This window comes from Rosenbergiella collisarenosi, assembly GCF_018494085.1.
GTDB classification, from domain to species: Bacteria; Pseudomonadota; Gammaproteobacteria; order Enterobacterales; family Enterobacteriaceae; genus Rosenbergiella; species Rosenbergiella collisarenosi.
The window spans coordinates 454,349-512,019 of sequence record NZ_JABBFP010000002.1 but is presented as its reverse complement, the minus strand read 5'-3'; the positions used below and the strand labels follow the sequence as shown (position 1 = coordinate 512,019).

Annotated in this window: 51 protein-coding genes, 2 tRNA genes, 3 pseudogenes and 1 other annotated feature (2 of these 57 running past the window's edge); of the genes and pseudogenes, 27 read left to right on the top strand and 29 right to left on the bottom strand. The window is 49.0% G+C overall.

Going from position 1 to position 57,671, the window contains the following annotated elements; all coding sequences use genetic code 11:
• Together HGT70_RS05350 and HGT70_RS05345 are read left to right on the top strand one after the other, a co-directional pair.
• On the top strand, positions 1–377 hold the final stretch of the coding sequence (locus HGT70_RS05350; protein ID WP_214195141.1) for a D-arabinono-1,4-lactone oxidase. It extends 1,024 nt beyond the left edge of the window; the window shows 377 of its 1,401 coding nt (coding positions 1,025–1,401); its start codon lies off the left edge, out of view; its stop codon occupies positions 375–377.
• Entirely contained in the window at positions 374–1,207 is an 834-nt protein-coding gene (locus tag HGT70_RS05345; RefSeq protein ID WP_071430561.1) for a glycosyltransferase family 8 protein, read from the top strand. The genes HGT70_RS05350 and HGT70_RS05345 overlap by 4 nt, the downstream gene beginning before the upstream one ends.
• A gap of 45 nt (positions 1,208–1,252) precedes the next feature.
• Here HGT70_RS05345 and HGT70_RS05340 read toward each other — a convergent pair whose 3' ends face one another.
• Both HGT70_RS05340 and HGT70_RS05335 read right to left on the bottom strand, forming a co-directional pair.
• Positions 1,253–3,001 (bottom strand): sensor domain-containing protein, encoded by a 1,749-nt coding sequence (locus HGT70_RS05340; RefSeq protein ID WP_214195139.1) that lies wholly within the window; start codon positions 2,999–3,001, stop codon positions 1,253–1,255.
• Between the two features lie 135 nt (positions 3,002–3,136).
• Positions 3,137–4,588, bottom strand: a complete 1,452-nt coding sequence (locus tag HGT70_RS05335) for an EmmdR/YeeO family multidrug/toxin efflux MATE transporter (RefSeq protein WP_071430564.1) — start codon at positions 4,586–4,588, stop codon at positions 3,137–3,139.
• Between the two features lie 209 nt (positions 4,589–4,797).
• Here HGT70_RS05335 and HGT70_RS05330 point away from each other — a divergent pair, with 209 nt between their 5' ends.
• Positions 4,798–6,243 (top strand): AMP nucleosidase, encoded by a 1,446-nt coding sequence (locus tag HGT70_RS05330; RefSeq protein WP_071430566.1) that lies wholly within the window; start codon positions 4,798–4,800, stop codon positions 6,241–6,243.
• 38 nt (positions 6,244–6,281) lie between these two features.
• On the opposite strand, the gene HGT70_RS05325 is transcribed toward HGT70_RS05330, so the two are convergent.
• Together HGT70_RS05325 and HGT70_RS05320 are read right to left on the bottom strand one after the other, a co-directional pair.
• Entirely contained in the window at positions 6,282–7,577 is a 1,296-nt protein-coding gene (locus tag HGT70_RS05325) for an NCS2 family permease (protein WP_214195137.1), read from the bottom strand.
• A gap of 235 nt (positions 7,578–7,812) precedes the next feature.
• A pseudogene (locus HGT70_RS05320) lies at positions 7,813–8,058 on the bottom strand (LysR family transcriptional regulator); the annotation flags it as partial.
• Positions 8,059–8,350: 292 nt separating this feature from the next.
• On the opposite strand from HGT70_RS05320, the gene HGT70_RS05315 reads away from it, so the two are divergent.
• A tRNA-Asn gene (locus tag HGT70_RS05315) sits at positions 8,351–8,426 on the top strand.
• A gap of 212 nt (positions 8,427–8,638) precedes the next feature.
• Here the strand turns inward: HGT70_RS05315 and HGT70_RS05310 are convergent.
• From HGT70_RS05310 to HGT70_RS05295, 4 genes and pseudogenes are all read right to left on the bottom strand, one after another.
• Positions 8,639–9,526: pseudogene (locus HGT70_RS05310) on the bottom strand (IS5 family transposase).
• 110 nt (positions 9,527–9,636) lie between these two features.
• Positions 9,637–10,083: a lysozyme inhibitor LprI family protein gene (locus HGT70_RS05305; protein WP_214195135.1), complete on the bottom strand. Its 447-nt coding sequence runs from the start codon at positions 10,081–10,083 to the stop codon at positions 9,637–9,639.
• Entirely contained in the window at positions 10,080–10,682 is a 603-nt protein-coding gene (locus HGT70_RS05300; RefSeq protein ID WP_214195134.1) for a lysozyme family protein, read from the bottom strand. Before HGT70_RS05300 ends, HGT70_RS05305 begins: the two co-directional genes overlap by 4 nt.
• A 406-nt stretch (positions 10,683–11,088) precedes the next feature.
• Positions 11,089–11,241: pseudogene (locus HGT70_RS05295) on the bottom strand (IS5/IS1182 family transposase); the annotation flags it as partial.
• Positions 11,242–11,609: 368 nt separating this feature from the next.
• Here HGT70_RS05295 and HGT70_RS05290 point away from each other — a divergent pair.
• From HGT70_RS05290 to HGT70_RS05260, 7 genes are all read left to right on the top strand, one after another.
• Entirely contained in the window at positions 11,610–12,698 is a 1,089-nt protein-coding gene (locus HGT70_RS05290) for a LacI family DNA-binding transcriptional regulator (RefSeq protein WP_214195133.1), read from the top strand.
• A gap of 102 nt (positions 12,699–12,800) precedes the next feature.
• Positions 12,801–15,866: a beta-galactosidase gene (locus HGT70_RS05285; RefSeq protein WP_214195131.1), complete on the top strand. Its 3,066-nt coding sequence runs from the start codon at positions 12,801–12,803 to the stop codon at positions 15,864–15,866.
• A gap of 29 nt (positions 15,867–15,895) precedes the next feature.
• The gene (locus tag HGT70_RS05280; RefSeq protein WP_071430591.1) at positions 15,896–17,128 is read left to right on the top strand and encodes an MFS transporter; all 1,233 of its coding nucleotides are present in this window, start codon (positions 15,896–15,898) and stop codon (positions 17,126–17,128) included.
• Between the two features lie 149 nt (positions 17,129–17,277).
• Complete coding sequence (locus HGT70_RS05275) at positions 17,278–18,387, top strand: S-(hydroxymethyl)glutathione dehydrogenase/class III alcohol dehydrogenase (protein ID WP_071430593.1); 1,110 nt, start codon at positions 17,278–17,280, stop codon at positions 18,385–18,387.
• Between the two features lie 9 nt (positions 18,388–18,396).
• On the top strand, positions 18,397–19,239 hold the full coding sequence (gene fghA / locus HGT70_RS05270; protein ID WP_214195129.1) for an S-formylglutathione hydrolase: 843 nt from the start codon (positions 18,397–18,399) through the stop codon (positions 19,237–19,239).
• A 108-nt stretch (positions 19,240–19,347) separates the two neighbouring features.
• Positions 19,348–19,423: transfer RNA gene (locus tag HGT70_RS05265), tRNA-Asn, on the top strand.
• 198 nt (positions 19,424–19,621) lie between these two features.
• Positions 19,622–20,491 carry an aldo/keto reductase gene (locus tag HGT70_RS05260; protein ID WP_214195127.1) on the top strand — a complete coding sequence of 290 codons (870 nt, stop codon included), beginning with the start codon at positions 19,622–19,624 and terminating at the stop codon, positions 20,489–20,491.
• 61 nt (positions 20,492–20,552) lie between these two features.
• Here the strand turns inward: HGT70_RS05260 and HGT70_RS05255 are convergent, their stop codons facing one another.
• The 5 genes from HGT70_RS05255 to HGT70_RS05235 all read right to left on the bottom strand — a co-directional run bounded on the left by HGT70_RS05255 (position 20,553) and on the right by HGT70_RS05235 (position 26,239).
• On the bottom strand, positions 20,553–22,100 hold the full coding sequence (locus tag HGT70_RS05255) for an APC family permease (RefSeq protein WP_214195126.1): 1,548 nt from the start codon (positions 22,098–22,100) through the stop codon (positions 20,553–20,555).
• 79 nt (positions 22,101–22,179) lie between these two features.
• Complete coding sequence (locus tag HGT70_RS05250; RefSeq protein ID WP_071430601.1) at positions 22,180–23,142, bottom strand: NAD(P)-dependent oxidoreductase; 963 nt, start codon at positions 23,140–23,142, stop codon at positions 22,180–22,182.
• A gap of 16 nt (positions 23,143–23,158) precedes the next feature.
• Positions 23,159–23,878 carry a class II aldolase and adducin N-terminal domain-containing protein gene (locus HGT70_RS05245; RefSeq protein ID WP_214195125.1) on the bottom strand — a complete coding sequence of 240 codons (720 nt, stop codon included), beginning with the start codon at positions 23,876–23,878 and terminating at the stop codon, positions 23,159–23,161.
• A gap of 14 nt (positions 23,879–23,892) precedes the next feature.
• Positions 23,893–24,708, bottom strand: coding sequence for an ABC transporter substrate-binding protein (locus HGT70_RS05240; RefSeq protein ID WP_071430605.1), 816 nt, complete (start codon positions 24,706–24,708; stop codon positions 23,893–23,895).
• A gap of 10 nt (positions 24,709–24,718) precedes the next feature.
• The gene (locus HGT70_RS05235) at positions 24,719–26,239 is read right to left on the bottom strand and encodes an amino acid ABC transporter permease/ATP-binding protein (protein ID WP_071430607.1); all 1,521 of its coding nucleotides are present in this window, start codon (positions 26,237–26,239) and stop codon (positions 24,719–24,721) included.
• A gap of 176 nt (positions 26,240–26,415) precedes the next feature.
• Between HGT70_RS05235 and HGT70_RS05230 the strand changes: the two genes are divergently transcribed.
• Positions 26,416–27,327, top strand: a complete 912-nt coding sequence (locus HGT70_RS05230) for a LysR family transcriptional regulator (RefSeq protein WP_071430609.1) — start codon at positions 26,416–26,418, stop codon at positions 27,325–27,327.
• Here HGT70_RS05230 and argE read toward each other — a convergent pair.
• The 8 genes from argE to dacD all read right to left on the bottom strand — a co-directional run bounded on the left by argE (position 27,308) and on the right by dacD (position 34,688).
• Entirely contained in the window at positions 27,308–28,480 is a 1,173-nt protein-coding gene (gene argE, locus HGT70_RS05225) for an acetylornithine deacetylase (protein WP_214195124.1), read from the bottom strand. The genes HGT70_RS05230 and argE overlap by 20 nt on opposite strands.
• Positions 28,473–29,147 (bottom strand): DUF1028 domain-containing protein, encoded by a 675-nt coding sequence (locus tag HGT70_RS05220; protein WP_214195123.1) that lies wholly within the window; start codon positions 29,145–29,147, stop codon positions 28,473–28,475. The genes argE and HGT70_RS05220 overlap by 8 nt, the downstream gene beginning before the upstream one ends.
• Positions 29,148–29,155: 8 nt before the next feature.
• Entirely contained in the window at positions 29,156–29,569 is a 414-nt protein-coding gene (locus HGT70_RS05215; RefSeq protein ID WP_214195121.1) for a RidA family protein, read from the bottom strand.
• 15 nt (positions 29,570–29,584) lie between these two features.
• Complete coding sequence (locus HGT70_RS05210) at positions 29,585–30,841, bottom strand: flavin-containing monooxygenase (protein WP_214195119.1); 1,257 nt, start codon at positions 30,839–30,841, stop codon at positions 29,585–29,587.
• Positions 30,842–30,946: 105 nt separating this feature from the next.
• Positions 30,947–31,870: a 2-dehydropantoate 2-reductase gene (locus HGT70_RS05205; RefSeq protein ID WP_214195118.1), complete on the bottom strand. Its 924-nt coding sequence runs from the start codon at positions 31,868–31,870 to the stop codon at positions 30,947–30,949.
• A 50-nt stretch (positions 31,871–31,920) separates the two neighbouring features.
• On the bottom strand, positions 31,921–32,250 hold the full coding sequence (locus HGT70_RS05200) for a DUF496 family protein (RefSeq protein WP_071430621.1): 330 nt from the start codon (positions 32,248–32,250) through the stop codon (positions 31,921–31,923).
• A 61-nt stretch (positions 32,251–32,311) separates the two neighbouring features.
• A complete protein-coding gene (locus HGT70_RS05195) occupies positions 32,312–33,376 on the bottom strand; it encodes an FUSC family protein (protein ID WP_071430623.1) in 1,065 nt (354 codons plus the stop codon).
• Between the two features lie 142 nt (positions 33,377–33,518).
• The gene (gene dacD / locus HGT70_RS05190) at positions 33,519–34,688 is read right to left on the bottom strand and encodes a serine-type D-Ala-D-Ala carboxypeptidase DacD (protein ID WP_214195117.1); all 1,170 of its coding nucleotides are present in this window, start codon (positions 34,686–34,688) and stop codon (positions 33,519–33,521) included.
• Between the two features lie 185 nt (positions 34,689–34,873).
• Between dacD and HGT70_RS05185 the strand changes: the two genes are divergently transcribed.
• The gene (locus HGT70_RS05185) at positions 34,874–35,806 is read left to right on the top strand and encodes an EamA family transporter (RefSeq protein WP_214195116.1); all 933 of its coding nucleotides are present in this window, start codon (positions 34,874–34,876) and stop codon (positions 35,804–35,806) included.
• 565 nt (positions 35,807–36,371) lie between these two features.
• On the opposite strand, the gene HGT70_RS05180 is transcribed toward HGT70_RS05185, so the two are convergent.
• Entirely contained in the window at positions 36,372–37,526 is a 1,155-nt protein-coding gene (locus HGT70_RS05180; RefSeq protein WP_214195115.1) for an MFS transporter, read from the bottom strand.
• A gap of 327 nt (positions 37,527–37,853) precedes the next feature.
• Here HGT70_RS05180 and HGT70_RS05175 point away from each other — a divergent pair, with 327 nt between their 5' ends.
• Positions 37,854–39,275: an NAD(P)/FAD-dependent oxidoreductase gene (locus HGT70_RS05175; protein WP_214195114.1), complete on the top strand. Its 1,422-nt coding sequence runs from the start codon at positions 37,854–37,856 to the stop codon at positions 39,273–39,275.
• Between the two features lie 593 nt (positions 39,276–39,868).
• Here HGT70_RS05175 and HGT70_RS05170 read toward each other — a convergent pair.
• Positions 39,869–40,060, bottom strand: a complete 192-nt coding sequence (locus tag HGT70_RS05170; RefSeq protein WP_071430635.1) for a flagellar FlbD family protein — start codon at positions 40,058–40,060, stop codon at positions 39,869–39,871.
• A gap of 325 nt (positions 40,061–40,385) precedes the next feature.
• On the opposite strand from HGT70_RS05170, the gene HGT70_RS05165 reads away from it, so the two are divergent.
• The 3 genes from HGT70_RS05165 to sbcB all read left to right on the top strand — a co-directional run bounded on the left by HGT70_RS05165 (position 40,386) and on the right by sbcB (position 43,293).
• A complete protein-coding gene (locus HGT70_RS05165) occupies positions 40,386–40,604 on the top strand; it encodes a hypothetical protein (protein WP_214195113.1) in 219 nt (72 codons plus the stop codon).
• 93 nt (positions 40,605–40,697) lie between these two features.
• Positions 40,698–40,880, top strand: coding sequence for a hypothetical protein (locus tag HGT70_RS05160; protein WP_071430639.1), 183 nt, complete (start codon positions 40,698–40,700; stop codon positions 40,878–40,880).
• 982 nt (positions 40,881–41,862) lie between these two features.
• Positions 41,863–43,293 carry an exodeoxyribonuclease I gene (gene sbcB / locus HGT70_RS05155; RefSeq protein WP_214195112.1) on the top strand — a complete coding sequence of 477 codons (1,431 nt, stop codon included), beginning with the start codon at positions 41,863–41,865 and terminating at the stop codon, positions 43,291–43,293.
• Between the two features lie 630 nt (positions 43,294–43,923).
• Here the strand turns inward: sbcB and HGT70_RS05150 are convergent.
• The 4 genes from HGT70_RS05150 to HGT70_RS05135 all read right to left on the bottom strand — a co-directional run bounded on the left by HGT70_RS05150 (position 43,924) and on the right by HGT70_RS05135 (position 46,861).
• A complete protein-coding gene (locus tag HGT70_RS05150) occupies positions 43,924–44,151 on the bottom strand; it encodes a YgdI/YgdR family lipoprotein (protein WP_048912232.1) in 228 nt (75 codons plus the stop codon).
• 124 nt (positions 44,152–44,275) lie between these two features.
• Entirely contained in the window at positions 44,276–45,634 is a 1,359-nt protein-coding gene (locus HGT70_RS05145) for an APC family permease (protein WP_214195111.1), read from the bottom strand.
• The gene (locus HGT70_RS05140) at positions 45,624–45,797 is read right to left on the bottom strand and encodes a hypothetical protein (RefSeq protein WP_157725323.1); all 174 of its coding nucleotides are present in this window, start codon (positions 45,795–45,797) and stop codon (positions 45,624–45,626) included. The genes HGT70_RS05145 and HGT70_RS05140 overlap by 11 nt, the downstream gene beginning before the upstream one ends.
• Positions 45,798–46,030: 233 nt before the next feature.
• Entirely contained in the window at positions 46,031–46,861 is an 831-nt protein-coding gene (locus HGT70_RS05135; protein ID WP_214195110.1) for an SDR family oxidoreductase, read from the bottom strand.
• Between the two features lie 205 nt (positions 46,862–47,066).
• Positions 47,067–47,186, top strand: a sequence feature (His leader region).
• A gap of 58 nt (positions 47,187–47,244) precedes the next feature.
• Between HGT70_RS05135 and hisG the strand changes: the two genes are divergently transcribed.
• The 10 genes from hisG to HGT70_RS05085 all read left to right on the top strand — a co-directional run bounded on the left by hisG (position 47,245) and on the right by HGT70_RS05085 (position 55,905).
• Positions 47,245–48,144 carry an ATP phosphoribosyltransferase gene (gene hisG / locus HGT70_RS05130; RefSeq protein WP_214195109.1) on the top strand — a complete coding sequence of 300 codons (900 nt, stop codon included), beginning with the start codon at positions 47,245–47,247 and terminating at the stop codon, positions 48,142–48,144.
• 3 nt (positions 48,145–48,147) lie between these two features.
• Positions 48,148–49,455: a histidinol dehydrogenase gene (gene hisD / locus HGT70_RS05125; RefSeq protein WP_214195108.1), complete on the top strand. Its 1,308-nt coding sequence runs from the start codon at positions 48,148–48,150 to the stop codon at positions 49,453–49,455.
• Entirely contained in the window at positions 49,452–50,525 is a 1,074-nt protein-coding gene (gene hisC, locus HGT70_RS05120) for a histidinol-phosphate transaminase (RefSeq protein WP_214195107.1), read from the top strand. Before hisD ends, hisC begins: the two co-directional genes overlap by 4 nt.
• Positions 50,526–50,530: 5 nt before the next feature.
• Positions 50,531–51,598 carry a bifunctional histidinol-phosphatase/imidazoleglycerol-phosphate dehydratase HisB gene (gene hisB / locus HGT70_RS05115; RefSeq protein ID WP_214195106.1) on the top strand — a complete coding sequence of 356 codons (1,068 nt, stop codon included), beginning with the start codon at positions 50,531–50,533 and terminating at the stop codon, positions 51,596–51,598.
• Positions 51,598–52,191 carry an imidazole glycerol phosphate synthase subunit HisH gene (gene hisH, locus HGT70_RS05110; RefSeq protein WP_071430655.1) on the top strand — a complete coding sequence of 198 codons (594 nt, stop codon included), beginning with the start codon at positions 51,598–51,600 and terminating at the stop codon, positions 52,189–52,191. The genes hisB and hisH overlap by 1 nt, the downstream gene beginning before the upstream one ends.
• The gene (hisA, locus tag HGT70_RS05105) at positions 52,188–52,925 is read left to right on the top strand and encodes a 1-(5-phosphoribosyl)-5-[(5-phosphoribosylamino)methylideneamino]imidazole-4-carboxamide isomerase (RefSeq protein WP_214195105.1); all 738 of its coding nucleotides are present in this window, start codon (positions 52,188–52,190) and stop codon (positions 52,923–52,925) included. Before hisH ends, hisA begins: the two co-directional genes overlap by 4 nt.
• Complete coding sequence (gene hisF, locus HGT70_RS05100) at positions 52,907–53,683, top strand: imidazole glycerol phosphate synthase subunit HisF (RefSeq protein WP_214195104.1); 777 nt, start codon at positions 52,907–52,909, stop codon at positions 53,681–53,683. The genes hisA and hisF overlap by 19 nt, the downstream gene beginning before the upstream one ends.
• Positions 53,677–54,291 (top strand): bifunctional phosphoribosyl-AMP cyclohydrolase/phosphoribosyl-ATP diphosphatase HisIE, encoded by a 615-nt coding sequence (gene hisIE, locus HGT70_RS05095; protein ID WP_214195103.1) that lies wholly within the window; start codon positions 53,677–53,679, stop codon positions 54,289–54,291. Before hisF ends, hisIE begins: the two co-directional genes overlap by 7 nt.
• A gap of 136 nt (positions 54,292–54,427) precedes the next feature.
• The gene (locus tag HGT70_RS05090; protein ID WP_214195102.1) at positions 54,428–55,210 is read left to right on the top strand and encodes an ABC transporter permease; all 783 of its coding nucleotides are present in this window, start codon (positions 54,428–54,430) and stop codon (positions 55,208–55,210) included.
• A gap of 2 nt (positions 55,211–55,212) precedes the next feature.
• Positions 55,213–55,905 (top strand): ABC transporter ATP-binding protein, encoded by a 693-nt coding sequence (locus HGT70_RS05085; protein ID WP_071430664.1) that lies wholly within the window; start codon positions 55,213–55,215, stop codon positions 55,903–55,905.
• A 50-nt stretch (positions 55,906–55,955) separates the two neighbouring features.
• On the opposite strand, the gene gndA is transcribed toward HGT70_RS05085, so the two are convergent.
• Together gndA and galE are read right to left on the bottom strand one after the other, a co-directional pair.
• A complete protein-coding gene (gene gndA, locus HGT70_RS05080) occupies positions 55,956–57,362 on the bottom strand; it encodes an NADP-dependent phosphogluconate dehydrogenase (protein ID WP_071430666.1) in 1,407 nt (468 codons plus the stop codon).
• A gap of 162 nt (positions 57,363–57,524) precedes the next feature.
• Positions 57,525–57,671, bottom strand: partial view of a UDP-glucose 4-epimerase GalE gene (gene galE, locus HGT70_RS05075; RefSeq protein WP_071430668.1) — the 3' end only. Its footprint extends 870 nt past the window's final position; 147 of the gene's 1,017 nt are visible here — the last part of the coding sequence; its start codon lies off the right edge, out of view; it ends in the stop codon at positions 57,525–57,527.

Sequence of the window (57,671 nt, the reverse complement as noted above, 5' to 3'; positions counted from 1 at the left end):
AACAGTGGTACGCCGAACAACAACCGCATATGCACTACCCGATTATTTTGCGCTGCACCGGGGCATCAGAGGCGTGGTTAAGCCCAGCTTATCAACAAGATACCTGCTACTTTGGCTTCGTCGTCTATTATGCCGACGATGGGTCGCTTTCCCAAGATGGCCTGCACTTCCTAACCGAAGTTGAAAAAATCCTCGCGACGTATGGCGGGCGACCACACTGGGGAAAATATTACGACCCTCAGCATTATGACTGGGCCAAACTCTACCCTAAATGGCAGGATTTTGCGGCGGTTAAGCAGCAGCTCGATCCGCAACAACGCTTCAGTAACCACTATATTCATCAATTATTCTCTTCGACGATAGGAGATCACTCATGAACGCATGGGCTACCCTGCTCACCCAAGACGCGTACCTCGTCGGCGTGATCGCACTACAGCGATCACTGCAACAACAGCAGAGTCAATGGCCACTCGTTGTCATGGTTACGCCCGTAATCGGTGAAACACATCGCGAGCAATTACGCGCCCAAGGCTGTCGTGTGGTCGAGATCACCCCGCTTTATCCAGAATCGGGACTGAGTCAACACTACGCCTCTGCTCAGTTTGGTGAGGTGTGGTCAAAATTGCGCGTATGGGGGCTAACAGATTACCAACGGATTGTATTTCTCGATGCGGACATGTTAGCTGTACGCAACATGGATGAACTGTTTGATTTACCGTTGGAAGAAGGCCATATTGCCGCCTGTCACGCGTGCCGCTGTAATCCTAATAAGATCGAGAGCTACCCAGCAAGTTGGCAGCCGCAAGCCTGTCACTACACTTGGCAAGAACGCAACGAACAGCCCCCTGAGGCACTAGACCTTTACTTGAATGGGGGATTTTTAGTACTCACCCCTAATGCCGAGATGGCGCAGCACTTGGTCGACAAGGTGGAAGGTATCGCAGATCTGAGTCGCTACCCGTTCTCAGAACAGGACTTACTGAACGAAGTCTTTGAGCATCGCTGGACGCCCCTCTCCTACGGCTACAATGCCCTTAAGACACTGCCTTTTCAGCACAAGAACTTGTGGCGTTTTGATGAAGTGAAGAATATTCACTATATTCTGAAAAAACCTTGGCAGAAAGCGCAACACCCTAGCGCGGAAGAACAAGACCGCGATACGCCTCTCGATAAATTATGGTGGCAGGTTTATCAGCCCCAAGGCTGATAGTTTTACTCACTGGCTACGCCCGATGGGTGTAGCCAGTAGGCACTATTCAATACTCTGTTCGGCGCTTAATAGTTTTTCGATCTGATTATTACTGACCGCTGGACTAAACAAGAAGCCTTGACCGATTAGATAGCCTTCATTAATCAGGGTATCGCACTGCTCTTGCTCTTCCACCCCTTCCGCGACGACATCCATCCCTAAGCAATTGGCAAGAAGTAGTAACGCTTTAATTATCGCTTTTCCTTCTCGACCTTGATGTAGGCTGCTGACAAAACTACGGTCTACCTTAATCACATCTACAGAATAATCTTTAATATTACTGAGCGTGGAATACCCCGTCCCGAAGTCGTCCAGCGCAATCCGTACGCCCTGCTTTCTCAATACGTCAATCGCGCGAATAACGTACTCAGCGCCATGGCCGACTATCATATGCTCGGTGATCTCAACCTCAATCAGGCGTAGGTCAATTCCATAGTGAGCGATTTGGGCAAGACACTTCTCCGCATAATCATCCCACATAAACTCGACAGGCGAGGCGTTGATTGATACCGGGACTACGTTTAATCCCTTCTCAGTCCATGATTGGATATCTTCAAACACACGGGTCCGGATCTGCTCACCAATTTTTTCGACGAGCGCGCGATTTTCGAAAGCAGCCCAGATAGCCCCTGGGTAACCGAGTTCACCGTTAGGCATCGTAAAGCGTAGCAAAGCCTCCAATCCGACCAGCTCGCCATCGTTCAACCTCACCTTCGGTTGATAATAAGGCTCAACCTTATGTTGGTCGATAGCGTACTGGGCGAGTTCAAGCTGCTCGGCAATGCGCGTCACGCTCTTCATCAGTTGGCTGTGATACTGTAATATGCCCCCACGGCCATTCTGCTTAATCTCACTCAATGCAACATTCGCTGCCTTGGCAAGCATATCGCTATTTTCGACCGATTGGGGCCAGCTTGCGGTCCCGATACTCATAGAAAGTCGAATAGATTGGCCGTTATAGGTAATTGGCCGTGACACGGCCTCGATCATCAGCTGCGCAATGTGGTTAATTTCTTCCGTACTCATCGTCTGCGTAATGATAATGGCAAATTCATCGCCAGATAGTCTGGCAACATAGCCTCTACCTGCCATACCTTTAACTAAGCGTTTAGCCACTATCTTAAGCACATAATTACCCAGTGTATTACCACGGGTATCATTTAATAATTTGAAATGATCCAGATCGGCGTGTAATAACGTCACGGACTGACGTGTTGCCTTTGCGATTCTTAATGATTTCTTTAGGTATGATTGGAAATGGCGACGGTTGGGAATATTAGTCAGCTCGTCAAATTCACTCAAGTGCCGAAGTTTAGTCTCAGCAATACATTGCTGCGTAACATTTCGCGAGACACAAAGAATAGAATCAACCTGGTCTTGCTCATTACGAACAGGAGTCAGCAGGTTATCCCAAAAGGTTATCTCACCCAGCTCATCAACACTTTTACCCAAGAACTGAGCATTTTCACCTGCTTTCGCTTTCTGCAGGGCTTTCTTGCCTGGACGTCGAATCTCAATCGGCAGTAAAGACAACCACTCCATACCAAATCCAGACTGTGGGTCGACACCTAATGCCAGACACCCGGCATGATTCATATTCTTTACTCTGCCGTCTGGGGTCAATATTTTAATACAGTCGATACTGGCATCAAGCATCGCTTTATAGGCCTGCAGAGTATCGAGATGATCCTGATTGCTAGTCTCGTCCTCTACAAATGGCGATGTCGCCGCATGGTGTAATGCCTTGGTCATGTATTCCCCAGATAATGGTATTACTTCTATTTACGGTAGTCTCGGCGTTTAGGTTTCACAGTGCTATTTTTTCGCCAGCCTCTCACGATAAACGTAAACGTAAGGAAATCGATAGGATTGTTCCCATTACGTATCTTACCTCAGTAGTGGCTTTTTCTTACTCATTTTTCGATAATTATTTAACCAAGAACCACTACGCAGCCGCCATTGAAAGCAGATCCCCCTCACCGCCCAATCCATCACCATCCCAAGCCATACTCCCAACACGCCGAAACCTAACCAGATACCGAGCACATAGCCCATGACTACCCGCGCGCCCCACATACTAAACATCGAAACATACATCGCAAACCGTGCATCCCGTGCCCCTTTTAGACTCGCAGGTAAGACCCACGAACAGGCCCATATCGGCATAAAGGCAGCGTTCAACCACAGTAGGTGTTTCGTTACCTCGATCACCTCAGGATCAGCGGAATAGAAACGCGCAAGAAGTCCTGCGAAAGGCACGGTTGACCAGGCAATAATCGTCAGACCGATAGTCGCTAACCAAAACACATGGCGAATTTGCTTTTCCGCTTGATAGACCTGATTCAATCCCAACCGCTTGCCGGTGATAATGGTCGAAGAAGAGGCCAGTGCGTTTCCCGGTAAATTTATTAAGGAGGCGATCGAAAAGGCAATAAAGTTGCCGGCAATATCACTCGTGCCCATTCCCGCCACGTAAATCTGGGTCAGAAGTTTTCCGCCATTGAACAATACGGACTCGACACTGGCTGGAACGCCAATACTCAACACTTCTTTGAGGATCAGGGTATTCCACCGTAAGAAATAACTCTTAATTGGGATTAATAGCGCACCACTGAATCGATGTGCTAGAACAATGATTATTACCACCGCCCCGATATAGCGCGAGAGTGTTAAGCCCAGACCCGCGCCACTAAACCCGAGTCCATTCCAGCCCAAGCAGCCATAGATAAGCAACGAGCTAATGATAATATTTAGGATATTCATTCCGGCATTCACCAGCATCGGCACCTTGGTATTACCGGCCCCGCGTAGCGCCCCGCTACCGATTAAAGCAATCGCCGCAGCCGGATAACTCCATGCCGAAATATGCAGATAGTTCAGTGCTAACGCCTTGACTTGAGGATCGGCGCTGCCGGCAATAACTTGAATAATCTCTTGGCCGAAAAACTCGATAACGAGGGCGAGTACAAAGCCCAGCACCGTCATCAGACCTAGAGATTGGCGTGCGGCGGCACGCGCACGCTCGGCATCACCCCGCGCAAGGCTAAAAGCTACGACAACGGTCGTTCCCAAATCAATCGCAGCGAAAAATGCAATAACGACCATATTAAAACTGTCTGCCAGCCCCACACCTGCCATCGCGGCCTTGCCCAACCAGCTAACGAGGAAAGTACTTAAAACGCCCATTAACAGCACGCAGAGATTCTCGATAAAGATCGGGACGGCAAATGGGGTGATCTCACGCCAAAATAGCGTACGGTAGCGACGTCGTTGAGTGTACCAAGGTGTTTGCTGGATTACCTGAGCCAATGGACGAATAAAACGCTGCACGGTACGCATCCTTTTCCAAAAGGGGAAAGAGAGAGAAGGAACTAGTCGATAACTGGGGATAGTGGTAACTGTAGAACTTAATGCTGGGTAACTCAATAACATTTAACAAATTTAAAACACAACCTATCTTGGCCGGGGTTTGTAGTTTGGCGATCCACAGGTTACAGTAAAGTCTAGGTTGCTATGTAAACGTCTGATGAAGAGAGAGGTTCATTATCATGTCACACCCGCAGACCGCCATTGAACATGCATTGGACCAATTAGAGTCGTACTATGAAAGCGCGGTTAAGGCATTGAGAGAGGCACTTAATCACTATTTAGCCAGCGGCGAACTCCCCAGTCACGCATCCCGAGAGGCGGGTATCTTTGCCTATCCTGAGTTGGTCTTGCATTGGGAAGGTGAACAAACGCCGATCCAACGGGTGCGCGCATGGGGGCGGTTCACCCATGCAGGGACCTATACCGCGACGATTACACAACCTGCGCTGTTTCGTCGTTATCTTAGCGAACAGTTAGAGATGCTCAGTAAAGAGTATCAATTTTCACTCGAGGTACGGCGCTCGACGGTCGAAATTCCCTATCCCTATGTGATGGATGGGTTAGCATTATCTATCGAGCGTTCTCAGATGGCGGCAATCACCCGCTACTTCCCAACGACCGACCTCGCGAATATCGGCGATGATATCTCTGACGGTCTCAACAGCCACGACCAAGAGCTTCCTCTCGGTCAATTCGATGCGTTACGCGTCGATTTTTCGTTAGCGCGCCTCAAGCACTATACCGGAACCCCGCCTGAAAGCGTTCAACCCTATATCCTGTTCACTAATTACACTCGCTATGTCGATGAGTTTATTAGCTGGGCGAAGCAACAAGTTGCCGATCCTGACTCTCCTTATATCGCGTTAGTCTGTGCGGGAGGGGATGTACTGGATGCTGAGAATGTTGATCAAGAACTCCGCCAAGACGCGTGGAAGAAGCATCAAATGCCAGCGTGGCATTTAGTGACCGCCGACAATCAAGGTATCTCGCTGATTAATATCGGAGTAGGACCCTCCAATGCGAAAACCATTTGTGATCATCTCGCGGTGCTACGGCCCCATGCCTGGTTAATGATTGGTCACTGCGGTGGGCTAAGGGAGAGTCAGCGGATCGGTGATTATGTATTAGCCCATGCCTATCTTCGCGATGACCATGTGCTCGATAGCGTTCTTCCGGCCGATATTCCAGTACCGAGTATCGCCGAGGTGCAGCGCGCCCTTTACGATGCAACCCGCCACCTTTCTGGCGATAGCGACAGCACTGCGATTAAGCAGCGGTTGCGTACCGGGACGGTGGTCACGACTGACGACCGCAACTGGGAGTTACGTTACGCCGCATCGGCCTTACGCTTCAATCTAAGCCGTGCCATTGCTGTCGATATGGAGAGCGCCACCATCGCCGCACAAGGCTATCGTTTCCGCGTTCCCTATGGAACACTGCTTTGCGTGTCGGATAAACCGCTACACGGTGAGATAAAGCTGCCAGGACAAGCGAATCGTTTCTATGATGGGGCGATTTCTGAGCATCTACAGATTGGTATCTGCGCTGTGGATCTGTTACGTGCCGAGGGAGACAAGCTGCATTCTCGTAAGCTACGGACTTTTGTGGAGCCACCCTTCCGCTAATAAAAAAGGGTTAGGTCATCGACCTAACCCTTATACCATTAGCTGGTTAGCCAGCCTAATTTGATCACAAACAGTACCGTCAGAACCAGCAGTGCAGGGTTGAGTTCTTTATATTTACCCGTAAACAGTTTAATTACCGTCCAGCTAATGAAGCCAAAGGCAATACCGTTCGCAATCGAATAGGTCAGCGGCATCGCTAATGCGGTGATCGTCACCGGGGCGGCGGTAGAAATATCTTTCCAATCGATCTCCGCAAGTCCCGATGCCATGAGTACCGCAACGAAGAGTAGCGCTGGCGCCGTGGCGTACACGGGAACACTGCCCGCGAGGGGAGAAAAGAACAACGAGAGTAAGAACAGGATCCCGACCACAATCGCAGTGAGCCCCGTACGTCCACCGACCGCTGCTCCAGCGCTCGATTCAACAAAGCTAGTCGTCGTCGAGGTTCCGAGTAACGAGCCGAAGAGTGCAGCAATGCTATCCGAAAGGAGTGCGCGTCCCATAGAAGGAATGTTGCCCTGCTCATCGGTCAGGCCTGCTTTGCGTGTGACACCGATAAGCGTACCAGAGTTATCGAACACATCGACAAATAAGAAAGCAAAGATCACACTGATTAGGCCAACATTAAAGGCCCCTGCGATATCAAGTTGCAGGAAGGTCGGCGCTAAGGAAGGTGGCGCGGACATGACCCCACCAAATGGCGAAAGGCCACTCAGAATAGAAATAGCGGTAATGACCAGGATACCGATTAAGATAGCTCCCGTCACACGACGCGCTTCCAAGATCACGATTAAGAAGAATCCGGCGATCGCTAATAATGGGCCGGGCTTAGTTAAATCCCCCATTCCGACAAGCGTTGCCGGATTATCGACCACGATCCCCGCCCCTTCCAAGGCAACGATCGCCAAGAAAAGTCCGATGCCCGCCGCAATAGCAGAGCGAAGCGGTAAAGGAATGCTACGAATGATCCATTCCCTAATTTTGAAGATCGATAGGCAAAAGAACAACACCGCGGAGATGAAGACCGCGCCCAACGCAACCTGCCAATGGTAGCCCATATGCAGCACGACGGTGTAGGTGAAGAACGCATTCAGCCCCATGCCTGGCGCGAGTGCAATCGGTAGATTAGCGATCATCCCCATCAGCACTGAACCGATGGTTGCCGCTAAGCAGGTCGCCACGAAGACGGCGCCCTTATCCATCCCGGTTTGTCCCAAAATTGAAGGGTTTACAAAAAGAATATAGGCCATTGCCAAGAAGGTAGTGATACCGGCAATGATTTCGGTTTTTACGTTGGTGTTGTTGGCCTTTAATTTAAAAAGCTTTTCGAGCATGGTTTTTTCTCAAATTATCGTCATTTATACACGATGCAATTCAACAAACATGATTGATCGCGTGCTCAGAGTGTGAACGTAGTCGGCACGTAAACGTTTTCGTTCCGGCGAAGGATCCTAAAGGGGGGAAGCCGCCTGAGCAATAGTTTTTTATCACTTAGCTCAAGAAAGTTACTGGACGGCTTTACGCTTAGGCGGACTTTTAGGCTGATTGGGTCATCAGCGGTGTTGACGACACCGCGACACGCGCAAACTCACATTGTTTAAGAATCGACTTCGCGTGGTGGTAAAGTACCTGTCCGGCTTCTGTCGGGGTCACGCCGCGTTTCGTACGAATTAATAATTGCTGGTTAAACTCACCCTCCAAGGTCGCGAGTTGCTGACTCAGTGCAGGTTGAGCGATATGTAACACTTCACTCGCCCGCGTCAAACTGCCGGTATCAACAATTTTAACGAAGTACTTCAAGCGTCTTAGATTCATTATTAGCTCCTACCAAGGATGAATGGCGCCAAACCGCCGCAAGGTATTTTGTTAAGCAATTATTAGGCCAACTTGTCGGCGGCCAGTTGAGCCTGGCCTTGCGGGCAGGAAATAGGCCTGAGCTAACCGATATTGCACCATTTTGAAGCATTTATACGCCGCGAGGTGCACATCGTATTGCGCAGAGGGTAACCAGCTTGATTATTTACGCAGCAAACGAACGCAATAAGGCAAAAACCCCTTTGACAAAGAACGCGCGCAACACTACTATCTGCCCCGTCTTCACGACAATTCCTCTGTAGTTCAGTTGGTAGAACGGCGGACTGTTAATCCGTATGTCACTGGTTCGAGTCCAGTCTGAGGAGCCATATTTGAGAAGCCCGCTTAACGAAAGTTAAGCGGGCTTTTTGCTTTTTATCGATTGGTTAGCCCTTCAAGCTTGTGTATTCATGTCTAATAGGAAGCACGTGAAGCTACACCCCTTTGCTGGTAGAAATGCTGATAAAGATGTTTTGGCCTTACTTTGGCTTTGTTGAACAAATCATTATTCGGGCAAGAATCTCTGCAGTCGGCCAGATTTTCAAGCAATTCTCACGCTTTCGGGCATACCTAACTTCGTCGTTTTGTTCAGTGCACGCACCATGGCCATAGCCTCCGCGACTCGTCCATCATAATCACGCAGTGTCAGTGAACCTCCAAACCGCTGTTTTACCCTGTACATCGCCGTTTCCGCTATCGAGCGACGGTTGTAATCAGTTGTCCACTTCCACCGCTCATTGCTCCTGCTCAGACGCTGATTTGCTACTGCACGGTTTCGGTCCACGTACTCTTCGGGCCAGTAACCCGCTCCTTTCCGGGCGGGATCAGTACGCTGATATGCTTACGCCGAAGTTCATCGTGACGCAACCGAGTGTCGTAAGCGCCGTCCACCGACCTAATTTTTCTGTAAGCCAGCCGGATAAGGCCCGGAAAGGCTTCCTAGTCCGTGACATTGTTTAGCGACAGGTCTGCACAGATAATTTCATGCGTCTTCGCATCAACGGCTAGAGGCAACTTACGCCAGGCCCAATGCCGCTCTTTACCGTGTTTCCTGACTTTCCACTCCACTTTACCTAAGACCTTCAGGCCGGTGGAATCAATCACAAAGTGTGCGATTTAACCCCGGATGGCTATTTTGAAACTGACATTGACCGACTTCTCCCGTTTGCTAACGCAGGGGTAATCTGGGCAACGCAATGGAACATTCATTAGGGCGAAAGTGGAGTCAATGAAACCCTGTGTAGCCCCAGGCTCAGCCGGAATACGCGTTTAATCATCAGAGCGGTGGTGATGGCCAGATCAGAATAACGCTGGGGGCTTCCCGTGCTGAAGGTGTGGCTGTGTGGTCATACCACGACTTAATCGCCTCATCATCGAGCCAGAAAGTGAGGGAACCACGGTTGATGATGTAGGCCTTCCAATTGGTCATTTTGAACTTCTGCTTTTTTGCCACGATACTGCCTGTGTTGTCAGTGGATGAATGATCTGATCCTCCAACTCAGCAAAAGTTAGATTTATTTAATAAAGAAAAAAACACCCTTAATATTTATTTTCTTTGTAATATTTAATTCTCTGGATGTTTTTTTGTATGAGGCATATATTATATGTGGCATTGTACCCATCGTTGTTTTTTTCATAACTAGCGGCTTCAGCTAAACATTCATTCTCTGTATATAAATCCCATCCTTCTTTAGCTTTTTTTACTAGTTTAGTAAATGATCTCTTGTCATGAACTATTTCATCCTGATTTAATTCTGATTTTAGATATATTTCAAATTCTTTATTGTACTCTTTTTTTGTTTCCTTTTGTTTTTTCATCATGCAATCTATTACATCAGGTGAGTATTTTATGTTCATGCATATTTTTATTATTTCACTGGTGGCATTTTTTTCTTCATCAGATGCAGATGCAGATGCAGATGCAGATGCAGATGCAGATGCAGATATTAATATTATAAGAAATGCTATCATGTTAAACGATTTCATGGCATACCTCCTTGTATATAGGGTATTCTACCTCTTCCTTGCTCAAAGCTAAGTATTACAATATTTCCCTTTATCATGTCGATCACGTCATTTTTTTTGTTCCTTCCGAATATCGGAACCATCTTCTGATTTAAAACCCCTTGGTATTTCATATCGACGAATACATCCTTTAATATTGGATGTAAATTTTCCCAAGAGATTGAATCGTGCTTTTTATATCTATTGTAAAACCGGATGGAATCACTTAAGTAACCTTTATATGTCAACTCAAAGAGCCTTAATTGCTGAATCTCGGTTATATCTTCTATCTTATTTCTGTTTTCTTTTACAAAATCGCGAGCGCTGCAATGGCTTTTATTTGAACCTTCAGCTATCAGTTTTGCTTTTTCAAACGGGATTCCTGAAGATATTAGGTCGCTTATTATTTCATTGCGTAATCTGTGTTTCATATCATAGCCACGCCCTATCGTTACGCCTGAGCCATATTGGTTACAATGTGATGATATTCCGGGCCAGTGTAATTTTCGTGAATAGAAATTACTATTTAATAGGTTGTTGCCTTCAGCTCTGAAAGTGAGAAGTCCTACTTTGGGTTCCATTCCAATATCTCCTTAAGCGTAAAATATTACATTCATTGTTATAGCAAATGTTTTTTCATTACGATCTTCTTGAGATCTTTTTTCTAGCGTAATCTCTTGTCCTGTAAACGAACCAACCCGCCGGAAGGCAGGTTGGTTGATCTGGTAACCCTCCGAAACCGGACGATAACTGCCCCCTAGCGGGCATCAGTCACCAAATCAGTACGGTCAGTTTAGTCTTTAAAGGCAGATGTCTTCAAGTCGTATATATTTACGCTCAGTAACCTCCTGCTATCTCTCCAATTATCAATTGCTACCGCAGTGGCGAGAGGTCGTGTCTGTAAGGGTTGGACTCAAGTGATAGTTACCTTACATGGCGTATAACGCTGAGGTCTTCCACATGCTGAAGGTGTGATTGTATGGTCATACCACGACTTAATCGCCTCATCATCGAGCCAGAAAGTCAGGGAACCACGGTTGATGAGGGCTTTGATGTAGGCCTTCCAATTGGTGATTTTGAACTTCTGCTTTGCCACGGTACTGCTTATGTTGTCAGGGAATGCGTGATCTGATCCTCCAACTCAGCAAAAGTTAGATTTATTCAACAAAGCCTTAAAATCATAGTAATAGACAACAATAAATTTTCATAACAAATTGTTTTAATTTATATTATACGTGGTTAGATTAAATGATATTGGTAGAAGTATTGGTATAAAAAACACTTAAAAAAATATATCCAATATTAATAGGAGTCATAGATGAAATTCGATCCCAATCTGAGGAGCCATATTTGAGAAGCCCGCTTAACGAAAGTTAAGCGGGCTTTTTGCTTTATCTTTTCTCTTCGACCAAAACATAAGTTTCACGAGCGCGGGCTCTACGGCCTCAGGCAATTTCTCTCAATCTATGGTAGAAATAAGGCATTGCTAATCTTGGTGGTGACCTTTCATGAAGAATAACGCTGTCACGCTCTACGACGTCGCGCGTGAAGCGGGCGTCTCTTACCAGACCGTCTCCCGCGTCGTAAACCAGTCGACGCATGTCTCGGTGGCGACGCGCGAACGTGTCTACCAAGCTATCGACCAGCTAAATTACGTGCCGAATAAAGTTGCCCAACAATTGGCTGGGAAACGCAGTCATACCTTGGGGCTGGCGACGACCAGTCTAGCGCTACACGCGCCCTCTCAGATCGCCGCCGCGATTAAAACCCGGGCGTCGCAAGAGCGCTACCATACCGTTATCGCGATGGTTGATAGCCTAGAGCCGAGAGCCTTACATGACGCGATAAAAAGTTTAATCGCTCAGCGTGTCGATGGCATCATCATCAACATTCCCTTGACGGACGACGGTGCAACGGCAATGCAGCAGTTGGCACCACAGCTACCGATGATATTTACCGATGTTTGCCCCTCCAGTCAGGTGAACTACGTCCTTTTCGACCCAGCGCAGGGCAGCCGACTGGCAATCGAACGGCTAGTCCATTTGGGACATCGAGCGTTCTTTCTGCTTACTGGCCCTGCTGCATCGATTTCGGCGACATTAAGAGGGGAAAGTGCAACCCTGCAGCTGCAGGCCAATAATCTAGCACCGGTTCTCTCAATGGCAGGCGACTGGAGCGCCCAGTCTGGATTTGAAGCGACCGTTATCGCGCTCGCTCAAAAACACCGTTTTACAGCGGTCGTCGTTGCCAACGACCAGATGGCCCTAGGCACGCTGCGCGCGTTATCGGAAGCGGGATTCCGTGTCCCTGATGATGTGTCGGTGATTGGCTACGACGATACTTACGACAGTGCTTTTTTTACGCCGCCGTTGACGACCATCGCACAAGATTTCGTATTACTTGGAAATACCAGCGTGGAGCAGCTCCTCGCGCTACTCTCTGGGGAACAGCGGTGTCGAACGGTATTACCCGTGCGCCTAGTTGAACGTAGTACTGCCGCCGCGTTTAGCGATCAACGCACTACTGTTACGCACCTTTCCGAGCAGCTCGATAAGATCGCGACACAGCTCCGCCAGCTCTCTGAGCCGCCGAAATGAGTCGGGTTATGTGATTTACCTCACGACCAATCATAAGAGATCTTTACAACAACCATGATTAGCGATAGGTCTATATGTGAGCGAATCACATTGGGGCCTATCATGACTTATCTCTCTCTACAGACACTTCTCGCGCGGCAAGATTGGCAGCAGCCGGCTATCACTCATCTCCATCGCCTTCCTGCGCACCCGCGTTACAGAAGTTGGCGTGATCGGTCCCAAGCCTTAGAGCATACACCTTCGCCGGCAATCCGCTCACTCAATGGATCTTGGCAGTTTAGCTTTTTCTCTACCCCACATCAGGTTCCTGAGGAGTGGTTACTCGCCGATCTTCCGGATGCAAAGGCGATCAAGGTTCCCAGTAACTGGCAGATGCAGGGTTACGATACCCCGATTTATACCAATGTTACCTACCCTATACCGGTTGATCCACCCTTTGTACCCGAGGATAATCCCACGGGATGTTATTCGCTCACATTCGAATATGATAATCAATGGTTAACTTCGGGTTCCACACGGATTATTTTCGAAGGCGTCAATTCAGCGTTTTACTTATGGTGCAACGGTCACTGGATCGGCTATGCACAGGATAGCCGCCTACCCTCTGAATTTGATCTGACTGAAGCACTTCAGCCTGGAAGTAACCGTTTAGCGGTAATGGTGCTGCGTTGGTCAGACGGTAGCTATCTTGAAGACCAAGATATGTGGCGAATGAGCGGTATCTTTAGAGATGTCACCTTGCTCCACAAGCCCAGTCGTTATGTAAAGCAGTGGCGTATCACTTCCGAGCTCTACGCAAATTATACGCAGGCGCAAGTTAACGTTGAGGTCGAGGTGGGTGGGGATTACGATGAAAAGACCCTCGTGGGAGTGGAGATCTGGGATACTGAGCGCTGTATCGTACAACAGCAACGCCCACTCGGCTCAGCCATCATCGATGAGCGCGGCGCCTACGCTGATCGAACCACCTTCATGCTGCCTCTCCCCTCGCCACAGCTGTGGAGCGCCGAGTCACCGACCCTCTATCGCGTCTACCTTAGTTTACTCCACGACGATCAACTGGTTGAGATTGAAGCCAGCCCGCTTGGCCTGCGGGAGGTCTGCATCAAGGCGGGACAACTGCTTCTCAACGGTCAACCCCTGCTGATCCGCGGGACTAATCGGCATGAACACCATCCGACTCAGGGGCAGACGGTCAGCTATGAGGCGATGCGCCAAGACGTACTATTGATGAAACAGCACAATTTCAATGCCGTGCGCTGCTCGCATTACCCCAATCACCCCGATTGGTACGATCTATGTGATGAATACGGTCTGTATGTTGTTGATGAGGCAAATATTGAAACACATGGGATGGTACCCATGAATCGTTTGAGCGACGATCCGACTTGGCTTACGCCAATGATGGAACGAGTGACGAGAATGGTCCTGCGCGATCTCAACCATCCCTCAATCATCCTTTGGTCACTGGGTAATGAGTCCGGCTATGGGCGTAACCATGATGCCCTCTACCACTGGGTCAAAGCTTTCGATCCGACTCGTCCAGTACAATACGAAGGCGGTGGCGCGAACACGGCGGCCACCGATATTCTTTGCCCCATGTATGCACGTGTCAACGAAGACCAATGCTTTCCCGCGGTTCCAAAATGGGCGATCGCTAAGTGGATCGCCTTACCCAACGAACAACGCCCGCTCATTTTGTGCGAATACGCTCACGCAATGGGCAATAGTTTAGGCGGTTTCGCCGCGTATTGGCAGGCTTTCCGTCAACACCCTCGTTTACAAGGCGGGTTTATTTGGGACTGGGCCGATCAATCGTTGCAGCGTTACGATGAGGAAGGTCAGGCCTATGCGGCCTACGGTGGAGATTTTGGCGATACGCCTAATGATCGTCAATTTTGTATGAACGGCCTCGTGTTTGCCGATCGCCAGCCACATCCCAGCCTCTATGAAGCGAAATTCTATCAGCAGTTTTTTCAATTTCGTTTGACCGACAACCAGTTGAGCGTAACCAGTGAGTACCTATTCCGTCACAGTAACAATGAACAACTGATTTGGTCGCTAGCACAGCAAGGTGAAGTCTTCAGTGAAGGGACATTCCCACTATCGCTGGGTCCGGGGGAAACGCAACCCTATTCCTTACCACTTCCCGATTTCAAGGATAAAGACGAGGTATGGTTAACCGTTGAAGTCAGACAACCTGCTGCAACCCCATGGAGCGAGGCTAATCATCTTGTCGCGCATCAGCAGTGGCGGTTAGCGACTCCTTTACGTTTACCCGTCCCTACCCCTTACCCATTTACCGTACGGATGGAAGAAACCCCGCAAGAGATCATCGTCAGCTGTGCAACGCAACGCTGGACCTTCTCACGCGAGACGGGTTTCTTACATCAGTGGAGCATCGAGCAGGTCGACCAGCTACTCAGTCCTCTACGCGATAATTTCACGCGCGCGCCGATCGATAATGATATCGGTATTAGTGAGGTCACCCGTATCGATCCTAACGCGTGGGTAGAACGTTGGAAAGCGGCCGGAATGTATGAGTTAAACAGCAAGTGCCTTGCAATCACCCCGACATGGGAGACTCAAACCCTCAGGGTAACTACGCAGCATGTCTACACCTCGCAGGGTCAAGTGCGCTTCCTAAGCCGTAAATGTTATACCTTCACGGGAGATGGCAAGATGACGGTAGCGGTCGATATCGAGCGCGCGCTCACCGCCCCACCCCCTGCCAGAATGGGATTAACCTGCCAGTTGGCAGAACACTATCCTCAGGCCAGTTGGTTAGGACTTGGCCCACATGAAAATTACCCTGACCGTTGTGGTTCGGCACGGTTCGGACGGTGGACACTTCCCTTATCAGAGCTGAAGACAGACTACGTCTTCCCGTGTGAGAACGGTCTACGTGGCGGCACCCATCAGTTACACTACGGTCCCCACCACCTACAAGGTGACTTCAGCTTTTCACTCAGTCGGCACAGTCAACAACAACTAATATCGACGACCCATCGTCATTTGCTCACCGATGAACCAGGAAGCTGGTTAGTGGTCGATGGCTTTCACATGGGGATCGGTGGCGATGACTCATGGAGTCCGAGTGTTGCGGAAAAAGACTTACTGACTCAATCTCATTACCACTACCAGTTCTCATGGAAATGTGGCGTTTAATTTACTGATATACGGAGTAGGAGCACGCCATGTTTTATTTAAAAAATAGTAATTTCTGGATATTTGGACTCTTCTTCTTTTTCTATTTTTTTATCATGGGTGCCTATTTCCCCTTCTTCCCGATTTGGTTACACGACATCAATCAGGTGAATAAGAGCGATACGGGGATTATCTTCGCCGCAATCTCCTTTTTCTCTTTAGTCTTCCAACCCATATTCGGGCTACTGTCGGATAAGCTAGGGCTGAAGAAACACTTGTTATGGATAATTACGCTTCTCTTGGTGCTGTTCGCCCCCTTTTTCATCTATCTCTTTGCCCCACTCTTAAAGACCAACGTCTATTTGGCCGCGATCGCCGGAGGGATTTATCTTGGCTTTATCTATAATGGCGGAGCCCCCGCTATCGAAGCCTATATCGAGAAAGTCAGTCGTTACAGTCACTTCGAGTTTGGTCGGGCCAGGATGTTTGGCTGTATCGGTTGGGCGCTGTGTGCCTCTATCGCGGGGATCATGTTTACCATCAACAATGAGTTTGTATTTTGGCTCGGGTCAGGATGTGCCATCGTCTTAGCACTATTGCTCTTCTTTTCTCGTCCAAGTGCGCCGACGACTAACCGCGTCCTCAATTCATTGGGAGCGAATAACTCACTGTTTAGTATCCGGCTTGCCTTTGAGCTTTTTCGCCAGCCCAAACTCTGGTTTTTGTCGCTCTTCGTCGTTGGGGTTTCCTGTACCTACGATATTTTCGATCAGCAATTTGCGACCTTTTTCACTGGGTTCTTCTCCTCGCCCGAGCAGGGGACACGCATCTTTGGCTATGTCACGACTGGCGGCGAACTGCTAAATGCCCTGATCATGTTCTTTGCACCACTAATTGTAAACCGCATTGGCGGTAAGAATGCCTTGCTTATCGCCGGGACTATCATGTCGGTACGTATTGTGGGGTCCTCCTTCGCCACGCAAGCTTGGGAAGTCGTTGTACTGAAATGCTTACATATGTTCGAAGTTCCGTTACTGATTGTCGGCTGTTTTAAATACATCACAACACAATTTGAGGTGCGATTCTCTGCGACAATTTATCTGGTCTGTTTCTGCTTTTTCAAACAGCTGGCGATGATTTTCATGTCGGTACTCGCGGGGAAAATGTATGACAGTATCGGCTTTCACGGCGCATATCTGGTCTTAGGGTTAATTGCCCTCACTTTCACTATTATTTCTCTGTTTACGCTATCAGCTTCTCCGGCGACACGGCCTCTTTCTTAACTCATTGATATGTGCAGCGGTTTCTGCACCAAATAGGGAACATAAAAAGCACCTTAAGTTAAGTGAGTTAGGCATTTTGACTTTCAACTGATGACAAGCAAAACTACACTTACTGTTTTGCCCCATCTATTCCTTAGAGGAACGTTTTCATGAAATCACGTGCTGCTGTCGCCTTTGCCCCAAATAAACCTCTGGAAATTGTTGAAATCGACGTTGAAGCGCCGAAGAAAGGGGAAGTGTTAATTAAAAACACCCATACAGGCGTCTGCCATACCGATGCCTTTACCCTCTCTGGTGAGGATCCTGAAGGCCTGTTCCCCGTCGTACTCGGTCACGAAGGTGCGGGTGTGGTGGTAGAGGTCGGCGAAGGTGTGACTAGCGTGCAGGTGGGCGACCATGTGATCCCGCTTTATACCGCCGAGTGCGGCGAATGTGAATTCTGCCAATCGGGTAAGACTAACTTATGTGTTGCCGTGCGGGAAACACAAGGGAAAGGTGTCATGCCGGATGGTACGACCCGCTTCTCCTACCAAGGGCAGCCGCTCTATCACTATATGGGGTGTTCAACCTTTAGCGAATATTCCGTAGTCGCCGAGGTTTCTCTCGCCAAGATCACTCCCGATGCTAACCACGAACACGTCTGTTTACTGGGCTGTGGTGTGACTACCGGTATTGGTGCCGTTCATAACACCGCTAAAGTACAGGAAGGCGACTCTGTGGCGGTCTTTGGCCTGGGCGCTATCGGCTTGGCCGTGATCCAAGGCGCTCGCCAAGCGAAAGCGGGGAAAATCATCGCGATTGATACAAATCCGTCAAAATTCGAGCTAGCTAAGCGCTTCGGCGCTACCGAGTGCATCAACCCGAAGGACCACGATGCGTCGATCAAAGACGTTCTGTTGGAAAAAAACAAATGGGGTATCGATCATACGTTCGAGTGTATCGGTAACGTAGACGTTATGCGTCAAGCGTTAGAAAGCGCCCACCGTGGCTGGGGTCAGTCGATCATCATCGGCGTAGCGGGGGCAGGGAAAGAGATCTCGACTCGTCCATTCCAATTGGTCACCGGTCGTAGCTGGAAAGGTTCTGCTTTTGGTGGCGTTAAAGGACGTAGCCAGCTGCCGGGTATGGTCAACGATGCAATGAGCGGAAAAATTGATCTCGCCCCTTTCGTGACCCATACGCTTTCTCTGGATGAGATCAACGATGCCTTCGACTTGATGCATGAAGGCAAATCAATTCGTACTGTGATCCGCTTCTAAGGAACTGCAATGCCTACGTCCGAACTATCTCGGCAAGAGAGGCATCATTCATTCGGTGGCTGGCAAGAGGTATGGCAACATGCCTCTTCAGTGCTGAATTGCATGATGAATTTCTCGGTCTACCTCCCACCACAAGCCGCTACAGGACGAGTTCCCGTCTTGTACTGGCTATCGGGATTGACCTGCAATGAACAAAACCTGATCACTAAAGCCGGATTTCAGCGCTACGCCGCTGAACTCGGCGTCATGGTCGTCGCCATGGATACCAGTCCACGCGGTGACAACGTCGCCGACGATGCTGACTGGGATCTCGGCCAGGGTGCCGGTTTTTATGTGAATGCCACGGCCAAGCCTTGGGCCGCCCACTACCAGATGTATGATTATCTGGTGAGCGAATTACCCGCACTCATCGCCGCACATTTCCCGACCAATGGCCGAGAAGCCATTGCCGGTCACTCAATGGGCGGGCATGGGGCGTTGATGATTGCCGCGAAAAATCCGGAGCGCTTTACCAGCGTCTCGGCCTTCGCCCCGATTGTCGCCCCAAGCCAAGTGCCGTGGGGACAAAAGGCCTTTACCGCCTATTTGGGCGCGGATACAGCTTGGCAACAATGGGATACCTCACGCTTAATCGAGCAAGGCCACGCGCTACCGCCAGCCTTAATCGACCAAGGTTTGGCAGACCCATTCTATCCTGGACAGCTTAGTACTGAGGTATTACAAAAGCTCTGCCAGGCCAAAGGACTGGAGGCCACCTTCCGCTATCATGACGGCTATGATCACAGCTATTATTTTATTAGTAGCTTTATTGAAGAGCATCTTCGCTTTCATGCTGCAGCACTTCAGCGCTAACTGCTGATATAGTAGGCGGCATGTCGATAAAAACGCCAGTTGCACCCTTCGCTGGCATTTTTACTTTGACAAGGTGCTAAGCGCAACGTACATTACGCACCAAGCAATTCCTCTGTAGTTCAGTTGGTAGAACGGCGGACTGTTAATCCGTATGTCACTGGTTCGAGTCCAGTCTGAGGAGCCAAATTTAAGAAACCAGATATCGTAAGATATCTGGTTTTTTTTTATCTGATTTTTCTCACTTCCTATCTCTAATCTCTATCCCGACCGATTCTGTAAGACATTGATGAATATCGGTCATAACTGTATTCGCTAACTCTCCTCTAATCATTCACGGATCATTGGCCTACACTCACTACTTTTACTGATGGAGGTTCTTCCCATGCAATATTCGACGCTAAGTAATGCGGTCAAAATGCCTATGCTTGGATTCGGCGTATTTAAAGTTACCGATAAGCAAGAATGTAAAGAATCCATACTCACCGCTATTCGTGCGGGCTATCGGTTAATCGATACTGCTGCGGTATACGGAAACGAAGATGCGGTAGGTGAGGCCGTACGCGAAGCGATCAGCGCAGGGCTGTGTACCCGCGAAGAGTTATTCATTACCTCTAAACTGTGGGTACAAGATATGGCTAGCGAAGAGACCGCTCGCCAAGGTATCGCAGCGTCACTAGCAAAATCAGGGCTGGACTATTTCGACCTTTACCTCCTACACCAAGCGTTGAACGACTATTTTAGTGCATGGCGGGCCCTTGAAGAGGCATATCAAGCCGGAAAATTAAAAGCGATCGGCGTCTCCAACTTCTATCCGCACGTGTTAGCGAACTTCTGTGAAACAGTAAACATTAGCCCGATGGTGAATCAGGTCGAGCTTCATCCCTACTTTACCCAAACCGATGCGCTGGCCACTATGCAGCATTATGCTGTGCAACCCGAGGCTTGGGCGCCATTAGGCGGCGGTCGGCACTCCCCTTACCAAGAGGCTAGCTTACACCGCATCGCCGAGACTCATAATAAAACCATTGCCCAAGTTGTACTGCGCTGGAATGTGCAACGCGGGGTGACTGTAATCCCTAAATCGACACAGGCACAGCGTATCGTGGAGAATTTCGATATCTGGGACTTTACACTCAGCGATGAGGAGATGGCACAAATTAGTGCACTCGATCTGGGCTATGTCGGGGAAGCGGTTAAGCATTTCGACCCTGAATTTGTAAGGGGTTGCTTAGGTATTAAGATCCACGATTAATCGCTATACGATGCACCATACTCCCCAGCACTGACTAAGTCCCGGGGAGTACTTCTCTCGATTACTCCTCGACGATAACCGGTTTTGCAATACTCGTCTTGACTCCCCAGTAATAGCAAATCAGTGCGACTACCGCCACTAACACCATATCGATGGGGCTACTAAGTCGCTCAAGTCCGCCGAAAGTTCCTAATTTGGAGAGGATCAGCATTGCGACGTAGTAAGCGAGCAACCACCAACTACACGCAAGATCTTGCCGATGATCAGGGTTTTTCTTACCTAAGAGTGCATAGCCTAGCCACGCCAGGATAAATATCGGGATCAAGATTTCGTTCACTGTCCAACCGCTCCAATAGATTAACAGGGTACTGGCAACGAAAGAGAGCGGGCTGAGAAATCCTGCAAGCGGTAACCGAAAAGGTCGCGATAACTCAGGCAGATGATTACGAAATGCGGCAAGCGATACGGCAGCAGGCATATAGGTAAATACCGTCGCAGAAGTTACCGCACCAATCAGGCCTCCCCATACTTGGAATTCGGATGGCAGAGTCCATGCAATCGACAGAACTAACGCCAACCATAATGCGCCACGAGGCACACCCGACTTCTCATCAACCTGCCCGGCACTTTTCCAGAGGTGCCCATTCCGTGCTAAGGCAAATAATATCCGTGCAGCGCTGGCAAGATAGATATTACCGGTGCCGGCGGGCGAGATGACCGCATCAACAAGGATAAGGTTGATCAGCCACATGAGGCCGAGGCTCCGCGCGAGATCCGCATAAGGCGATTGGTAGATAGCCTTCAGCCCCTCCCAGCCATGGGCAGACAATACGTCGCTAGGCACCGCGCCCATAAATGCATACTGCAGCGCGATGTAAACGATAAAGCTCACGGCGATAGCAATAAAAATAGCGATCGGCACGTTACGCTGTGGATTTTTCGCTTCGCTAGCAAAGTCGACTGCTTGCCTAAAGCCAAGATAAGCGAACACGATACCTGCCCCGGTGAGTGAGGTAAATACGCCATGAGCACCACCCGGAGGCGCAGGGGGAACGTGGAGGTTAGAGGCATTAAAGTAGAGGAATAACGTGATGATAGTCACGATAGGAACGATGAATTTGAAGAAGGTGATGATGGTGTTTATCCGACCAAAAACGCTAACGCTCCAATAGTTAAGTAAGAAGAAGATGACTAACAGACCAATCTGCACGCCAAATCCTAATGTCGTCGGGCTGCCATCGCTATGCCCCAGTGCTGGCCACCAATAGAGGGCATATTGCCGCACCGCTTCGACCTCTACGCCTGCTGTACTGGTATAGGCAAGAAGCGAACTAACGCCAATCACAAAGCCCACCACATTGCCATGGGAGTAGTTAGGGTAGCGTACGAACCCTCCGGCCCTTGGGATCGCGGCGGAAAGTTCCGCTGACACTAGGCCAATCAGCAGGACAATTACCGCTCCTAATATCCAGGCCCAGCCTGTATTCCCTCCTGCATAGCCCGAACTATTTAAGGCTGCATAGAGCCAACCGGAACCAATCATTGAACCTATGCCAAGTAACGATAAGTCAACTAGGCTCAATCTTTTCTTCAATTCACCCTTTGCCATAATATTACCCCTTATTTTTTTATTATCACTACCACGGGGTAACTAAGCAGTTTTTATGCCAACATCCGCTATTTCAGGGTTAATTAATTCTCCTAGATGAGTCGCCGACAAGAAAATAGTCAACATTTTCAATTAATTGTTGTAAAAGCTGCTGCCTCGCCTCGGTGCTTGCCCAAGCAACATGCGGAGTAAGGATTACTTTATTCCTTATAGATTCATCGAGGAGAGGATGGGTCAACGGTAACGGCTCCTGCGCAAACACATCTAAGCCAGCCCCCGCTAACTCTCCTTGTCGCAGTGCATTAGCCAGCGCGGACTCGTCGACAATCGCGCCACGCGCGGTATTTATTAGATAAGCAGAAGGCTTCATCAATGCTAAACGCGCTACGGAAAAGAGCCCTGCCGTTTCCGGTGTTAACGGGCAATGTAAACTGACAATATCGGCACTCGGTAAGAGTTCATCTAGCGCGAGACGCCCTGCCCGCAACGGCCGGCCCGGTAACTCGGCTAATAAGACTTCCATACCAAAGGCTTGTGCTAAGGCACTTACCCGCTGGCCGATAATGCCATAGCCGACAATGACCAGCCGTTTTCCCTGAAGCTCAGTCATGGTTTCACTGAGTAAGCAGAAAGTCCCAGCTTGTTGCCAACGCGGCGTACGTAACGTTTGCTGATAGTTAACCAGTCCATTAGTCAGCCCGAGAATAAGCGCGAATGTATGCTGGGCCAGCGATCCCGTGCCATAGTCTTGGCAATTGTATAACGCGATCCCCAGTTCAGTGGCCGCTTCGCGATCGACATACTCACTACCCGTACCGCCAACGAGGATTAACTGTAACTGCGATGACTGCTCAAGGATCTCGCGTGTAAGCGGCGTACCATTGGTGATCACGACTTGTGCAGTCCTGAGTCGTTCAACACACTGTTCCTCAGCGGTATGAGGGTAACGCGCGAAGTGATAAAACACGGCAGCCAACCGCTCAATATCGGCTTGTTCGCAAAAAAGTAACTCTTCATCAAGCAAGACGGCCGATAATTTCATTCTTCCTCCTACATATTTACTGAACAAAAGTCTTAGGTTCGAGTAAGATCTTTTTCATTTCCTCGAAGTGTGCCTGAGAGAAATCGGTAATTTGCTCCCAACCTTGTGCGGTTTTCTCGGCGACTGCATCAGATAAGACTCGCAGCGGACGTCCAGTGCTGTAGGCCTTAACCAAGAACGTACAGGCGCGCTCCAAGGTATAAATATCATCGAAGGCCTCACCGATAGTCTTGGCCGTCACCATCACACCATGATTACCCATCAATAAGCGCTGATGGTGACCTAACAACTCAGCCAGACGCGCGCCCTCTGCCTCACTATCTGCCATCCCTCCATACTGTTCGTCATAGGCCATACGGTTAAAATAGCGGGCCGTCGTTTGGTCTATCGGCAGGATACGCGGATCCTCTAGGCACGCGATAGTGGTGGTATAAATGGGATGTAAGTGCAGTACGGCCCGGATATCCGGGCGGCGCTGGTGAATTTGACCGTGAATAGCCCACGCGGTGGCGTCGACATCGTCTCGTAAAGCGTCTTGTGGGTTGTCTGCATCCAAGAGGAGTAAGTCCTCGGGTTGGATGCGGGAAAAGTGCTTCCACTTTGGATTAATTAGGAATTTTTTCCCATCGTCGGAAACTGCCGCGCTAAAGTGGTTCGCAACGGCTTCATGCATACCGAGCTCGGCCACCAACTGGAAACAGGCCGCAAGGTCAACGCGAAGTTGTGCTTCTGTCATCCTGTTCACTCCTTCTACTCAGCGGTTAGAGATTGAATTTCTTGCTCGGTCGGCGCAGTGAAGTGATAGCGTGCGAACAACTGTTGATAGTCTGATGTTTTACGAAACTTATTTAGCCCATCCGTAATTGCGGCTTTAACGTCTGGCGCGTCTTTGCGCACCCCAATGCCCATCAACACTGGATAAAGTAGCGTTGTTGAGGTCACCGCGACCTTACCGGGTAATTTTTTTACCGCCGCTTGCGCCACCGCTACGTCAGTGATTTGTGCATCAATGGCATGAGAAAGCAAAGCCTGAGTCGTCTGTGGATCGGTGGGAAACTCGCTAATCTGAATAGCCGGCTTACCCTGTTTCACACACTGAGTATCTGAAAAATTTTGTAGATGTTGTAAGAATGATGATCCCGCCATGGTGCCCACCTTATGCCCGCAGAATTCATCGGGGGTTTTCGGCTGGTAAGCGCCCTGTGCCAGTGAGAGAATTTGTTGCCCAGTCTTTAAGTACGGCACCATATCGATCACTTTTAAACGTTCTGGCGTGATGTACATCGCGGAGTTCGTCACATCAAACCGCTTACCCCGCAACCCCGGAATAAGATTCGGGAAACGCGTATCCACACTCACTACTTGTCGATTCAGTTGTTTTGCAATCCCCGCCAACATTTCAATATCGAAGCCGGCTGGCTTACCTTGGTTCATATATTCATACGGCGAAAACGTGATATCGGAACCCGCGATAATTTTTGTCGGTTGCAAGAACTCTGCTGACGCATTAAGGCTTACTACCAGCGCTAGCGCACCAACGGCGACTACTTTCTTAACATTTTGCATACTTAGTCCCTCACTCATTAAACGAAATATCTTTCAGAAACTGCATGATGCGTGGGTGATCACCCTTGCGTAGTGCTTCTGGGCTATCGTCGCAGACAATACGCCCCTGCTCCATAAACAACACCCGGTCGGAAATATTGAATGCAAACTTCATTTCATGGGTCACAATCAGCATGGTGATCCCTTCACGGGCTAACTGCTCAATCACCTGTAAGACTTCGGCTACTTTCTCCGGGTCAAGGGCCGAGGTAGGTTCGTCGAATAGCATAATGCGAGGTTTCATCATCAAGGCCCGAGCTATCGCGACGCGTTGCTGTTGTCCGCCCGAGAGCTGATGAGGATATTTATTGGCGTGGTCAAGCATCCCGACCTTATCCAAGGTGACAGCAGCGAAATGTTGGCGCTGCTCACTAGACCCTAGTTTATGCCACGTTGGAGCGAGTAACAGGTTCTCGAGCACGGTAAGGTGAGGGAATAGATTGAACCCTTGGAACACCATCCCGATTTGCTGACTCAGGGCCTGATTTTCGTAGAATTTTTCTTTTCCTGGGCCCGTACGCTGTAACTGAATAAAGGGCTGATCGTTCAGCCACACCTCGCCACGATCTAACCTATCCATCCCGTTTAACAGCCGTATAAGGGTCGTTTTTCCTGAACCGGACGGTCCGATCAATGCGATGACCTCGCCCGGTGTAACGTCAAAAGAGATATTGCCCAACACCTCAATATTATTGAAGGCTTTATGCAACGATTTCGCCTGCAACGCCTTTTGTACGTTGCCACTCGTTTGCTCTATAGCAGGTAATGGAGTACGCGCTAGCGTATGGAGTTGGGGCGAGACCGCCGGACGCTTGTGTCGTGTCGATAAGTCGAGCCAAGCTTCTAGGCGTTTGAGTAAAGTATCGAAAACCGTGACCACTAGAATGTAATAGACAGCCACGGCACTCATCGTTTCCATCACTAAAAAATTTTCAGTATAGAGTCGTTGGCCCACCAATAAAATCTCAGTCAGTGAGACGACGGATACCAAGGAAGTTAACTTAACAATTGAGATAAATTCATTGGCCAAGGCAGGTAGTGCCACACGGATCGCTTGCGGGATGATGACCTTGTATTGCAAAACACGGTAGCCCAAGCCCAAGGCTTTCCCTGCCTCATACTGCCCTTTAGGAATAGACAGGAGCCCGCCACGGTGGATTTCGGCAATATAGGCACTTTCACTCAGTACTAGCGCCAACAATCCTGACCAGTAAGGGTTACTCAGCAGTACTGATGTCGAGGGCAGCGCCTGAGGGAGGTTATAAACAAAAATTAACAAGACCAACAGCGGCACACTGCGAAATAACCAGATGTAGGCTCGGGCGAAGCCCTGTAATAAGGGGTGTTTGTGTTGGCGGGCTAACGCCAATAAAAAACCGAAAATAACGCTTAGCAGCCAAGCACTGACGCTTAAACTTATCACGGTCCACGTTGCCGACCAGAAGTCGCGATCCTTGAATAAGCTGAAAAAATAACTCCAGTCAAAACTCATCATTCATTTCCTTAGTAGCGAGGTGCGAGTGGCATCTATGCGAAACATTCAGAGAGTTGTGCAATCTTCAGACCAGAGGCTAAGAAGGTAAATTATTAAATTTATTTATTCAAAAGATAAAAAAACTATGCTTACATAATTTGAGGCATTGAAAAGTCCTATCCTGAGGAAAGTTAATGGCAAACTTCACATTAAGACAGTTAAAGTATTTTGTGATGACCGTAGAGTGCGGCAGCGTTGCGGAGGCATCGCGTAAACTATTCATTGCCCAACCCTCAATTTCCACGGCGATAAAAGGGTTAGAGGAAAGCTTCGGGGTGACATTATTCATTCGGCACCACGCTCAAGGCGTAACCTTGACGCCCAGTGGGGCGCGTTTTTATCATAAAGCACTAAAATTGATCAGAACCGCGCACGAATTTGAGCAAAATGCCCTCGCGGATAACAACGTGGTATCGGGTAAAATTGAGATAGGCTGTTTCGAAACGGTGGCCCCGCTGATCCTCCCCAAATTACTCCGCGGCTTTAAGGAGCGTTATCCAGGGGTCGAAATTACTGTACGAGACGGCGAGCAACATGAACTCGTAAAAGGGCTTATCGCTGGCAATTACGATCTCGCTCTTCTTTACCAGCACCAACTTGATGCAACGATTGAAACCTCTGCACTCTTGCCGCCACAGGCTCCATACGTCCTACTTCCCTCCGAGCATGCTCTCGCCCAACGTGAATCGATCAGTTTAAAAGAACTCGCCACACTGCCGATGATTTTGCTGGATGTCCTCCCGAGCCGTCACTATTTTGTGAGCTTATTTACTCAGGCCGGGCTGGTCCCAAATATCGTGTTCAGTTCACCGTCTATTGAGATGGTAAGAGGGATGGTAGGCCAAGGCTTTGGCTTTGCCTTCTTAGTCACCCGTCCTTATGGTGATACGACCTATGATGGGCAACGGCTCACCACCCTGCGTCTGCAAGATGTTGTGGAAGGATCGGGATTAGTTGCGGCTTGGCTACACCGCAATCCACTCACTACCCCTGCCGAACTGTTTCGTCAATATTGTGTGGAGCAACTTACTCAGTTGGCTGATTAGCGTATAGGGCCTCCGTTATCTTATCGAGTAGTGTTAAGCATTGCCTGATCTGGTCATCCTCAACGTATTCATCAGGTTTGTGCCCCTGTGCCATGCTTCCCGGCCCACATACTACGGTCGTAATACCCTGTTGAGCGAACAGGCCAGCTTCACTACCAAATGCCACCGTGTGGGGAATGGAGTGTTCTGTCCACCTCAGTAATTGTTGCAGCCAGGGATTACTCTCTTCGATAAATAATCCTGGATACGCCGCAAGGGACGTAAATTGAATATCACTCTCGCGAGAACGCTGGCGCATAACGGGCACAAGGGTAGATCGAGCATAGTTTTTTATTTCATCTATTAATGGCTCGGGCGATTGATCGGGAAGGTAGCGTAACTCCATATCAAACTGGCAGTGATTCGGAACAATATTTAACGCTTCGCCGCCACACAGGGTACCTACGTGTAATGTACTAAATGGCGGGTCAAAGGCTAGATTCACCGTTGAAGCGAGCTGGCGGTCGCGCTGCATAATGAACTGAATAACATCGGTCGCATAATTAATCGCATTAACGCCTTGCGGCGCATACGCAGAATGGCATGCATGCCCTATTACGTTACACCGTAATGCAACCTTACCTTTATGCCCGTTGACTGGCTGCATAGAGGTGGGTTCGCCGACTAAGCAAATTTCAGGCTTCACCTCGCGCTGGGCGAGGGATTCGAGCAAACTATGTACCCCTAGACATCCCACTTCTTCATCGTAACTGAAGGCGAGCCATAGCGGACGTTGCAATCGTGCGCGATCGATATCAGGAAGGATCGCTAACATACAAGCCAAGAACCCCTTCATATCGGCTGTGCCACGACCGTAATGGCGTCCCTGTTCAGTCGTTAGGGTAAAAGGCGGGTACGACCACCTTTGGCCATCGACCGGGACAACGTCGGTATGGCCAGAGAGCATAATTCCTCCCGCAACCTGCGGACCGATACAGACGAGGATATTGGCTTTGCTCTGGTCAGTATTAAAAATACACTCAGCGGTGATCTGCTGGGTCGCGAGATAGTCACAAACGAAGTCAATGAGGGCTAAGTTACTCGCCCGACTGGTCGTGTCAAAGCCAATCAAGCTTTGCAGGATCGTTAAAGTACGGGTGTGGGTCTCATTCATTACCTGGTACTCCATAGCTTGGCGCGAGCAGCGGATTGAGGGCGCGTAATAGATAGTCCTCTTGTTGCGGCTGCCAGCGCTGCCATAGGTCACGTAAAGCGGCGATGGGATCGTCATCGGCCCAGTCTACCCGTAGGTCCGCTAAGGGCCAGTCTTGTGCCGCATAGGTTTTTAACGCGGCAGAGTGTACCGGCCCCGCTTCGCCGCCTGCAGCTAAGGCTGCCTCTAAGGCACCGAGCAATCGCTCGCCCAACTCCCCCGAATGTTGCTCAAATGCATGAATCGCCGCTTGAGGGACCGTAGGGTTAGCAAGCATGTTGCCCGCGGCGATACAGTTTAGCCCTTCTGCCGTTTGCCACGTTCCCAGTGTTTTCTCACCGCTCCACACTGCGCTGGTTCCTTGGGAGTCAATAACGGTAACCTGTCGATAGTCCCGGTATTTTTCATCGTTAATCACTATTTCAAGGGCTTGTGCGGCGCTCGTTCCCGCCTGCATTTCACGTAAAATTGCAGGACCCAGACTCGGCAGCGTGACATTCTGCGAAGACACCGCACCGATCCCGGCCGCGATCCATGGGCAACGTTGCCCAACAGCGATACTGGATGAGCTGATAGCAATACCGAGCTGGCCGGTCTGCGGGCAAAAACCACTAATCGAGATCGTCATACTCACTCCTACTCCTCTGGAATAACCGCGATAATATCAATTTCCATCAACCACTCAGGCTGGGCTAAGCCGCTGACCACCAACCCCGTGGAAATGGGAAATACCCCCTTCAACCACTTACCGACCTCACGATATACCGGCTCACGATAGCGTGGGTCGGTGATGTAGGTGGTGGTTTTTACGATATGATCTAGCGAAGATCCCGCTTCTTCTAATAACTGTTTGACGTTTTTCATCGCCTGCTCGGCTTGGGCAGCAGGGTCACCTAACCCAACGAGTTTACCGGAAAAGTCTGTGCCCACTTGTCCTCTGACATACACAGTATTACCAGCGCGAACCGCCTGACAGAGATCGTTATCCAACGTCTGGTTGGGATAGGTTTCTTTAGTGTTAAACATTCTAATACGCGTGTGAGTCGTCATAGCGGGTGATGCTCCTTAAGAAGAGACGGCAGGATAGGCGAGATAGCTTTGCTGGATGGCGATTTGATCCGCAATATAACTGGCATCGTGCCAGGCTCCCCAAATAAAGGAAGAGCCACGTCGTGATTGCCAAGGTAATCCCAGAAAATAGAGGCCGCGCTCGATACTTACTCCGCGCTGTTGCCGGGGTTTACCTGCCTCATCGAAAATATCGACGTCTAACCAGCGATAATCGGTGGTATATCCGGTAGCCCAAATAATAGTACTGACCTCTGCAGCCTTTAAGTCAAGCTGCGCTAAAGGGTGCGTGATACAGTCAGACGCTGGTATAAACGCCCTCGCCTCTGGCTCCTCGGGTAACGACGCACCATTACGCTCAACCCAAGCATCGGCAGCATCGAGCAGAGCTAAGTAACTCTCATCACCGGCACGAATATTTTCGACGAGATCCTGCTTAAAGTAGACCGTTCCCTCGCTAAAATGGTCTGTCATACCGGTTAAGATAATACCTTGCTGAGCCAGACGCCTGAAGTCGATAGTTTCTCCCCCGCGCGCGCCGCTCACGGCGATCGTCACGTGGCTTTTTCCGGGGGCATGCTCGGTCGCATCCCACAGGCCGAGTACACCTAACCACCAGCAAAAATCACGTCCTCGGTAGCGACGCGGAGGGCGATCGTGAGGGCCAACTGATAGGTAGACCTTGCGCCCGGCACGCTGAATTTCATCCGCAATTTGTACGCCCGATGATCCTGCCCCGACGACCAATACTGCGCCGGGCGCTAATTGCTGTGGATTGAAGTATTGCGCGGAGTGGATTTGCGTAACGGTTTCACTCGTGGGTGCGATGGCGGGGATCAATGGGTGATGAAAAGGTCCGGTTGCGACGACAACATGGTTCGCGATAAAGTCCCCCACTGAAGTCTCTACATAAAACCCCGGCTGCTGACATCTTTTACTCACGCGCTGAACGTCAACGCCGCATTGTACGGGCAGATCAAATTGGGCAACGTAGTCGGAAAAATAGTTGGCGACATCGTCTTTTGCAACAAATTCGTCAGCTTGGTAGTGCGTAAACTCTCGATGCGGGAATCGATCGTGCCAAGCAGGCCCATTGGCCACTAATGAATCCCACCTGCCGCTGCGCCAAGCTTCTGCAATGCGATTCTTTTCGAAAACGCGATGGCTAATTCCCTTTGCCGTAAGGTGCTCGCTCATCGCGATCCCTGCCTGCCCAGCCCCGATGATAAGGGTATCGATATGTTCTGCGGTCATTATCCCTGCCTCGTCAATAACGTAGTGATTAAGAGGCAGAATAGGTAAGCGCTGTCTTGAAATAAAATAGTATAAAGCTACGTGCTAACAACAAAATAACTATGACTACCCATTCCCTGAGTGATCAGTGGCCAGCTGTAGACGCACCCAGCTTGCGCGCAGAAGCGATGCAGGGAGATGATGAGTGTCAGCATGGCGGACCAGGTCGCCGATAATGGGTTGGCTTTCTGACGGCTTACCTGCCGTCACATCTCGATATAGGGATGACACAAGAGGCGTGTTGGGGTTAAGTAGGGTTGAACGTAACTGACTCACGACCGCCGAACGAGGCTGGTAGCCTGCCGCGGTGATCACCGCTAAGATTTCTGTAAAGAGGCAGTCAATATAGGCCGCCCCTCCCTGCGAGGCGATAATCGCGCGAGTGTCTGCCCCCGCTAAACACGTGCTTGCCCCTAACGTACCTAGGAAGAGATATTTTTCCCACATTTCGCTGGTGATATCAGCGCTGATCGTCAGGCTAAACCCAACGTTCTGTAGGCGCATCCCCACCTCTTTAACTGTTGCGCATTGAGAGGGATGCAACGCGCCGAAACTCAGCCGATGTAAGGGCGATAGCTGTTCAATCTCTCCGTATTGGCTGAGTCGGGCATAGATCTGACACAGCCCACCCACAACAGACTGACCAAACGCCTGTTGCAACAGCGCGATGTGTTGCATCCCATTAAGCAAGGGAACAATTAAGCTACTCGCCCCCACTGCCGGGGGTAATGTGCGAATAACTTCTGCGAGATGCTGGTGCTTGACCGCCACAATAATCAATGGCCACGTTTCACCCTCCAGCTGTTCCGCGGTTAAACACCTCGGCGTAACGGTAAACTGCTCTTGAGGCCCATTAATAACTAACCCGTGTTCGGTAAGTTGCTCGGCACGAGCCGCGCGCACTAAGAAGGTGACCTCGTGCCCGGCTTGCTGAAGCCTGCTACCAAAATAGCCCCCAGTGGCCCCTGCCCCTACGACTAATATTTTCATTATCTTTCCCGCTAGAAATAAAAAAGGCCTGAATCATCAGGCCTTGAATACTATTTAGTTTCGGGGGCTTTGCTCTCACCCAACACTTTTAATTTCTTCGACAGATCGCGTCGCTCTTTGGATAATTCCGCGTTTTTGATGATGTACTCATCAACACGGTCTTCGTAATCGCTGCGCATGCTCGCAATGATCTCTTGAATCGCCTCAACGCTCATTCCAGGCTTGATATATTCGCTCAGGTTATCGAGGAGTAATACGCGTTTCTGATTATCACGGACTTTCTTCTCATTATCGGTAATTTCACGCTGTAGCTTATTTTTACGACGAAACATACGAACAAATTCAAGTACATCCTGGAATGACTGTTTTGCATTTTCCATGACAACACCTTTTGTTAAACCTGCTCAGCAGGGGATAGATTTCTCGGAATGTATAAGCCATTTAGCGGCGAAGCGCTAGACGGATAAGTTCTCGCATTCTTTCTAATTGTTTGGTTAATTCTAAACTTAGCCATACGTAGCCGTAAACTGGCGTCAACTCTGCCTTAGCATGCTCAGCTTGCGCTAAGAGTTCGGTGAGTTCCCGGCTTATTTCGTCCATCGCAGCGCTGCTAGTCGCTAGTTGGTCGCTGTGACTGACGCCGTTACGCAGCATATCCGCCAAGGTATCGAGCATCTGTTCGGTCGTCGCCTGGGTACGGCGTAACGTGGGCGCGTTGAGCAGAAGCAGATGACTTTCCCGTGATGACCACCACGCGTTGATTTGCATCTCCATGGTATTCACCATGTTACGCTGTAGCGTCTGGATGCCCTCAAATACCGATCGTGGGATCCGCGTCTCTTTACAGGCAGGCTCGAGTAAACTGCGCATTTTTATCAGCGAGGTCAGTAGATTCTGCAAGGGCTTATTAAGGCGGGGCTTCTCGAGCAGATTGGACGATAAACCGGTATGATAAATCTTACGGCTATTGACCAACGCATCCGCCAACCGTAGTCGCCAAAATACATAGGCTCGTTGGGTAAAGATCCCGGTAAAAAAAATCGAGAGCAAGCAACCAAAAACGACATCCCCGCCCCGCCACAGCGCGGTGAGGAAATCTCCTGCCGGGGCCCCCACGACTACGCCGAGAGTAATACCAATCAGCAACGCCATATATGGCCGCTTACCGAGCGTTAAGTAGCCGCAGAAAAACATGACCGCCCCACACCACGCCAACATTAGCGGTAGTGAAATCATCTCGAGCTTTAACGCGATCAATCCAGAGATGGACCCGAGCACGGTACCAATAATGCGTTGAATGGCGCGTGGAAAGACATTACCCCATGTTGAGATCGGGCCAATGACCACCACCAAGGTGATTAGCGGCCAGCTGCCTTCCGGAATATTCAAGATACGGATCAGCATAAAGGAGGCTAGGAACGCTATCGCGATGCGGACACCATGCACCCAGCGGTAGTGTCGATAGAGCCAATATTCGAGTTTTGACAGGGGTTTATCGGTTTTCACAGCTCATGCTAAGCGTTAAGAGATTATAGGTAGGCAGTGTACTCTCACTCACTCTTTTTTTTAACCCTAAAAGTAAAAAACTGCACCTTACTCAGTTGGATGTCCAACTTTTGGGGTGCAGTCCACAAACGAGGCTTTCGTTTTAAAACTTACGCTTAATATAATCGATCGCTCGGGTAAAGATCCCTGCCTGCGCGACAGGTTGTAGCGCCACCAGCGGATAACTCGCTAACTCATGATCTTTATCCATCACGGTAATGACGCCGATTTTCTGATTCGCGGCGAGCGGTGCCTCTAACTCTTTTTTATCAATGACGTATTTGGCTTTTACATTATTGATTTCATTCTTGGGCAGTGACAAGTAGAGATCTTTATCACTTCCGACCGCGACTGTATGCGGATTACCGTACCAAACGTTTTCATTGCCAATCGCTCGACCCGCATGGAACAGTTGCACGGTATCAAAGTTGTTTTGTCCCCATACTAGTAGTTTCCGGGCTTGTTCTTCACGGCCCTTCGAACTTTTACCGCCCATAATCACGGCGATCAGTCGGTGATTGCCTACGACGTTAGAGGCGATGATATTGAAGCCAGCCGTATCCGTATGCCCGGTCTTTAGACCGTCGACATGCAGGCTGTTATCCCACAACAATCCATTACGGTTATTTTGGGTGATACCGTTCCACGATAAGGTCTTCTCGCTATACATATGGTAAAAGTCAGGCTCACCATCGATAATCGCTTTCGACAGGATAGCTAAATCCCGTGCGGTAGAGTGCTGGCCCGGCGCATCTAATCCATGAACGGTTTCAAAGTGGGTATTTTTTAGCCCTAACTTCTCAACATAATGATTCATTAAGCCGACAAAGTTCTCTTGGCTACCCGCAACATAATCGGCCAGGGCAACACATGCATCATTTCCAGAGTCGATGATCACACCGCGGCTTAAGTCACGTACGGTTAACACGTCGCCCGGCTTCAGGAACATTAGTGATGACCCCTTAAAGACAGGATTACCTGCTCCCCAAGCATCTTGGCCTACGGTGACTTTATCGTCACGGGTGATACGTTTTTGGTCGATAGCGCGGTCGACCACATAGCCCGTCATCAACTTAGTCAAACTGGCGGGATTGCGTTGTTCATCTGGGTTACCGGCAGTCAAAATTTGTCCGGTTTTAGCATCCATTAAGACCCATGAGGCAGCATCTATCGAAGGCGGCGTGAGTGGAAAAGGTAGTGCATCATCCTGTGCAAACGCATGGGAGGCATAGAAAACGATGGAGGTAACGAGTAGAGTGGCGCGCCTTTTCAAAATAATCCTCTGAAATATCAATATGTACGAGTAGTCGGTCTTTTTACGGTATTTTCAGTTCTGGATCACCTGTTAATTGTCAGAAAGTGTGAATAATTTTTCTTAAACTGACACTAAGCCCACTCTTGGCTAAACTATCCCCAATACCCCTATCGTCAGAGTCAATAACGCTTAAAAAGAGATCAATGACCCGACGCAGTCTTATCGTTCAACGTCTTGAGGTTTTGATGAAGTATCCTGCAATCGGCATCGCCCCCCTATCAGTGTTAATCGGTTCTATCTCCTATGGGATGCCTGGGATCATCCTGAGTATCGCGGCAACTCATGGGGTGGCGATCAATCATTTAATGCCAATTCAATTTCTATTTTCATTTTTACTCTTCTTTCTCTTTTCCGAACTCACGCCGCGCGGGGCGGGTACCTTCCCCTATCGGGATAAAATTCTGGTTGTCTTTACGGGGATCCCAGTACTATTAATCACTTACTGTTTCTACCATGCCGTGCTAAGAATTGGGGTACCCACCTCAACCTTATTATTAATGCAATCGTCGTGGATCGTCCCCGTGGTCAGCGCCGTCTATAAGAAACAACCCTTATCACGTGGCGAGTGGACTCGCTTCGCCACTATATTAGTGGGCGTCCTCATTTCCACCGGAATGTTGAGTGGGCAAGGACAGTTCGATCTTACCGGTATGTTGTGGGGGCTTGGAGCGGCACTCTCCTATAGCGTGGTGATTTTATCGTCGTCGAATATCGCAAATGGGGTGAGGGTGATCGATAAAGCTAAAAACCTCACCTTTGGCGCGTTTATCGCCTCATTATTTTTATTTAATAGCCAGGTAAAGATCGACCCGATTAGCATTGATGCCCTATGGGCGGTGGCCAATGCCTTGTTCTCATCTATCCTGCCGATCATGCTATTTGGCTTTGGTATGCCGCGTACGCACTCTTCCCTAACTGGTATGCTTGTGGCCATTGAGCTCCCAGCGGCATTTATCTTCTCCCACCTTTTCCTCAACGAGCATATTGCCGCAGAACAGATAATCGGCTGTACGCTAATTATCGTTGCGATCATCTCTCAACCTATTGCGGACTGGCTGAATAAGAAGAGGAATTGAGAGCTATCGGTGGGATGAGCCGCTAATTATTCGCCTGCTCGTCCTAGTGAAACGTGATGATTCAGAGTAATCCCTACTCGATCCCCCGATTATTAAGAGAGTTACCCTATGGAAGCGAGGCCTTCATGCCTATTATTCGTCCTCAATCTGTAAGGGCTATTTTATGAGTAATATTTTGTTGTTAATTCTAGGGATCGGTATGGGAGCTGTCGCAATCTGGCTGGGCATCTCTTATATCAACGAAGTCATAAAGCAGAAAAATACGTTTAAAAAATAGGCTTGGCCGCATACGCGGCCTTATCCATCAGCCACCCATCCTTGACAAAATTCCGATTTCGATCCGATACCTGCCATCGCTTAACGCCATTAACTGATTATTATTTTTTCCAAAACGCTGTGAGCAGTAATCTTTCCCTGTATTAAACCGAACATTTTTACTGCCGCCTTCACTGGATTAGTTATCCCTTGTGAGTAAAAGGTCGGTAGAGAGATCGTATAGTACGAATAGGGGATGCACTCCCTCTTCTGTGGACCTTTCGATGCAGAGTTGAATGGGAAAAACTCATTAAACAGAAGTAGTCGATAAGCTTAACGCGCCATAGATAATCACTAGTAATACCACGGCAATGCAGAGAAAAGCGCTAGAGAGTGAGGCTGCATGAGCGATAAAGCCAATGATGGCAGGTCCTAGTAGAATGCCTAAATACCCCACCGTCGACACATAAGCGACGGACAGGTTGCTCGGCATAGCGTTATGATTTCCTGCCAAGGTTGTAACAATAGGCACCACGTTCGCAGCCCCTAAGCCAATCAGTGCGAAGGCACATAACGATACCTGCCAACTTGGGAATAGTACGACGAGAATAAACCCGATGAGTGTAAAACTACCACTTATCAGTAATAGGACTTTTCGGCCGGTGACTAAGACAATCTTATCGCCTAACAGACGCATTATCGCCATCGTTGTCCCAAATGCCGCATAACCCCACCCCGCATAAGCCAGATCTAATCCTTGGTTAGACGTCAGCCAAATACCACTCCAGTCAAGCATTGACCCTTCGGCTAGAAAGCAAACTAGGCACATAAGCGCCATGATGATGAGCGGGCGATCCGCTTTAAAACGCTGAGGGTGACTCTCTTCACCATACTGTCCAACCGGGAGAAGTCCGGTAAAGCTGAATGACAAAATTACGACTATCAACAGGCTCGCACAAAGTGCCATCATCAAGGGTGATAAGCCTGCACTCAAGGCGATACTGCCTACTGCTGCTCCAACAATCCCGCCAATACTAAATAGACCGTGGAACCCGGACATTAGAGGCTGATTGGCGGCTTTCTCCACCATGGTCCCTTGCACGTTAACGGTCACATCGGTCATACCGACACCCGCACCAAAAATAAACAAACTCACTATCATCAGCGGTAAAGAATGCACCGTAGCGAGTAACGGTAACACGCTGGCGATACATAACGCCCCTAGGGTAATAATACTGCGGCAACCAAAGCGGCCGACGAGCTTTCCAGAGAATAACATGGTGAGGAGCGAGCCTAGCCCTAAACACAATAACAAGGATCCCAGTGACTTCTCGTCAAGTTCTAAACGTTGTCGAGCATAAGGCACTAAGGGTGCCCAAACCCCCATCGCAAAACCGGCAATAAAAAAAGCCGATCTCGTCGCCATACGTTGTGAAGCCGTATTTATCTTATCCTCTCGCATCATGCTCTGCTCACTGCCCTAGTTTAGGCTTACACCTCTGGCCTTAAAGAAGAATCGTAGCCTAACATAAATAATTATGGGTGATTTCCCTTAATCTATTCTCCCGCTTGTGGGTGTACAGGCATCATTGCGCCACCATGATTAGCGTAGTGTCTTGACTCACCTACCCTTTCAGTAATGATTGGCTCGCCGTGTTCTCAGTCAATATCGCTGATATAAACAATTATTACAGCCGTCAATAGCGACTTTCACCAAAATAAATATATAAAAAACTAGAAAGTTAACAAAAAAAACCCATAATCACCAACTTTTAACAATTAGCAACATATTATGAACATAACTAGAAGAAAACTCCTGATTGGTGGCGGTGCGATTTGTGCGGCAGGTATCGGCGCAAGTGTTTTAGGACCGATGTTAAGTAGAGAAGGTCGATTGGTCCCTGGTAAACCGAGGTATGGGTTTATCGCAGGCAGTGAAGGCGAATTACCGAAAAGCGCTGATGCGGTTATTATCGGCGCAGGAATTTTGGGGATCATGACGGCGATTAATCTGCGAGAAAAAGGGCTGTCGGTGGTTATTGTTGAGAAAGGAAATATTGCTGGCGAGCAATCCTCTCGGTTCTATGGTCAGTTGATAACCTATAAGATGGAAGGCGATACGTTTATGCTCCACCATTTAGGTAAGGAACATTGGCGCGGTATGAACGAAAAAATCGGGACGGATACAAGCTACCGTACTCAGGGGCGCGTTGAAGTGCCGCTCAGCGATGAAGACTTACAAAATGTTCGAACGTGGATCGAGGGTAAAAAAGAGTTGTTGAGCGGCTCGCTACCTCTGAAGACGCGTATTATTCAAGGTGAAGAGTTAAAAACGCGATTAAAAGGTGCTACCTCAAACTGGACTATTGCGGGCTTTGAGGAGGACTCGGGTAGCTTAGATCCCGAAATAGCCGCATTTAGAATGGCAGAATATGCTAAGAAAATTGGCGTAAAAATCTATACCCAATGCGCAGCGCGAGGTATTGAAAAACAAGGCGGTACGGTATCTGATGTGGTCACAGAAAAAGGCGCGATTAGAACAACTCGCGCGGTGGTCTGTGGCGGGGCATGGTCGCGTTTATTCATGCAGAATCTCGATGTTGATTTAGAAACGCTTCCTGCTTATCAATCGCAACAGCTTATTACCGGTGGTCCGGGTCTACCCGGCGCGAATGTCGCGTTACCCGGCAATATCTTTTTCCGCGAACAAGCGAACGGGACTTATGCGACCTCGCCAAGAATTGAAGTGATACCGATAGTTAAGGAATCCTTCTTTTATGGCTATAAGTACCTGCCACTCCTTGCCCCAGAAGATGTGTTTGTGCACTTCTCAATTAATGAACAGCTCCTCAACTCTTTCAGTCAAAAGACAAAATGGTCACTGAGCGAGCAATCCCCTTTCGAAAATAACCGCGATATGGTCGCCGTTGCAGACTTTAAAGATCTTAACGAGTCATTGGTAACCTTAAAGAAAGAGTTTCCTGCGTTCACTCACTCAAAAATTATCGACCAATGGAGTGGTGCCATGGCCGTGGCGCCCGATGAATCGCCGATTATCTCGGTAGTTAACGAGTGTCCTGGGCTCGTGGTCAATACCGCAACGAGTTGGGGGATGACGGAAAGCCCAGTCTCTTCAGCCATCGCTGCCGACTTGCTGTTAGGGAATAAGCCCGTTATCGACCCTAAAGCATTTAGTCTTTATCGGTTCAGCTAAGAAACAACGGCGCAACCTGTTGCGCCGTATCTGAATAACCCTGCAGGTATCACATTACCCTATATTTAAGTGATTACTCTCTGAGATAACCTCAATAGAATGAAAAAAAACCTCAATATTTAATGAATAAACTTAGCAAGTTTTATCTTAGAACTTGGAATAGGATGTTCGGAGGAGTATTTATGAAAATATTGAAACTTAATATAAACCTACAGTGAGTTATTAATTGTATTCGTGGAAATTAATTTTTCATAATTATTTTCACTACACTTATCGCCCTACTCTAGTACATTGATTTAGCATGTTAGTACCTTTTAGGATCTCATTTTCCAGCAATTACACGCCATTCAAAATACCCTTAACAAAAACAGACTAAACTGGGTCCGATGCTCTTACCCGCGTCCTTAACTGCCTCGCCATAGCGCCGTGTAGTGTCGAATCTCTGGAATACTGTTCACGGAGCGGGTTGATAGAATGTGTTCGCTGGGGTAGCGCCATTGAATTGGGAGAATTTAAACGGATTAGAGAGTGATAGAGAGAGAAATGTTTAAATAATAACGTACCGATAGAATATATTACCGGTACGTTATTATTTACAGTTCTGGATTATTATTTTCGCTTTTAGCTGAATCTATTAGCTCCATTACCTTTACTAGATTTTCTTGGACGATGATTCTCTCCCCTCCAACTTTTACGACAGATTTACTGCCATAACTCTCTACCGCCACAATACTTTTGTGTAGGATGCAAATCCTATCGCCCTTAAAAGTTGTTAACGTTATCATAATTACTCCTTTTTAGGAAAAGGACTATAGAATAAATGAAACTACTACAACAGATCTTAAATTCAAATGCCTTTAATGACTCCTTACAGTTTGTGCGTCTCTAATACAGGTTATTCTTAGAGAGAATCTAAAATACTTGCCATGACTCGCGTCGACGAAAGGGGGTCAATCCCATTACATTCTTATGGATGGCCAATTTGAAGAGGATTAACATCACGTCATGCTCGCTGAAGTAGGAGGGTCAATTCATCATTAATAATAGCTATTTTCATGGTTTGAACTACGCTAATGTAGCCTATGGTTCTTTTATATAAGAAAATAATATATGTTGGACGAAGAATTTTTCCACTCACAACTAGGCGCCTGTGTCATTTACTTATCAAGCCAAGGTGAAGATGTTTCTCTAAACAATATCAGAGGCTTATGGGAGAATACGTCTTCATTAAGCGTTTTAGAAAGCGAATTTCTACTCTCAGAGTTAGCTGCACTGGAGATTAAAACAACAGATATTGGTAAAGATAATGTTTTTACATTTAAAAATTAAATTGTTAAATAATTGTAATTTATGAGGGATGCTATTAGAATAGTCGACGGCTAAGTTTAGGTTTTAATAATAATTAAATACGGATTTTTTATTATGAAAAATTACTTAATTAAATCAATTATTGGTCAAGCCACTACTCAGCTACTCATTCATAAAGAGTCAGTAACTAAGGAAGACATTTTATTTTATGTATCTAGTAATCGATTAGATTTAGGTATCGATAGCAATCAGATACAAAACATAAAAGCAGCTCTTAATCGTAACGCTATAAACTAAACTATAATTACAAACCCACTTCGTGAACTGCACTTTCATAGCTTGGTTTGGGGTCAAACTTTAAGGCTGTAGTTCATCCGGCGGATTTTTTACCCAAACCCACCACTCCATACACAGATATAGCAGATCAGGTTAGCGCAGAGGTGGAGCAGCACTGACGAAAAGCGTTAGGGCGGAACCAACCTCACCAGTTTGCAGAAACAGAGATTGCGGTAATCCTCAGTGCTAGGACAAATTTTTACTGCGGTGAATGTCGTTAGGATGCAAAAAGGATTTCCCACCCTAAAGTTTTAATCACCATTAGCTCCACGGTTATATCCCTCCTCCCCTCCCCCCGCACCGATAATCGTTATGCCTGCGGCAGAGTAAAGTTAATAAGCTCAGTGTAGGTAGTAACCCGGTGACTTATTGCCGATGACATACCGAAGTCTTTCGGCTTGATGTTTATAATTACGCCGTTATCGACCTATTGCCGACTGATACGCCCACTGCTAGCTGACCGAAGTTCAGAGTGTACGGGTCTTGCACTGCGGGGATAAATTTTTTCCTCTTTAGTCAAGCATTCGGCCCATTGCTTCGCTGCAATCTGATCCACTGGAAAGCCAGCGAAGTAAAGCCCTCTTAACTCTGCTACTATGTTTCTGGCTTGTTGTAGTGATATAGATGGATAGCGACTAATACAGCTAGGCTAAGCTGAATCTTTCCTGTTATAGGTATTGACTACCTAGGAGAGACTCGTGCGCCAAGACCTTCAGCATCGGATAACTCTGCTGCGCCCGCGTAAGGTTTGACCAGAAGTTTCTAAGTTTAACGCCGCTGATTACCATTTTTATATTATGTACGCACTAAGATAAAATTATGCGCCTAAGGTGTACGCAATATGTCATGTACAAAATGGGATTAAAGTGTACGGAAGATTATGAATGTATATGTTAAACCATTGATTTAACTGTATAACTAACTACAAATAGTGACGATAAGTATGAAAAACAACGAAACCGTACAGCCTACCTTCCTCTTTCATGATTATGAAACCTTCGGTAAACATCCAGCTCTGGATAGACCGGCGCAATTTGCGGGCGTACGGACCGATAGTGAATTTAATGTGCTGGGCGAACCGGAAGTCTTCTATTGTCGACTCGCCGATGACTACTTACCGCAACCCGAGGCTGTGCTGATTACCCACATCACCCCTCAAGAAGCGCAGAAAAAAGGGATTAACGAGCCTGAATTTACACAGCGTATTCATCACCTGTTTAGTGCTCCTCATACCTGCATCATCGGCTATAACAATATCCGTTTCGATGATGAAGTCACTCGTCACCTGTTTTATCGTAACTTCTACGACCCCTATGGCTGGAGCTGGCAAGAGGGTAACTCTCGCTGGGATTTACTAGACGTTATGCGAGCGTGTTACGCGCTGCGCCCTGAAGGTATTCATTGGCCAGAGAACGAACAGGGGTTTCCAAGTTTCAAGCTTGAGCATCTCACGCAGGCCAACGGCATTACTCACGCCAATGCCCACGACGCGATGTCTGATGTCTATGCGACTATCGCTTTGGCAAAACTAGTTAAAGAGAAGCAGCCAAAACTCTTCGATTTTCTTTATAAGCATCGTAACAAACATCGCTTAACCAGTCTGATCGATATCCCGCAGATGAAACCGCTCGTGCATGTTTCTGGAATGTTTGGCTCCGCACGCGGCAATACTAGCTGGATAGTACCGTTGGCTTGGCACCCTGATAATAAAAATGCCGTAATCACCGTCGATCTCGCCGGTGATATCACGCCGTTACTGGAGCTAACTAGCGATGCGCTACGCGAACGACTGTATCAAACTAAAGAGCAGCGCGGGGAACAATCGCCCATTCCGATAAAACTGGTCCATATCAATAAATGTCCGGTACTGGCGCCAGCCAACGTCTTGCGCCCGGAAGATGCCGCCCGCTTGGGCATTGATCGCCAAGCCTGCCTAGACAACTTAGCCCTACTACGTCAGCACTCTGCTGTGAGAGAAAAAGTGGTCGCACTCTTCGCTGAAAAAGCCCCTTTCGCGTCGACTAATGATGTTGATAACCAGCTTTATTCCGGTTTCTTCTCGCCTGCGGATAAGCAGACCCTGGACGTTATTCGCCAGACGCCTGCACAGCATCTCCCCGCGATGGATCTCAAATGGAGTGATGAGCGGATTAACGATCTTCTCTTTCGCTTTCGTGCACGAAATTATCCGGGAACGCTGGATGAAAGCGAGCAACAGCGCTGGTTAGCTCATCGGCGCGAGGTGCTAAGCGAACAAAAGGTGGGGGATTACTTCGAACACCTCTCCGCACTAAGTCAAGACTATACGGAGCAGCCTGAGAAACTCGCCTTATTACAGGCTTTGGCCCGTTATGCCCAAGAACTATTAAGTTAAAAAAAAGCCTACAGCGTTGACCGAGATCGGCGTATTGGGGCTTGATGACCTGGTTTATGAGCCTGTAATGAAATCACTTTTTGTGCGACAAAATAAGGCTAACTAATGACAAAGGAAAGGCTCAATCATCAAAGTGAAGTCTCGATTGGAAGATTCGCGGTTATCTATAGTGTCGAGTTATTGACCTTTAGGTACCCGATATAAAAGCTAGTAGATTGAATGCAAGGATAACTCAGGAAGAGTTTGTCCGTGTTAACTGTTCTAATTGAAAGCTAGTAATATCATCAAAAAGTGATTAGCGGAGCCAACCTCAAATTACTCCTAGTATTAGCGAAACACCCATGAGTGTTGTAACGCTATGCCGACGCATAGAAGCCGGTCTTCAGCGTTAATGAATGGGTGCAGGCCACTTAATTTTTTATGGGACGTCAGCACCAGGGCATCTTTATTTTTTATTAGGGTAATGCAGTGAGCTGTCAGGACTTGTAAGAAGGATGACAGAGGTTCAAAAGACAAGTCAGCGAGCGGCAGAAAAAATATCGCGATGGTGACTTTGGGTCGCTTAAAAAGAAAAAACCCCACCAGAAAGGTGGGGTTCTTCAGCAATCTAAAGCAGTTACAAGAGCGAAATTATTTGTTCGGGATTTCCGATACCACTTTGACTTCGCTTTTGTTGATTTGTTGTTTTACACCATTTGCATCGGTGTAGCCCACTAAACCAGCATCCGTTTCTTTAGGCTTACCGTCGCTGACTATCGTGCGCCCATCAACAGTGTGGATTGCATAGCTGGTACGGGTACAACCTGATAATGCACAGACAGCAATCATCGCTACAGCAGGGATAATCAACTTCTTCATATGACACTCCTTGAGATATGTAATTTATTGCTTTCATTACAAGTGTAGACGCTTTTTAGAAATTTGCAGGAAAGCAAAAAAAAACCGACCACGCAGGGTCGGTTAGGGAATATCTTAATAGAGATTAACGCTCTTCGTTATACTGCGGCACTGGCAGGCGGAAGCCTTTCGTCACAATCGCCAAGTAAATAATCCCGATTGCCGCCCAGATTAACCCTAGTTCCATAGAACTTTTCTCAAGGTTAACCCAAAGCGCGCCGACCGTCATCGCACCACACAGTGGTAGGAGTAGGAAGCGGATATTATCTTTTAGCGTATAACGCAGTTTTTCACGGATCCAGTACTGCGAAATGACCGATAAGTTGACGAAGGTAAAGGCAACCAGTGCACCGAAGTTAATCAATGCCGTGGCGGTCACTAAGTCAAAGTTAATCGCTAATAGCGCAATAGCACCTACCAGCAATACGTTAAATACCGGCGTATGGAAGCGTGGGCTGATGTAGCCAAAGAAACGTTTAGGGAATACACCGTCACGTCCCATCACATACATTAAGCGCGAAACACCCGCATGAGCAGCCATTCCCGAGGCCAGTACAGTCACACATGAGAAAATCAAAATACCAAACTGGAAGGTTTTTCCTGCCACGTAAAGCATGATCTCAGGTTGCGAAGAGTCTGGATCCTTAAAGTGACTCACGTCAGGGAAATAGAGCTGTAGGAAGTAAGACACCGCAATAAACAGTAACCCACCGATCAGCGCCGTTAGGAAAATCGCTTTTGGGATCACACGCTTAGCATCTTTCGTCTCTTCAGACAGCGAGCTAATACCATCGAAGCCTAGGAAGGAGAAACAGAGTATCGTCGCACCGGTTATCATCGGCACCACCTGCGAGTTCTCAGTCCAGAAAGGCTTACTGCTGACTAACGTCCCCTCACCCGTACCCTGTGCGACACCGTAGATCACCATCCCTACAATCACTAACATTACCAAGATCTGTAAGACCACGATCAAGCCGTTAAAGTTAGCAACCGTACGAATACCTTTCAGGTTCGTAAGCGTCATAAAGCCCACTAGTAACACGACGAAAATCCATGAAGGGATCCCCGGAATCAGTGACTCGAAATAGCTTTTGGCGAGTAAAATATTGATCATCGGCATAAAGAGATAATCAAGGAGCGACGACCAGCCCACCATGAAACCAACATGAGGACAGATCGATTTCTGCGCGTAAGTGTACGCCGAACCCGCTGATGGGAAACGGTGAACCAGTTTTCCATAACTCAGCGCAGTAAACAGAATCGCAATCAGGGCGAAGGCATACGCCGTGGCAACATGCCCACCCGTTAAATTCGTAACAATGCCAAAAGTATCAAACAAGGTCATTGGCTGCATATAGGCTAAGCCAATCATAACGACCGGGAAAAGAGTCAGTGTTTTCTTTAAGCTAGCACCAGATTGTGCTGGAGATGCATTATTCTGCATGATGTTGTCCCCCTAGAGCCGCAATCGTGACGGACTGCACCACAGGGAAACTCCACGAACGGAGGGAAGGAGTGACAGAGATAGGCTGAGCAGTAGCCTTAGCGCCGTAGTCATCGCGAAAGCGAGCAGCTGCGGCTACTTGCATAATAGTTGATGGGCCCATTACTTTTCCTCTAAACAAACGCGTGTGCGTGAAAGGGTGACGAAGCCGACTGAGGCCGACCGGTAAACACTATCAGTAAGTTTTACTGCAAAAAAATAACCGACGCACGGTTAATTAAAACTGTTTACGTCGGTTATTTCGAATTTTGCAGGCCGCGCATTGTGCCTAAATCCCACTTTCAAAACAAGCCTTTCTGGGCAAAACATCAGAATTTTCTTTATCGTAATCTCAGCCTACGCGACTGGCATAGTGAAGGGATCCTTATAGCGATATTGAAAATCTATGCTGCGGCAAATCGCTTCGCCGTTTACCGTTTTACCGGTTGATGCATCGCAAGCAAGAGCTTCGAAGGTGGGTGGCTCTAATCCTAATTGTTTGGCCACGAAGGGATAAAACTCATCGCGCCGAGGGTGCACGGCTGCTGAAAGATTAAACGTCGATCCTAATGAGGGAGAAGCCAATAACGCTATGATCGCCTCAATAACATCGTCAAGATGTACCAAATTTACCGGATGATTACCCTGCTTAACGCCGCTACGGCCCGCGAGAAAGCGCCCGGGATGTCGGTCAGGGCCTACTAAACCTGAGAGGCGTAGAATATCGATATCAATACCCGGCAACTGATGCAGCCACTGCTCCAATGTGACAAGCCTTTTGCCTGCCGGGGTGACCGGCAATAATGGGCTGGCCTCCACAACCTCGCCCTGCTGATCACCGTAGACAGACGTTGAACTGGTAAAAATCACCCGCTGGACTCCCCCTGCGAGAGCGCTATCGACGAGATTCTGCACAGCGTTGACATAATGCTCCCCACCCTCGCTACTGCGTGATGCCGGTAGGGTGATGATCAGCGTGTCTGCCGACATAAGCTCGTCCAACTCATCGGCATCACAGTCGATGTTCGGCGTCGTGACTAGCTTAACGGCATCGATACCACAACGTCGCGCCGCCAGCACGCCATCGTCGGAGGTTTTAGATCCTTGCACCTCATAGCCACGTTGACTAAGCGCCAACGCTAAGGGCATTCCTAACCACCCCAACCCCACAATCGCTATTTTTTTCATACCGGTCTCGCCATCAACTCTTATTAAGTTTAGGGTAACGTGAGTGGGGGGAACCCACCAGTAAACTTATCTGAGTTTAACGTAAATAAATTTATCTAATGATGGTAAAAAACGGTTGCCAAGGCGAAATAACTCGGCTAGGTTAAATACTCTTACTTATTCCCAACATGCGGATTAAAATCATGAATTTTGTTCAAACCCGTCATCATCACCATCACCACCCTGACTAGTCTTTCAGGCGATGGCGGCTGGAAGACAAATAGGTCTTCCTCTGGTTTGAACGTATAAAGCCCTCGGAAGATCGCTCTTCCAAGGGCTTTTTTAATGCCCATAATAATTACAATCAGTGACAGACAGACAAGTAAATAAAGAGGATTGGTGGAATGTTGGATAACACGCGTTTACGTATTGCAATGCAGAAGTCGGGTCGTTTAAGTGATGAGTCTCGTGAGCTACTCACCCGCTGCGGTATTAAAATTAACTTACAACAGCAGCGTTTAATTGCCTTCGCTGAGAACATGCCGATCGACATTCTGCGCGTGCGCGATGACGATATTCCTGGTCTGGTCATGGATGGCGTGGTCGACCTTGGAATTATTGGTGAGAACGTCCTAGAAGAAGAAGTATTGACGCGCCGCGCACAAGGTGAAGACCCACAGCTCATTACGTTACGCCGTTTAGATTTTGGCGGGTGCCGACTCTCCTTAGCGATGCCTGCGGACAGCGTCTACACCGGGCCTGAATGTTTGGATACCAAACGCATTGCCACCTCTTACCCGCACTTATTAAAGAAATACTTCGATTCGAAAGGTCTTACCTTCAAATCGTGCTTACTGAATGGCTCGGTCGAGGTCGCGCCACGCGCTGGGTTAAGCGATGCTATCTGTGACCTAGTCTCCACGGGTGCAACCTTGGAAGCCAACGGTTTGCGTGAGGTCGACGTTATTTACCGTTCTAAGGCGGTATTAATTCAGCGCTCAGGCGAGCTGTCAGAAGATAAGCAAGCGCTGGTTAACCGTTTGATGACCCGTATCCAAGGGGTGATCCAAGCACGTGAGTCGAAATACATCATGTTGCACGCGCCGAGCGATAAGCTCGAACAAATCATTAATCTACTGCCTGGTGCAGAACGCCCTACCGTATTACCGCTGGCCGGCGATCAATCGCGGCTCGCCTTACACATGGTCAGCAGCGAGACGCTATTTTGGGAAACGATGGAAAAGCTGAAGGCATTAGGCGCAAGCTCCATCCTCGTCTTACCAATCGAGAAAATGATGGAGTAACCGATGAGCGCGCTTAATCCTATCGTGTCTTGGGCGGCCCTAACGTCGCCACAACAAAAACAGTTGTTACAACGCCCGGCACTGGCTGCCGCAGGTCATATCGCTGAGACAGTACAGCAGGTTCTTGCACAAGTCCGTGCAGAAGGCGATACGGCATTGCGACGCTTTAGCCAGCAATTTGACCGTTGCGATATCGACCAGTTTGCGGTGTCTGCGACGCAAGTGATGCAAGCCTGCGAGCGGGTGAGCCCCGAACTGAAACAAGCCATGGCGGTGGCCCGCGATAATATCGAGAAATTTCATAACGCTCAGCAACTCTCCGTGGTCGATGTCGAAACACAGCCGGGTGTGCGGTGTCAGCAGGTTACGCGTCCCATTCAATCGGTCGGGCTCTATATTCCGGGAGGTAGCGCGCCGCTCTTCTCTACCGTATTAATGCTGGCAACGCCGGCGCAGATTGCGGGGTGTAGCCGCCGCGTGCTCTGCTCTCCTCCGCCGATTGCCGATGAAATCCTCTATGCCGCGCAACTGTGCGGTATCGAGGAGATCTATCAGATTGGCGGTGCGCAGGCGATTGCAGCGATGGCCTTTGGTACCGAGACACTTGCCAGTGTCGATAAAATTTTTGGACCCGGTAACGCGTGGGTCACCGAAGCTAAACGCCAGGTTAGCCAGCATTTGAATGGTGCGGCGATCGATATGCCAGCAGGCCCATCGGAAGTCTTGGTTATCGCCGATAGCGGAGCCACACCCGCCTTCGTGGCAGCGGATCTCTTATCGCAAGCCGAACACGGCCCCGACTCGCAGGTTATTCTCTTAACCCCCGACCAAGGCATGGCCGAGCAGGTTATTAGCGAAGTAGAGAAACAACTGGCCCTGCTGCCACGCGCGTCAACCGCCGCTCAAGCCTTAGCATCGAGCCAAGTGATCGTGGCGGCCGACCTCGCTGAGTGTATTGCGATCTCCAACCAGTATGGGCCGGAGCACTTAATACTGCAGGTGCGCAGTCCGCGTGATTGGGTGGAGCGTATCACTAGCGCCGGATCCGTATTCTTGGGCGATTGGTCTCCAGAATCGGCGGGGGATTATGCCTCTGGTACCAATCACGTGCTACCCACCTACGGTTATACGGCAACCTATTCAAGCCTCGGCTTGGCGGATTTTCAAAAGCGGATGACCCTGCAGGAATTAACGCCACAAGGCTTCCTCTCCCTTGCAGAGACCATCGAAACCTTAGCCGCGGCAGAACGCTTAGATGCGCACAAGAATGCCGTGACGTTACGGGTTAATGCCCTGAAGGAGTCATCATGAGTGAGCAACTTAGTCAGCTGGTACGTAAAAATGTCCGCGACCTCACGCCCTATCAGTCCGCGCGGCGTTTAGGAGGCAATGGTGACGTGTGGCTCAACGCCAACGAATACCCCACCGCCGTAGAGTTCGCGCTGACCCAGCAAACACTTAACCGCTATCCCGAATGTCAGCCGGTTGAGGTGATCGAACGCTATGCCCAGTATGCTGGCCTCAATGCCGATCAGGTCCTCGTTAGTCGCGGTGCCGATGAGGCCATCGAGCTATTAATCCGCGCCTACTGTGAGCCGGGGCAGGACAGCGTACTGTATTGCCCGCCGACCTACGGCATGTACAGTGTGAGCGCCGAAACCTATGGTGTGGCGACTCGGACTCAGCGACTGACGGCTGACTGGCAGCTAGACGTCCCGGCGATACTGCAGCAACTGGATACGGTTAAAATCGTCTACCTCTGCAGTCCAAACAACCCTACCGGTCACCTCCTCAATGCTGACGATATCCGCCAAGTGCTTGACGCTACCGCAGGTAAGGCGTTAGTGGTGGTCGATGAGGCCTATATCGAGTTTTGCCCACAGGCTTCTGTGGTGAGCTGGATGCAAACCTATCCTCACTTGATCGTATTACGTACCTTATCTAAGGCCTTCGCATTGGCGGGGTTACGCTGTGGCTTTTCCCTCGCGCAACCGGAGATAATTCAGACCCTATTAAAGGTCATCGCGCCTTATCCGCTCTCTACGCCGGTCGCCGATATTGCTAGCCAAGCCTTGAGCGAGGCAGGACTTGTCGCCATGCGTGAACGCGTCGCCGAGCTGAATCGTATCCGGGATAGTTTCATTCCACGTTTCGCTCAGTTAGCCTGCGTGGATCAAGCATTCTCCAGCGATACCAATTACTTTTTAATCCGCTTTCGTGATGCACAGACGGTGTTTAGCGGATTATGGAACCAAGGGATCATCCTGCGCGATCAGCGTAAAAATCCACTTCTCGATGATTGTCTACGCGTATCCATCGGTACCGACGCGGAGATGGAATCGCTCTATCAAGCATTGACTCAATTTGGTTCGAAGGAATAGCGCTAATGACCGATAAAATTCTCTTTATTGACCGTGACGGCACCCTGATTAGCGAGCCGCCCCTCGATTTTCAAGTGGATAGCCTCGATAAACTCGCCTTCGAGAGCGGCGTTATTCCAGCGCTCCTTCAGCTCCAACAAGCGGGTTATCAACTGGTGATGATCACCAACCAAGACGGTCTGGGAACAGAAAGCTTCCCTCAAGCCGATTTCGATCCACCTCACAACCTAATGATGCAGATCTTCGCTTCGCAGGGGATTAACTTCTCCGAGGTCTTGATCTGCCCTCACCTACCGGCCGACCATTGCGACTGCCGTAAGCCAAAAACGCAGCTGGTCGAAAAATGGTTGGTGGAGGGAAAACTCGATAAACCCAACAGCTATGTGATCGGCGACCGTGCTACCGACCTCACCCTAGCTGAAAACATGGGGATTGAGGGGATTCGTTATGGTGAGGAAGGCGAGGATTGGCCTAGCATCGCCAAACGATTAAGCCGCAAAGATCGCTATGCCAAAGTGGTACGTCATACTCATGAAACGCAAATTACCGTCGAGGTTTGGCTAGACCGCGAAGGGGAAAATAGTATCTCTACGGGGATTGGCTTCTTTGATCATATGCTCGATCAGATCGCCACCCACGGTGGCTGCCGCTTAAATATTCAAGCGAAAGGCGATCTTCACATCGATGATCACCACACGGTAGAAGATACTGGTCTAGCGCTCGGTGAAGCATTACTGAAGGCTCTGGGCGATAAACGAGGTATTGGTCGTTTCGGCTTCACCCTGCCGATGGATGAATGCCTTGCGCGCTGTGCGCTCGATATCTCTGGTCGTCCGTGGCTAGAATATAAAGCAGACTTCACTCACCAGCACGTGGGCGATTTAAGCACCGAAATGGTCGAACACTTCTTCCGTTCGCTCTCTTACACCATGGCGGCAACGTTGCACCTTAAAACCAAAGGGAAGAACGATCATCACCGGGTCGAAAGCCTGTTCAAAGCCTTTGGCCGCACACTGCGCCAAGCGATACGGGTAGAAGGTAATACCTTACCTAGCTCAAAAGGGGTGCTCTAATGGAGGTTGTGATCCTCGATACCGGTTGTGCCAACCTCTCTTCGGTGAAATGGGCGATCCAACGTTTAGGCTATCAACCGACCGTCAGCCGCGATAAACATGTCGTCCTCTCCGCCGATAAGTTACTCCTGCCTGGCGTCGGCACGGCGAGCGCCGCCATGCAGCAACTTGAAGAGCGTGATTTGATTTCACTGATCACACGCTGTACTCAGCCAGTCCTTGGCATATGCCTAGGCATGCAGATTCTCGGTAGCGAGAGTAAAGAGCGCGGTGAGGTGAAAACCTTAGGGTTAATCCCACAAGAGGTTCGGGCGTTAGAGACCGGAGAACTGCCTTCCCCTCACATGGGCTGGAATCAAATCACCGCGCAAGCGGGTCATCCGTTATTTCGTGATATCGATAAAGAGGCCTATTTCTACTTCGTGCACAGTTATGCAATGCCGGTCAATGCTTACACGATCGCGCAATGCCAGTACGGCGAGGCCTTTAGTGCTGCCGTACAACGCGATAACTTTTACGGTGTACAGTTCCATCCCGAACGCTCAGGGGCCGCGGGTGCTCAGCTGCTGAAAAACTTTTTGGAGATGTCATGATTATCCCCGCATTAGACTTGATTGAGGGTGCAGTCGTCCGTTTACATCAGGGAGATTATGGTCAGCAACGCGATTATGGCCGTGATCCACTTCCCCGTTTGCAGTCCTACCAACAGCAAGGCGCTGAGGTGCTGCACCTCGTCGACCTAACCGGTGCTAAAGATCCGGCTGCGCGACAGATTGCGTTACTCGCCCAATTACTCGCAGGCGTCAGCGTGCCAGTACAAGTCGGCGGCGGGATCCGCGAGCGCGAGGATGTGGTTGCCCTGCTACAAGCGGGAGCAACGCGCGTCGTCGTCGGATCAACTGCCGTACGTCAACCGGAGAAGGTTAAAGCGTGGTTCGAGGAGTTCGGTGCTGACGCTATCGTATTAGCGCTGGACATTCGTATTGACGATCAGCAGCGTAAAGAGGTGGCCATTAGCGGCTGGCAAGAGGCCTCCGGCGTCACCCTCGAACAAGTTATCGCCGATTATGAACCTTACGGCTTACGTCACGTGCTCTGTACCGACATTTCCCGCGACGGAACATTGCAAGGCTCCAATGTTGCCCTCTACCAAGAAATAACGGCTCAGTGGCCCGCCATCGCCTTCCAATCTTCCGGGGGGATCGGCTCCTTAGATGACATCGCAGCCCTACGGGGAAGTGGCGTACAAGGCGTGATCGTCGGTCGCGCATTACTGGAAGATAAGTTCACGGTCTCGGAGGCAATCTCATGCTGGCAAAACGGATAATTCCCTGTCTTGATGTTCGCGATGGGCAGGTCGTGAAAGGCGTTCAGTTTCGCGATCACGAGATTATTGGCGATATCGTTCCCCTCGCTGCGCGCTATGCCGCAGAGGGGGCTGATGAACTCGTGTTTTACGACATTACGGCTTCTTCTGCCGATCGTGTCGTGGATAAGAGCTGGGTAGCGCGTGTAGCCGAAGTGATCGATATTCCGTTCTGCGTCGCAGGAGGAATAAAATCGGTCGAGGATGCCGCTGAAATTCTCTCATTCGGTGCCGATAAAATTTCAATTAATTCCCCCGCCCTCGCCGATCCTGCCTTGATCACACGTCTCGCAGATCGTTTCGGTGTGCAGTGTATCGTGGTGGGGATCGATACATGGTTCGACGAAGCCTCTGGCACCTATCAAGTCAAACAGTTCACCGGCGACGAAGCGCGTACACGCAATACCGCGTGGCAGACCGCAGAGTGGGTGAATGAGGTACAACAGCGTGGTGCCGGCGAGATCGTGCTGAACATGATGAATCAAGACGGTGTCCGTCAGGGCTACGACATTCAACAGCTCAAAGCGATCCGCGTGCTCTGCCATGTGCCGTTAATTGCATCAGGGGGAGCTGGTACACCGCAGCACTTCCTAGACGCCTTCACACAAGCCGGTATTGATGGCGCACTCGCCGCATCCGTCTTTCACAAAAAAATCATTAATATTGGTGAACTCAAGCAGTTCCTTAAAGATAATCAAATAGAGGTTCGTCTATGTTAACGTCTGAACAGCAGGCCGCGCTCGATTGGCAAAAAACCGACAACCTCATCCCTGCGGTGATCCAACATGCCGTGTCGGGTGAAGTATTGATGCTCGGTTATATGAATCAAGAAGCGCTAGCGGTCACCCATCAGAGCGGTAACGTCACCTTCTGGTCGCGCTGTAAACAGCGCTTATGGATGAAGGGCGAGTCCTCTGGAAACGTCTTGACCGTCAAACAGATCACCGCCGATTGCGATCAGGATAGTCTGCTTATCCTCGCGCTTCCTCACGGGCCCACCTGTCATACCGGTACCTCAAGTTGCTTCTCACCAGCGGCTCCCGATTGGCAATTTTTGTGGCAACTAGAACAATTACTCGCTAGCCGTAAATCAGCCGATCCTAGCAGTTCCTATACGGCCAGTCTGTACGCGAGTGGAACTAAGCGTATTGCCCAGAAAGTCGGTGAGGAAGGTGTGGAGACGGCCTTAGCGGCTACCGTTCATGACCGCGATGAACTCACCAATGAGGCCTCAGATTTACTCTATCACCTCATCGTATTGCTCCAAGATCAGGATCTCGATCTGAGCGCCATCATCAACAATCTGCGCCAGCGCCACCAAGCCTAAACGCCAAGGAGTGGGCGAGTCGTTATCGCCCTCTCCTCTCAAAATGACCACTAATAACGCCCTCCAGAAATAATCTCATTCACAGCGTAGTGTAATACTCTGCATACTAGCGCCCTTTTCTCTGTGGAGATGGCGAATGGATTCTCTTACCTCTGAAATTAAACAAAGCATTAAACTCTTTGCCCTATGGCGAGCCTTAGCTTGGAACGATGTCGTCAATCGCTATCGGCGTTCAGTACTCGGTCCATTTTGGATCACACTGAGTATGGCGACCACCTTACTGGCTATGGGGCCTCTCTATGGCAGCTTATTCCAACTGTCTCTGCAGGATTTTTTGCCCCACCTCAGCCTAGGGTTAATCTTTTGGGCGTTATGCACGGGGATAATTCTGGAGAGTAGTACGGCGTTTAACGATGCCGCACATTTTATCCGTCAAACTCCCCTACCTTTTCCCTTATATATCTTACGCGTGACTTGGCGTCAGTTAATCATTCTGTTACACAACGTGACGGTACTGCCGGTGCTATTCTTCATCTATCCCCCCCACTGGTCGTGGACAATGCTGTTAATTATTCCTGCCCTACTCGTTACGCTTCTCTTTTTGAGTAGTGTTGGATTAATTACCGCCGTGCTCTGTACGCGCTATCGTGATCTCGCCCCTATCGTCACCAGCATGATGACGCTACTGTTTTTTATCACACCGATTATCTGGCAACTCTCTTTACTCCCTGCAGAACATCGCTTTCTCGCGCAATTGAACCCTTTTACACATTTTATTGAGCTACTGCGCGGCAGTGGATTAGGGGAAACCCCCGCGCTTCTAGAATGGGGGCTAACCCTGGCCCTCGCGCTCTTCGCCGCCTGTGTAGCGAATCTCCTGATCACCAAAAAGCGCACGCGTATCGCGTATTGGATTTAGCTATGTATATCGATTGCCAGCATCTCACGATTCAATTTCCAATTTATAACTCCCAGCAGCGCTCGATTAAGCGGTCATTGCTTAGCGCCGCAAGCGGCCGTCTACGACAAGTCGCGGGCTACACGACCGTCACCGCGCTAGACGATATTACTTTTTCGCTACAGGAGGGTGATCGACTCGCGTTACTTGGCCACAACGGGTGCGGTAAAACCACCCTACTGCGTGCCTTAGCCGGGGTTTATAGTCCGATAGCCGGGCAGTTAAACGTTAGCGGGCGTATCAGCTCACTCTTAGATGCGACACTAGGTATGGAGCCTGAGCTGACCGGGATGGAAAATATAAAGCTGCGTAGTCTGTTACTCGGCATACCGAAACAGCAGCTTGCGAATATCATAGAGGATGTAATCACGTTCAGTGAGTTAGCGGAGTTTATCTACCTGCCGGTACGCACGTACTCGAGCGGCATGGTGCTACGCCTTGCCTTTGCTATCTGCACCGCACGTACGCCTGAAATCCTACTGATGGATGAGTGGATCAGTGTAGGGGATGCCACATTTAAAGCGAAAGCAGAACACCGGCTAAACAGTTTTATTCAACAGGCGGCAATTTTGGTAATGGCGACACACGATCCACAGCTGGCTGAACGTGTCTGTAATCAGCAGTTGCAATTGGTACAGGGAAAGATGACGGCATAAAAAAAGCCAGTGACCGAGGCCACTGGCGAGAAGATGACTCACGTATAAAACTAGTCTAACCACTCAGTGTGGAAAACACCTTCTTTATCGGTACGCTTATAGGTATGTGCACCGAAGTAGTCACGTTGCGCCTGAATCAGGTTCGCAGGTAACACTTCTGAACGATAGCTATCGTAGTAAGCAATCGCTGCAGAGAAAGTCGGCATTGGGATACCGTTCTGTACAGCGTAGCTCACCACGTCGCGTAGCGCTTGTTGATACTCATCAGCGATATTTTTGAAATATGGCGCTAACAGTAAGTTAGCGATTTCTGGATTCTCTGCGTAAGCATCGGTGATCTTTTGCAGGAATTGCGCACGAATGATACAACCCGCACGGAAGATTTTCGCTAATTCACCGTAGTTCAGATCCCAGCTGTATTGGTCTGATGCGGCACGCAGCTGTGAGAAACCTTGCGCGTAAGAGACAATTTTACCTAGGTACAATGCACGACGGACCTTCTCGATAAACTCAGCTTTGTCACCGGTAAACGCGGCAACTTTCGGTCCAGTAAGGACTTTAGACGCAGCGACACGTTGTGATTTAAGCGAGGAGAGGTAACGCGCGAAGACTGACTCAGTGATCAGCGATAATGGCTCGCCGAGGTCCAGAGAGCTTTGGCTGGTCCACTTACCAGTACCTTTGTTCGCCGCTTCATCGAGGATCACGTCAACTAAGTAGTTACCGGTATCATCTTTCTTGGTGAAAATATCTTTAGTGATATCGATCAGGTAGCTGCTCAACTCGCCTTCGTTCCACTCGCTAAAGGTTTTCGCCAGTTCTTCGTTAGACAGGCCTAAAGAACCTTTCAGTACTGAGTAGGCTTCAGCAATAAGCTGCATATCACCATATTCGATACCGTTGTGAACCATTTTAACGTAGTGACCCGCACCGTCTGGACCGATATAGGTCACACAGGCTTCGCCTTCTGCGCGTGCAGCAATTTTATCAAAAATTGGCGCAACTAATTCGTAAGCTTCTTTCTGACCGCCAGGCATGATTGAAGGGCCTTTCAGAGCGCCTTCTTCACCACCAGAAACGCCGGTACCGATGAAGTTAAAGCCTTGGTCAGACAGTTCTTTATTACGACGAATAGTATCTTTATAGAACGTGTTACCGCCGTCGATCAGGATATCGCCTTTATCCAGGTGTGGTGTCAGCGAGGCAATGGTCTTATCTGTTGCTTCACCCGCTTGTACCATTAACAGGATACGGCGAGGTTTCTCTAAAGACTCAACAAACTCTTCAACGCTGTAGAAAGGCGCGAGTTTCTTGCCTGGATTTTCTGCGATCACTTCATCCGTTTTTTCACGTGAACGGTTGAAGATTGAGACAGTATAGCCACGGCTTTCAATATTTAGCGCGAGATTACGGCCCATTACTGCCATTCCGACAACACCAATTTGCTGCTTAGACATTACATTCTCCTGTCTGGTAGAAAGCTTACCTATGTGAACATTATGTTCTAGGTTTGTTAGCATGTACCTTGTTCTATAAGTTATATAAAAACCTGGCCGGGAAATCCATGCTTAACGCACGTATGATCAAGTCTATCCCGGTCAGATGCTTATTAATTAAACTTATTGGCCATATCCCTGAGGATTTTTTTGCTGCCAGCGCCAAGTATCGACCATCATTTCATCGATACCACGGGTCACTGTCCAACCTAATTCTTTTGCCGCCAACGCAGGTTCGGCCCAAAACGCAGCGAGGTCCCCCGCACGGCG

Coding starts and splice junctions, on each gene's coding strand:
- HGT70_RS05135 (WP_214195110.1), bottom strand. CDS start 46,861: ATGAAAAAAATAGCGATTGTGGGGTTGGGGTGGTTAGGAATGCCCTTA.
- HGT70_RS05205 (WP_214195118.1), bottom strand. CDS start 31,870: ATGAAAATATTAGTCGTAGGGGCAGGGGCCACTGGGGGCTATTTTGGT.
- HGT70_RS05220 (WP_214195123.1), bottom strand. CDS start 29,147: ATGACGATCTCGATTAGTGGTTTTTGCCCGCAGACCGGCCAGCTCGGT.
- HGT70_RS05140 (WP_157725323.1), bottom strand. CDS start 45,797: ATGGGCCCATCAACTATTATGCAAGTAGCCGCAGCTGCTCGCTTTCGC.
- HGT70_RS05150 (WP_048912232.1), bottom strand. CDS start 44,151: ATGAAGAAGTTGATTATCCCTGCTGTAGCGATGATTGCTGTCTGTGCA.
- hisIE (WP_214195103.1), top strand. CDS start 53,677: ATGTTAACGTCTGAACAGCAGGCCGCGCTCGATTGGCAAAAAACCGAC.
- hisF (WP_214195104.1), top strand. CDS start 52,907: ATGCTGGCAAAACGGATAATTCCCTGTCTTGATGTTCGCGATGGGCAG.
- gndA (WP_071430666.1), bottom strand. CDS start 57,362: ATGTCTAAGCAGCAAATTGGTGTTGTCGGAATGGCAGTAATGGGCCGT.
- HGT70_RS05230 (WP_071430609.1), top strand. CDS start 26,416: ATGGCAAACTTCACATTAAGACAGTTAAAGTATTTTGTGATGACCGTA.
- HGT70_RS05340 (WP_214195139.1), bottom strand. CDS start 3,001: ATGACCAAGGCATTACACCATGCGGCGACATCGCCATTTGTAGAGGAC.
- HGT70_RS05180 (WP_214195115.1), bottom strand. CDS start 37,526: ATGATGCGAGAGGATAAGATAAATACGGCTTCACAACGTATGGCGACG.
- hisG (WP_214195109.1), top strand. CDS start 47,245: ATGTTGGATAACACGCGTTTACGTATTGCAATGCAGAAGTCGGGTCGT.
- HGT70_RS05255 (WP_214195126.1), bottom strand. CDS start 22,100: ATGGCAAAGGGTGAATTGAAGAAAAGATTGAGCCTAGTTGACTTATCG.
- HGT70_RS05275 (WP_071430593.1), top strand. CDS start 17,278: ATGAAATCACGTGCTGCTGTCGCCTTTGCCCCAAATAAACCTCTGGAA.
- HGT70_RS05085 (WP_071430664.1), top strand. CDS start 55,213: ATGTATATCGATTGCCAGCATCTCACGATTCAATTTCCAATTTATAAC.
- HGT70_RS05300 (WP_214195134.1), bottom strand. CDS start 10,682: ATGGAACCCAAAGTAGGACTTCTCACTTTCAGAGCTGAAGGCAACAAC.
- HGT70_RS05185 (WP_214195116.1), top strand. CDS start 34,874: ATGACCCGACGCAGTCTTATCGTTCAACGTCTTGAGGTTTTGATGAAG.
- HGT70_RS05250 (WP_071430601.1), bottom strand. CDS start 23,142: ATGAAATTATCGGCCGTCTTGCTTGATGAAGAGTTACTTTTTTGCGAA.
- hisB (WP_214195106.1), top strand. CDS start 50,531: ATGACCGATAAAATTCTCTTTATTGACCGTGACGGCACCCTGATTAGC.
- HGT70_RS05330 (WP_071430566.1), top strand. CDS start 4,798: ATGTCACACCCGCAGACCGCCATTGAACATGCATTGGACCAATTAGAG.
- HGT70_RS05090 (WP_214195102.1), top strand. CDS start 54,428: ATGGATTCTCTTACCTCTGAAATTAAACAAAGCATTAAACTCTTTGCC.
- HGT70_RS05210 (WP_214195119.1), bottom strand. CDS start 30,841: ATGACCGCAGAACATATCGATACCCTTATCATCGGGGCTGGGCAGGCA.
- HGT70_RS05160 (WP_071430639.1), top strand. CDS start 40,698: ATGAAAAATTACTTAATTAAATCAATTATTGGTCAAGCCACTACTCAG.
- HGT70_RS05325 (WP_214195137.1), bottom strand. CDS start 7,577: ATGCTCGAAAAGCTTTTTAAATTAAAGGCCAACAACACCAACGTAAAA.
- hisD (WP_214195108.1), top strand. CDS start 48,148: ATGAGCGCGCTTAATCCTATCGTGTCTTGGGCGGCCCTAACGTCGCCA.
- HGT70_RS05245 (WP_214195125.1), bottom strand. CDS start 23,878: ATGACAGAAGCACAACTTCGCGTTGACCTTGCGGCCTGTTTCCAGTTG.
- HGT70_RS05145 (WP_214195111.1), bottom strand. CDS start 45,634: ATGCAGAATAATGCATCTCCAGCACAATCTGGTGCTAGCTTAAAGAAA.
- HGT70_RS05235 (WP_071430607.1), bottom strand. CDS start 26,239: ATGAGTTTTGACTGGAGTTATTTTTTCAGCTTATTCAAGGATCGCGAC.
- HGT70_RS05175 (WP_214195114.1), top strand. CDS start 37,854: ATGAACATAACTAGAAGAAAACTCCTGATTGGTGGCGGTGCGATTTGT.
- HGT70_RS05345 (WP_071430561.1), top strand. CDS start 374: ATGAACGCATGGGCTACCCTGCTCACCCAAGACGCGTACCTCGTCGGC.
- HGT70_RS05290 (WP_214195133.1), top strand. CDS start 11,610: ATGAAGAATAACGCTGTCACGCTCTACGACGTCGCGCGTGAAGCGGGC.
- HGT70_RS05170 (WP_071430635.1), bottom strand. CDS start 40,060: ATGATAACGTTAACAACTTTTAAGGGCGATAGGATTTGCATCCTACAC.
- argE (WP_214195124.1), bottom strand. CDS start 28,480: ATGAATGAGACCCACACCCGTACTTTAACGATCCTGCAAAGCTTGATT.
- HGT70_RS05280 (WP_071430591.1), top strand. CDS start 15,896: ATGTTTTATTTAAAAAATAGTAATTTCTGGATATTTGGACTCTTCTTC.
- HGT70_RS05165 (WP_214195113.1), top strand. CDS start 40,386: ATGTTGGACGAAGAATTTTTCCACTCACAACTAGGCGCCTGTGTCATT.
- HGT70_RS05200 (WP_071430621.1), bottom strand. CDS start 32,250: ATGGAAAATGCAAAACAGTCATTCCAGGATGTACTTGAATTTGTTCGT.
- HGT70_RS05285 (WP_214195131.1), top strand. CDS start 12,801: ATGACTTATCTCTCTCTACAGACACTTCTCGCGCGGCAAGATTGGCAG.
- hisH (WP_071430655.1), top strand. CDS start 51,598: ATGGAGGTTGTGATCCTCGATACCGGTTGTGCCAACCTCTCTTCGGTG.
- HGT70_RS05240 (WP_071430605.1), bottom strand. CDS start 24,708: ATGCAAAATGTTAAGAAAGTAGTCGCCGTTGGTGCGCTAGCGCTGGTA.
- sbcB (WP_214195112.1), top strand. CDS start 41,863: ATGAAAAACAACGAAACCGTACAGCCTACCTTCCTCTTTCATGATTAT.
- HGT70_RS05335 (WP_071430564.1), bottom strand. CDS start 4,588: ATGCGTACCGTGCAGCGTTTTATTCGTCCATTGGCTCAGGTAATCCAG.
- HGT70_RS05215 (WP_214195121.1), bottom strand. CDS start 29,569: ATGACGACTCACACGCGTATTAGAATGTTTAACACTAAAGAAACCTAT.
- hisC (WP_214195107.1), top strand. CDS start 49,452: ATGAGTGAGCAACTTAGTCAGCTGGTACGTAAAAATGTCCGCGACCTC.
- HGT70_RS05305 (WP_214195135.1), bottom strand. CDS start 10,083: ATGAAATCGTTTAACATGATAGCATTTCTTATAATATTAATATCTGCA.
- HGT70_RS05260 (WP_214195127.1), top strand. CDS start 19,622: ATGCAATATTCGACGCTAAGTAATGCGGTCAAAATGCCTATGCTTGGA.
- fghA (WP_214195129.1), top strand. CDS start 18,397: ATGCCTACGTCCGAACTATCTCGGCAAGAGAGGCATCATTCATTCGGT.
- hisA (WP_214195105.1), top strand. CDS start 52,188: ATGATTATCCCCGCATTAGACTTGATTGAGGGTGCAGTCGTCCGTTTA.